Consider the following 57,671-nt stretch of genomic DNA (forward strand, 5'->3'; position numbering starts at 1 on the left):
GCGATCCTGAGCAATCTCCAGGTCGATGGCGGCCGGGATCACCTCATGCAGCAGCGGCATTTCGGCGCGAATCCGATCTACCGTATCAATGACGTTAGCTTCAGGGGTTTTGCGGATCAGCAGCAGCACCGCGGGTTTACCGCGTGACATCCCGGCGTTGCGCACGTCCTGAACCGAATCCTCAACGGTCGCCACGTCCGACAGCCTGACCGCCGCGCCGTTGTTGTAGTGCACCACCAGCGGCTGATATTCATGGGCGGTCTGCAGCGCGTCATTGGTGCGTAACTGCCAGCGCTGTTGCAGATCATCCAGTGCGCCCTGGGGCCGCCGCTGATTGGCGTTGGAGATGGCGGTGCGCACCGCATCCAGCGAGACGCCCAGATTAAACAGCGCCTGGGGATTCAGCGCCACGCGCACCGCAGGCAGTGAGCTGCCGCCCACGGTAACGTCGCCCACACCCTCAATCTGTGACAGCTTCTGTGCCAGCTGGGTCGAGGCGTAGTCATAGAGCTGACCGGGATTGTAGGTATCCGAGGTCAGCGTCATGATCATAATCGGCGCATCTGAGGGGTTAACTTTGCGATAAGTCGGGCGGGACGGCATGCCAGTCGGCAGCAGGCTTTGCGCCGCGTTAATGGCAGCCTGCACATCGCGCGCCGCGCCGTTGATGTCGCGATCAAAATCAAACACCAGAATGATGCGGGTACTGCCCAGCGAACTGGTGGAGGTCATTTCACTGACGCCTGCGATGCGTCCCAGCGAGCGTTCCAGCGGCGTGGCCACCGACGACGCCATGATCTCCGGTGACGCACCCGGCAGTGACGCCGAGATGACAATCACCGGGAAGTCGACCTGCGGCAGCGGCGCGACCGGCAGCAGGCGGAAACCCAGAATCCCGGCCAGGGCGATGGCCAGCGTCAGCAGGGTAGTGGCGACAGGCCGATGAATGAACAGGGCAAAGAACTTCACTCTGCGGCCTCCGTGCGGCCAAAGCGGCGGCGGGTGGCGTGCGCCAGGCGATCAAACAGCAGGTAGATCACCGGGGTGGTGAACAGCGTCAGTACCTGACTCAGAATCAGGCCGCCGACCATCGCAATCCCCAGCGGATGACGCAGTTCGGCGCCGACGCCCGTGCTGAGCATCAGCGGCAGCGCACCGAGCAGGGCGGCCAGCGTGGTCATCAGAATCGGACGGAAGCGCAGCAGGCAGGCCTGATAGATGGCATCTGCCGGCTTCATGCCCTGTTCGCGCTCAGCCGCCAGCGCAAAGTCGATCATCATGATGGCGTTCTTTTTCACGATGCCGATGAGCAGGATGATGCCGATGATCGCCACGATATCCAGCTCATTGCCGCTGAGCATCAGCGCCAGCAGTGCGCCGACACCCGCCGTGGGCAGCGTTGAGAGAATGGTGATCGGGTGAATAAAGCTCTCATAGAGTACGCCCAGCACGATGTACATCGCCACAATGGCCGCGACAATCAGCCACACGGTGCTGCTCAGTGCCGCCTCAAACGCCAGCGTGCTGCCCTGGAACTGGGTCATCAGCTCGGCGGGCATGCCAAGCTGCGCTTCCGCCTGTGAAACCGCCTTCACCGCATCTTCCAGCGAATAGCCGTCAGCTACGTTAAAGGAGAAGGTCGCCGACGGGAACTGGTCGAGATGGTTAATGCTGAGCGGCGTGTGACGCTGTTCAATGCGGGCGATGGCGCTCAGCGGCACGCTGCCGCCGTCGCTGCTGTTCAGGCGAATCGCATCCAGGCTTGCCAGTCCCGGAGTAGCGTTATTGTCCTGCTCCAGCACCACACGGTACTGATTCGCCTGGGTGTAGATGGTGGAGATCAGCCGCTGACCAAAGGCGTTATAGAGCGCGTTATCGACGTCAGCCATACTGATACCGAGGCGGCTGGCGCTGTCACGGTCAACGTTGACATAGGCTTCCAGCCCCTGATCCTGCCAGTCACTGCTGACATCGCGCAGCTGTGGCAGGGTGCTGAGGCGGGTCAGCAGCGCCGGAACCCAGGTGCTGAGCGACGACAGTGACCCCGATTGCAGCGTGAACTGGTACGGCGTGCGGCTCGCCTGAGTATCAATGGTGAGATCCTGCACCGCCTGCAGCCAGAGCTGCACGCCAGGCAACTGACTGACCTGCTGTTGCAGGCGCTGCTGAATGGCAGGAATGCGGTCGTCGCGCTGATCCAGCGGCTTGAGGTTAATCTGCAGCCGCGCGCTGTTCAGCGAGGCATTGGTGCCATCCACGCCGACAAAGGAGGTCATGCTCTCAACCGCCGGGTCTTTCATGATGATGGAGGCGACGTCGCGGGTGCGCTGCGCCATGCTGGCGTAGGAGACCGACTGCGGTGCCTGCAGCGTACCCTGAATAATGCTGTTGTCCTGCTGCGGGAAGAAGCCTTTCGGGATCACCATCCACAGCAGCAGCGTCAGCACCAGTGTGCCGAGCGCCACCGACAGCGTCAGCCAGGGGTGGTTCAGCACCCGTTTCAGGCCGCGGCCATAGGCGGCGACGATACGATCAAACATCGCCTCGCTGGCCCGCGAAAAACGGTTCTGTTTGCGCAGCGACTCTGCGCTCAGCATCCGGGCACACATCATCGGCGTCAGGGTCAGTGACACCACCGCGGAAATCAGAATCGCCACCGCCAGCGTCACGGCGAATTCGCGGAACAGGCGGCCAATCACGTCGCCCATAAACAGCAGCGGGATCAGCACCGCAATCAGCGAGAAGGTGAGGGAGATAATGGTGAAGCCGATCTCACCGGCACCTTTCAGCGCGGCGGTCAGCGGTTTTTCCCCTTTTTCGATGTAGCGCGAGATGTTCTCAATCACCACGATGGCATCATCGACCACGAAGCCGGTGGCGATGGTCAGCGCCATCAGCGTCAGGTTGTTAATGGAAAAGCCGAGAAAGTACATCGCCGCAAAGGTGCCGATCAGCGACAGGGGCACCGCCACCGCCGGGATCAGCGTGGCGGGCACGTTGCGCAGGAACAGATAGATAATCATCACCACCAGCGCCATCGCCAGTATCAGCTCAAACTGGGTGTCGTTGACCGACGCGCGGATATTGGTGGTGCGGTCGGTGAGCAGTTTAACCTCTACCGACTTAGGCAGCGTGGCGGTCAGGCCAGGCAACATGGCACGGATATTATCTGCCGTGGCAATAATATTGGCGCCAGGCTGACGCTGAACGTTAAGCACAATCGCCGCATCGCGGTTAGCCCAGGCACCGAGCCAGCTGTTTTCGGCACCCTGTTCGATAGTGGCCACGTCACCCAGACGCACCGGTGCGCCGTTTTTGTAGCTGATAATCAGCTGGCGATAATCCTCCGCGGATTTCATCTGGTCATTGGCTGACAGGGTGACAGAACGGGTCGGGCCATCCAGGCTGCCTTTAGCCGAGTTGACGTTGGCATTGCTGATAGCAGTCCGCACCGTTTCGCTGGTCAGACCCAGCGCTGCCAGCGCCTGCGCATTCATTTTTACCCGCACCGCCGGACGCTGTCCGCCCGAAAGCGTGACCAGCCCGACGCCGCTGACCTGCGAAATTTTCTGCGCGACCCGCGTTTCCACCATGTCCTGCACCTGCGTCAGCGGCATGCTGCGCGTAGTCACAGCCAGCGTCATGATCGGTGGATCGGCAGGGTTGACTTTGCTGTAGACGGGCGGATTGGGCAGGTCGTTGGGCAGCAGGTTAGTGGCGGAGTTAATGGCCGCCTGCACCTCCTGCTCTGCCACATCCAGCGGCAGCGTCAGCTGAAACTGCAGCGTCACCACCGAGGCGCCGCCGGAGCTTTGCGACGCCATCTGTTTCAGGCCGGACATCTGACCAAACTGGCGCTCAAGCGGGGCGGTGATGGAGGAGGTAACGACATCCGGGCTGGCACCGGGATAGAGCGTGACCACCTGGATGGTCGGATAGTCGACTTCCGGCAATGCCGAAACCGGCAGGAAGCGGTAGCCCAGCACCCCGGCCAGCAGAATCGCAATCATCAACAGCGTGGTGGCGACCGGACGCAGAATAAACTGGCGTGACGGCCCGCCACTGTGATCGGGAGGCATGACCTGCATTACTCACGCTCTCCTTTTGACGGCAGGGTCGCGCGGGTGGCGCGCGGTGCGTTGCTCTGCGGCGCAACGACCTCGACTTTCGCACCTTCGGTCAGGCGATCCAGACCATCGGTCACTACGCGTTCGCCTGCCTCCAGACCGGCGCTGACCACCACTTTCTCACTGTCCTGCAAGCCAGCCACCACGCTTTTCTTGCTGACCTTGTTGTCACTGTTCACCACCCAGACAAAGTGGCCTTCGTTGCCCATCTGCAACGCGGCAGGCGGGATCACCACCGCATCCTGCAGGGTGTTGACCTTGAGTCGCACATTCACGAACTGATTGGGGAACAGCGTGTCATCCTGATTATCAAATCGCGCTTTGATTTTGATGGTGCCCGTGGTGACATCAATCTGGTTATCGAGGCTCAGCAGTTTGCCGCTGGCGATCAGATTCTTATTGCTGCGATACCAGGCCTCCACCAGCAGCGGCTGGCCGCTTTTCTGCGCCCTGAGAATGTCGCTGATGCTGTTTTCCGCCAGGGTAAAGACCACATCAATCGGGTGTGTCTGGGTAATCACGACGATACCGGTGGTGTCGCCGCTGGTGACGTAGTTACCGACATCCACCTGTTTCAGGCCGACCCGGCCGGCAATCGGCGCGGTGATGCGGCTGTAGGTCAGATTGAGCTGTGCGCTGGCGACGCCGCCCTCATCCGCTTTCAGCGTGCCAAGCGTTTCACTCACCAGTGAGCGCTGGGTATCCAGTTCCTGCTGCGACACCAGCGAGGTTTTTGCCAGCTTCTCGAAGCGCGCCAGGTCGCGGCGGGCGTTAGCCAGGGTCGCCTGATCTTTTGCCAGCTGGCCCTGAGCCTGAGTTAACGCTACCTGATAGGGCCGTGGATCGACTTCTGCCAGCAGATCGCCTGCGTTGACCTGCTGGCCTTCGGTGAAGTGGATCGCCAGCAGATCGCCATTGACCCGGCTGCGCACCGTGGCCGTGTTAGCCGCCGTTACCGTTCCCAGTCCGCTGAGGTATTGCGGCACGCTCTGGCTGGTGGCGGTCGCCGCCTGAACCGGTGCCAGGGGGCGATGAGCGCCGTCACCGCCGCCTTTGCCGCCACGCGGCGCAGGGGAATCAGACGGGCTGCTGTCCTGCAGCTGGGCGTTGTGCTGCCAGGCATAATAGCCGCCCGCGGCCACGGCGATCAGGGCCAGCACGATCAGGGTTTTCTTCATAACAGGATGTCGGGTGCTCATGATTGTTGATGCTCTCCAGCAGTGACGTAGTCCCAGGCGCAGGCATGAAATAGTTAGCCTGCAAACGACAGAGTGTAGTCGCCTCTGACGGGCAGAATTTGAAGGAAATAAGGATATCTGTCAGGGCCGGGTAATTATGCCTGTTCTGACATTAATCGCAGCACAATCGTCATAAAGGGATGAAATCACTTTGCTATGCTGAGAGACAGGCCGTTTTTCAGGTAAATCAGGAGCAGATAATGAGTCAGAATCAAACCCGGCAGTTGGGTGACAGTGGTATTACGGTGCCGTTGCTGACGTTTGGCGGCAATGTGTTTGGCTGGACGGTGGATCAAGCCACCTCGTTTTCTCTGCTGGATGCGCTGGTGGAGCGGGGGCTGTGGTTTATCGACACCGCCGACGTCTATTCCCGCTGGGCACCGGGCAATAAAGGCGGTGAGTCGGAAACCATTATTGGTGAGTGGCTGAAAAAAAGCGGCAAACGCGACCAGATCGTGCTGGCAACTAAAGTCGGTATGGAGTTGTCGCCTGAGAAAACCGGGCTGAAACCGCAATATATCCGGCAGGCGGTCGAGGATTCTCTGCGCCGCTTGCAGACCGACTACATCGATCTCTACCAGGCACACCGCGACGATGAGGATACGCCGCTGGCGGACACCCTGAGCACCTTTGACAGCCTGATCCGCGAGGGCAAAGTGCGAGCCATTGGTGCCTCGAATTACAGTGCGGCGCGGCTGCAGGAGGCGTTGCAGGTGAGTGAAGCGAAGGGGCTGGCGCGTTACGAGACCCTGCAACCGCAATATAACCTGTATGACCGCCAGCCTTATGAGGCTGAGCTGGAGCCGGTGGTGAGAGCCCACGGCTTAGGCGTTATTAACTACTACTCGCTCGCCAGCGGCTTCCTCAGTGGTAAATACCGTGATGCGGCAGATGCCGGGAAAAGCGCACGCGGTCAGGGCGTGGTGGAGAAATACCTTAACCCGCGCGGCCTGCGGATTCTGGATGCGCTGGATGCCATCAGTGAAGCGCATCAGGTGACGCCGACGCAGGTCGCGCTGGCCTGGCTGATTGCCCGTCCGGGCATCACCGCACCAATCGTCAGTGCCACGTCGCTTAAACAGCTCGACGATCTGGCTGGCGCGATGCAGCTGACGCTGACCCCGGCGCAGATTGATCAGCTGGACCAGGCAAGCCGTTAACGTCAGGGGGCGCTAGCCCCCTTTTTACTCTGCGCCTGTTAAAAAATGCGCCTCCCGCCCAAAGAATAACCATTCAGAGATCCCGATCACACTTGCATTAATAAACGGATGTTACGGGGAACTATGCGCACGTATTTATAAAAAGCAGAGGTTAGCCAGCACTATCCTCTGCGCGTCCCTTTCCGTAACTCACATAAGAATAAACAAGATGAAAAACAGAAAAGCACATGCTTTTTCCGTTGCCCGTGTGGCAACCGGCACCCTGATTGTGGCCATGTTTTCTTCACAGGCCCTGGCCGCTGACGCCCTGAGTCCGGACTCCGAATGGATGTTTGGTGACTGGGGTGGCTACCGAACGCAGTTACAGGACGACGGCATTAAGTTTGACGTCAACTACACCATGGAGAGCGCGGCGAATTTAGGCGGCGGTGCAAATACCAACACGACCATGCGCTACAGCGATCAGTGGACGTTCGGCACCAATTTCGATCTGCAGAAGCTGCTGGACTGGCAGGATGCCGAGTTCCAGATGACCGTGACTAACCGTAACGGACAGAATCTTTCGGATCAGGTCGCCGATCAGCGCACCGGGATGCTTTCGTCGGTACAGGAAGTTTACGGTCGCGGCCAGACCTGGCGTCTGACGCAGTTCTGGTTACGCAAAGGGCTGTTTAACGATGTCGTCGATCTGAAAGCCGGACGCGTGACGGTCGGTGAAGATTTCGATAATTTCGACGGTAATCTGTTCCAGAACCTGGCGCTGGGTAGCGGGCAGGCGGGTAACTGGCGCGGCGACCGCTGGTTCAACTGGCCGGTTTCGCAGTGGGGCGGTCGGGTTAAGTTCAATATCACGCCGGACGTCTTCTTCCAGGTCGGTTTCTATAATCAGAACCGCGCTAACTACGATCGGGGTGATGGCTTCCGTCTGGACACCAGCAATTCCGAGGGCAATCTGGTGCCGGTCGAACTGGGCTGGAAACCGACCTTCGGGCCGGCGAACTTACCGGGTAATTACCGCATCGGTTACTACTATTCGTCGGTGGATGGCGATGTCTATGGCAGCTGGCGCAACGGCGGCTATCAGGATCAGGCGCACTCTTATGGCGGCTATCTGCTGTTACAGCAACAGCTGACCGCGCAGGATGGCGATGTGAATCGTGGTCTGGGCGTGCGGGTGCAGGCGGTGATGAACGATCACAAGACGTCGAAGACCGATAACTACCAGTCTATCGCCTTTACCTGGACAGGACCGTTTGATGCCCGTCCGCAGGATGAGATCGGCGTAGGCGCGTCGCGTATTCATGTGAACAGCGACTATACCCGCTCACTGCGTCAGCAGAATCAGGCCAATGGCGAGAGCCGCTTTGACAGCCCGACGTATCTGCCGATTCAGGAAGGTTCAGAGTACAACTATGAGGTTTACTACAACGCCAAAGTGACCAACTGGATGTCACTGAGACCCAACCTGCAGTATGTGGTTGCACCGGGCGCGGTAAGCGAAGTGAAGGATGCGTTTATCGGCGGTATCAGCGCCAATATTGCATTCTGATTCTCAATAAAAACGGCACCGTCAGGTGCCGTTTTTATTATTGCAGTACCCGCTTAGCGGAACATCACTTCCGCCCAGCGGGCCAGCCCTGCGGTGACGGAGGCGAAATCATCGCCGCCCGCAATCGGCGTATCCGGCAACGTCTGCTGCAGTGCCGCGCGCAGCAACGGTGAACGCGCACTGCCGCCGGTCAGGTAAATCACATCGGGCTTAATCTGGCTGGTGGCTAACGCCAGCTGCACCTGTTCAAGGATTTTCTCCAGCGGCTGACTGATCGCGTCCTGCAGCTGATCCACCCCAATCTCTGTCTCTAATGCCGCGGCAATAAAGTCGAGGGAGGCGGTATGCGCCGGGCTGGCGGACAGCGCAATTTTGCTCTCTTCCGCCGCACGCACCAGGCGATAACTGAGCTTCTGCTGCCACACTTTCAGCAGGCGAGCCACGACATCACCCTGTTCAGCATCCCGCACTAAATCCCGCAGCCACTTGCCGCAGGCCGGGCTGTAGAAGTCGCTTTGTGCCGGAACGTCATTAATGGCGATAGCGTTCCACCACGGCAGGGCAGGCAACGCGGTGCCTTTCAGGGTATTACCGCCCAGACCCAGTAACGGCATCAGGGTCTTAAACGTCAGCATAATGTCCAGATCGTTACCGCCCACGCGGCAACCGCTATGGCCCAGCAGGCTCTCACGACGGTCCGCCTTATCACGCCATTTTGGCCCCATCAGCAGCATCGAGCAGTCGGTCGTCCCCCCGCCGATATCCACCACCAGAACCGTGGTTTCCTGCTTCAGCGTTGCTTCGAAATCGAGTCCGGCGGCGACCGGTTCAAACTGAAACTCCACGTCGCGGAAACCGGCGCGATGGGCGGCGCGCAGCAGAATGCCTTCAGCCTGCTGGTTAGACTCATCACTGCCTAAGCCCTGGAAGTTAACCGGACGGCCAATCACCGCCTGATCGATAGTGTGATCAAGCTGGCTTTCACCCTGCTTACGGATGTGCAGCATCATGGCGCAGACCAGATCTTCAAACAGGGCGATCTGCTGTGGCTTCAGGCCAGTGGCACCGAGGAATGATTTGGGGGATTTAACGAACCAGACATCTTCGGGATCGACCATATAGTGCTGCAGCGCGGTGAGGCCAAACTGCACGCTGCTGGGCTGGACGTCGATATCTTCTTCGCGGTTGTAACGCAGCGCGCGCTGCAGCAGCGCGGTGGTTTCGCTGTCGGGTGTCGCCACCTGATGATGACGATAGAGCCATTCGCTGATCGACTCGCGGGTCGGCGCACAGATCATCGACGGCAGCAGGCGCTGATCATTTTCCAGCGTTAACAGACGTGGCGTGCCATTTTCGCTGACCGCAATAGAGCAGTTAGCCGTGCCGTAATCGAATCCTATGAACATTTTCGCCCCCATGCCGGAAAAAAGGGGGCGACTTTAGCGCAGCTTCAGCAGGGTAGCAAGCAGGCAGCGCGGGAATTAACGGATAGCGAAGATGCGATCTTCGGCCAGTGAGCGCAACGGCTGACGCTCGGCCACCGCGCTGCCCCAGACGCCATCGACATCCAGGGTCGCCAGGCTGCTGAGCAGAGCCGGCACCGAGACCGGACCGGCCAGCACCGAAATATTGCGCTGCGTTGCCTGGCCCTGAATGATGGTGAGCAGCATCTCATCCATCAGATTATTGTGAACGTTGGCGACCAGCTCCGGTGCCAGCACCAGATAATCGACCACCTCATCGCTCAGCAGATTAAAGGCCTCGAGGTTCCGGCCAAAATTCTGCAGGACGATGCGGCAGCCACACTGACGCAGTTGCAGCAGCGCGGCATAGAACCGATCGCCCTTGCTCAGCACGCTGGCGGCAGGGAACGCGAAACCACAGTGGCTTTCGGAGAGACCGGCGGCGGCGAAGCGCTGACAGAGTTGCTGCACAAAAGTGGTATCACTCAGTAGCTGGGCATTGAGCGGCAGAATCACCGGAATGCCTTTGTGATTGAGCTTTTCTACGTCATGGCGGAAAAAAGCGTCAAGAATATTGTTATCCAGGCGGCGTCGCAGCGTTTCATCAGGCAGGTTATTGCGCAGCAGCGTCTCATCCACCAGCAACCCGTCTGCGGTTAACAGCTGCACATCGAGCAGCCAGATAAAGGCCGCCTGCGGCGTTTTTGGCGGCGCAACGGCCCAGGCGGGCAGCTCAATCTGCAGCGCGTCAATCATGGCGGCATCCATATCCCGATGGTTGCCCGGCAGCGGTAAGCGATGCTGTTCGTAAACCATCAGTCGTCCGCGTCCGCTGCGTTTGGCGTTGTAACAGGCGATATCCGCCTGCGAAAGCACGTCGCTGCTCTGACAGTTTTCGGGTGAAATTTGTGTGACACCCGCGCTGGCGCCCACATGATAGAGACGACCCAGCCACTGGAAGCGGTAGTCGTTTACCGCAGCGACGAGGCGCTGCACCACGTCATGCGCCTGATCGACATCGCAATCAGGCATCAGCAGCGCAAACTCATCGCCGCCCAGTCGGGCCAGGAAATCGCTGCTGCGCAGATGGTGCTGCATCAGATCGGAGAGTTCGCGCAGCAACGCATCGCCTGCGGCATGGCCGGCGCTGTCGTTGACCGCTTTAAACTTGTCGAGGTCGATAAACACCAGCACATGCTGATGCTGATGTTCAGCGGCATCAAACAGCAGACGCTTCAGCTGAAGCTCAAAGCTGGCGCGGTTAGGCAGGCGGGTCAGGGTGTCATGCAGCGCGCTGTAGCTCAGGCGCTTCATCAACTTGCGCGACTCGCTCACATCCTGAATAACCATCACCGCACCCTGTTCCAGACCCGCTTCCGAGCGCAGAGGGGTGATGCTGTAGTGAATGTCGATGTGGGCGCCGTCCGGGGTGTGCAGCACCAGATCTTCCGCCAGGCTGGGGGTGATTTTTTCCGGCGGCAGCTGGCACAGCAGCAGATTCTCTACCTCGGGGCCGTTACGTCCCTGAGTAATATGCAGCAGCTCACTCAGCGGCTGACCGGCGGCCTGCTCCTGTGACAGGCCACTCATCTTCTCCGCCACCGGATTCATAAAGGCCACGCGCATCTCTTTGTCGGTGCTGATCACCGCTTCACCGATCGAATCCAGGGTAATCGCCATGCGCTCTTTCTCCTGAAACAGCGCTTCATTCAGATTACGGAGCGGCGTGATGTCCTGGCAGATGCCCAGCATGCGCTCAATGCGACCCTCTTTGCTCAGTTGCCGGTTAGCCTGGGTGCGAATCCAGCGCTGTCCTTCCGCATTGACCACGCGATATTCCATATGAAACGCGCTGCGCAGCTCTATTGCCTGCTGTACCGTCATCGCGGCGTATTCCCGATCGGCGGTATGCAGCAGATGGATCCAGAGGTCATAGCTGGGCGACTCATGAGGGGCAAGGCCAAACAGCGCATACATCCGCTTGTCCCATAGCATCTCGCCGGTCAGCAGGTTCCATTCCCATACGCCGATGCCGCCCGCTTCGTTAGCCAGCGTAATCCGCTCCATCAAACGGCGGTTCACCTGCTCGCTCTGTTTTAGCTCAGAGATATCGATAATCTGCGCAATAAAGTAGAGCGGCTCCTGGCTGCCATCACGCACCAGCGACACCGTCAGGCGCGCCCAGACAATCTCACCATCTTTACGGAAATAGCGCTTCTCGAAGGTATAGGTATCAATCTCACCCTCCAGCAACCGGTTCGCCTGTTGCAGGTCGAGGCTGAGATCGTCGGGATGGGTAATCTGCTGGAAGGTCAGTCGCTTCAGCTCCTCAGCCGGGTAGCCCAGAATCTGACACAGCGAGCGGTTAACCTGCAGCCAGTTACCCTGCGGCGCGACCAGCGCCATGCCAATGGCGGAGTACTCCATGGCGTGACGGAAGCGGGTTTCGCTATCGGTAATGTGGAGCTTTTCGCGCCGGAACGCATCCATCACCAGCGACATAATGTGGCTGGGTATTAAAACCAGCAGAAACGGCAGCCAGCTGGAGACCGGACCGAGCGCAGCGTTATTATTAGCCACGCTGACCAGGTCGAAGGCGAGCAGTATCGAGATAAAGCTGGCGTTAATGAAGAACAGCACAAACGCCTGCAGCTTGGGCAGGCGGACGGCGCACCAGAAGAGGATCACCACAATAAAGGTAAAGGGCCACGGCAAAAAGCGCAGCGCCAGATAACTGGCCCCCAGGGTGAGCAGCAGCGTCAGCAGGGATTCGGCCAGACGCAGATCGCTGAACTGTGCGCATCGCAGCGGCCAGGGCAGCAGCAGCAGCATCGGGCCTAACACCAGCATGCCGATGATCTCGGAGATCACCCAGGTATAAAAGAAGGGAAACGAGGCATGGCCGCTGACCTGCAACGTCCAGAGCGCCAGCAGACCGCCGAGTACCGGCGTCACAATGCCCACCGACAGCACCATCCTGGCCCAGTCGTTAAGCGAATCCAGCGGCGCGCGCCGATTCAGCAGGGCGCGCAGCAGCATGCCGCCCACACCGGCCTGGATTAGATTGAGCAGGGCAAATTTAATGTTGGAGAGGGCAGGCCCGATGATGATGGCATTCGCCCCGGCGGTGCCCAGCACACAGGCGGTCAGCAGCAGCGGCAGCTGGCGTGACGGGCAGCGAAAAACCACCACAGTCATTAACGTGGTCGGGAACCAGAGCGGGGAAATTTTTCCGCTGACGACGATCAGTTCAAGACAGAACAGTGTCAGGGCAAATACCACGCAGCCAAGAATCAGCGCCGAGAGCCAGCGGTTTGGCGTGCTATTTTGCGGGGACAGGATCTCAATCGTCATGCGGACTTCCGGCAGGGTGCAACGCTCCGCAACGGCGAATCAGGCACCAGTCATTCTCTGACGGCATGCTAGCACATTTGGCAAAGAAAAAAGGGGAGAAATCAATATTGCCCGTTATTCGGCGAATTGACGGGCACGGCAGGATTGATTGCCAGCGTGTTGATTACTGGCGGAAAAGATCGGCGCGGGTATAGGGCTTTTCCATCCCGGCGAGGCTGGCAGAGAAACGTTCAAGGAACTGCTGCGTGGTGGCAACGCGGCCGTGACTCATCAAAACAAACGGCACTAATAACGCCGCACCGACCTGCGGCCAGCTAAAGCCTTTGAGTGAGGTGCGGCGCTGGGAAATCAGAAACGCGGTGCTCAGCGTGAAGCCCAGCAGCAGACCGGTGGCGACCTCACTTTTAGAGTGGGCGTGGATCACCAGACGCGAGAACCCGACCATCAGCGGAATCAGATAACCGACCCCAATTGCTGCAATGCGCCACTTCGCAGACCAGCGGCCGGAAATCAGCCACAGCATCACCGGCCACAGCGTGGCGGACATGGCGCTGTGGCCGCTGAAACCGGTGAAATTAAAGCGGGCACTGCCGATGCCAAACCCCAGAAACAGAATTTTAGAGATGCTGACGGTCAGGCCAGCCAGGCCAAAGGCCAGAATCCAGTAAAAGACCGTAAGACGGTTGTCACTTTTCCACGGCAAAATCAGCGCAATAATTACCGCTGTCGGAATCAACAGCATGCTGTCGCCAAAATAAGTCAAAGTCTTCCAGTGCATACCACTCCTGATGCATCATTCGGTCGTCATGTTTGCGACACGCGTTGTCTGAACAGCGTGCCGCGCAGGCCATTTTTTTTATAGTATGGTGTGCCGTTAGTTTATCGGTGAAATGAGTGGCGTCCAAAGGAGAAAGTCTGAAAAGACGCCAGCGCCATTTTTCTGGCATCAAAAGACCGAAATCCCTATACTTAGCGCGAACACACCCTCTCCATTTCGGCCCGTCCGCTGCCCGCGTAATGTGTGACCAGTGGCAGGCTCCAGTTATCAGGTCCTAAAATAGTATGACTGACAAGTCTCATCAGTGCGTGATTGTAGGCATTGCCGGCGCTTCCGCATCCGGTAAAAGTTTAATTGCCAGCACGCTCTATCGTGAAATCCGTGATCAGGTAGGTGACGAGCACATCGGGGTGATCCCGGAAGATGCTTATTACAAAGATCAAAGTCACCTCACCATGGAAGAGAGGGTTAAAACCAACTATGACCATCCGAGTGCGATGGATCATGATTTGCTGTTGCAGCATCTGCAGGCGGTGAAAGCCGGGCAGGATATTGAGCTGCCGGTTTACAGCTATGTGGAGCACACCCGCACCCAGCAGACGCAACACCTGAAGGCCAAAAAGGTCATCATCCTTGAAGGCATTCTGCTGTTAACCGATGCCCGTCTGCGCCAGGAACTCAACTTCTCTATCTTCGTGGACACGCCGCTCGACATCTGTCTGATGCGCCGTATGAAGCGTGATGTTAATGAGCGTGGCCGCTCCATGGATTCGGTGATGAGTCAGTATCAGAAGACCGTACGTCCGATGTTCCTGCAGTTTATCGAGCCATCAAAACAGTACGCCGATATCATTGTGCCGCGCGGCGGAAAAAACCGTATCGCCATCGATATCCTCAAGGCGAAAATCAACCAGTTTTTTGAATAACGCACGTCCGTCCGGACGTGGTGCAGACCGGCGGCGGGCACACTGTCGCCGGTTCGCTACACTTATGTCATGGAGTTACCGCAATGAGATTATGCGATCGCGATATTGAAGCCTGGCTGGACAATGGCAAACTGGCCATTGAGCCACGCCCGCCAGTCGAGCGCATTAATGGGGCCACCGTCGATGTGCGCCTGGGTAATCAGTTCCGCACCTTCAGCGGCCACACCGCGGCCTTTATCGATCTGAGTGGCCCGAAACAGGAAGTGAGCGCGGCACTGGATCGGGTCATGAGCGATGAGATCGTGCTGCCTGATGGTGAAGCCTTTTTCCTGCATCCGGGGGAGCTGGCGCTGGCGGTCACGCTGGAGTCCGTGACGCTGCCTGACGATCTGGTCGGCTGGCTGGATGGACGTTCATCGCTGGCACGCCTTGGGCTGATGGTTCACGTGACGGCACACCGCATTGATCCAGGCTGGCAGGGCCGAATCGTGCTGGAGTTCTACAATTCAGGTAAACTGCCGTTGGCTCTGCGTCCAGGCATGTTAATCGGTGCGCTGAGTTTTGAACCCCTTTCCGGCCCGGCTGCGCGTCCCTACAACCGGCGTGAAGATGCGAAATACCGCGGTCAGCAGGGTGCTGATGCCAGCCGTATTGATAAAGACTGATCTGAGGATGTAATGAAAAGAGTGATAACCACGCTGGCCATCCTTTTAGTGGTGGTCGTAACGGGAATGAGCGCACTGGTGCTGCTGGTCAATCCCAACGACTTTCGTGCCTATATGGTGCAACAGGTCGAGCAACGCAGTGGTTATCGCCTTGAGGTCAGCAGCGATCTGCGCTGGCACGTCTGGCCGCAGCTCAGCATTCTGGCTGGCCGGATGAGTCTCACCGCGCCGGGCGCCAGTCAGCCGCTGGTTTCGGCGGAAAATATGCGACTCGATGTCGATCTCTGGCCACTGTTGTCCCATCAGCTTAGCGTCAGCCAGGTGTTGCTGAAAAACGCGATAGTGCGGGTGACGCCCGACAGCAGCGCACAGCGCGCCAGAAATGCCCCTCAGGGTCCGCGTGATGCGGAACCGGCCACGCCTTCGACTGGCTGGTCTTTTGATATCGCTAAACTCCGCGTAGCCGACAGCCTGCTGATCTGGCAACAGCCCGGCGGCGACGAATATAATTTCCGCGACCTTAACATTGATATGGAACAGGACGCGAACAAGCTGGCGACCCTGTCGCTGAGCACCACACTGATGCGCAACCAGCGCAACGCCACCCTGAATCTCAAAGGTCAGCTCGATGCCGCGCAATATCCGCATCGTCTCAGCGGCCAGTTGCAGCAGCTGGATTACACCTTATCCGGCGCCGATATTCCGGTTCAGGGGATTAAAGGATCGCTGAGCCTGCAGGGCGAGTGGAATGGCGACCGCCAGCAGTTCTCTTTCAGCAATCTGCAGCTTACCGCCAATGACAGCACGCTGACCGGGCAGGGCAGTGGTCATGTTGTGCCGCCGCAGCAGCTGGCACTGGATCTGAAAGCCAGCAATCTGAACCTCGATAATTTGCTCACCAGCGCGCCTGTCTCTGAAGCGCCTGGCGTGCAGCATGCCACCGTGGCCCGTTCGCCGGTGATTGCTGCGCCGCGCGAACGCACCAACGCGGACTCTCCGCTCAACGACATGGATCTGGCCCTGAAGTTTCAGGCGGACAATGCGTTATGGCGCGGTCTCTCCCTGACCGGCCTTGCGGTTAACGCCAGCAACCAGCATGGACTGATGACGCTGACTACCCTCAGCGGCAAGCTGGGCAATGGCAGCTTCTCGGTTCCCGGCAGCATCGATATTCGTCAGCCAGAGACGCGGGTCAGCCTGAAACCGCAACTCCGGTTAATTGCGATCCAGCCGCTGCTAAAAGCGTTTGAACTGCCGGAAAGCCTGCAGGGGAATCTGAGTCTCGATGGCGAACTGTCGGGTAATACGCTGACGGTTGATGCGGCGAAGCGCAGCTGGCAGGGCAGGGCAACGATCAGCGCCAGCAACCTGAAGCTGGCACAGCTCAATCTGCAGCAGATGGTGCAGCGTGCCGTGGCGCGGGTCAGCGACAAGGTCAGCAGCCAGGAAGCCGTCGATGAAGGCATTGAGTCGATCAGCGGCCAGGTCGCACTGAATAAAGGCGTACTCAGCTTCAGCGATATCAATGGCAACGGTCAGAATCTGGGCCTGCAGGGTGCGGGCAAAGTTGACATGGTGCAGCAACAGCTGGATGTGACGCTGGGCCTGAAAATCAGTGGCTGGCATGGCGATGACGCGCTGGTGAAGGCGCTCTCCGATCAGCCTGTCCCGCTGCGCATGTATGGCGACTGGAACAGCCTGCAATATTCCCTGCCGGTGGATGACGTTCTGCGTAACCGTCTGCAGAGTGAGGCGAAGTCACGACTGAATCAGTGGATCGATCGCCAGAAAGAGGGCGAGAACAAAGAGAACCTGAAGAAAATCATGCGCCCGTAGCGGGCGCATTTCTCAAGGGATAATCGCTTAAACCTCGTAATCACTCGCCGGTTGCAGCAGGATTTCCACTTTCTGCACCCGATGGTTCTCGACCTGCAGGGTGCGCAGCAGATAATCACCCAGTTGCAACACTTCGCCTTCCTGCGGGATGTGTTGCAGCTTATCCATCAGTAATCCAGCCAGCGTATGATAGTCACGTTGTTCATCCAGCGGCAATTTCACATAGAGCGCCAGATCTTCCAGTGGCATATGGCCGTTGGCAATCCAGTGACCTTCACCCTGAATCTGAATATCATAACGGGCATCGATTTCACCCGCCTCATTCGGCAGATTGCCGGCGATGGTCTCCATCACATCGCTCAGCGTCACTACGCCTTCTACTGAACCAAACTCATCCACCACAAAGGCAAAGTGCGTATGCGCCTGGCGGAACTGCTCCAGCGCCTGCAGCAGCGTCAGCCGCTCAGGAAAGACCAGCGGCTGACGAATCAGGGCGCGCAAATCGAGCGAGTTATGGTGCAGTGACTGGTGCAGCAGATCGATGACGTGCACCACGCCCAGCGGTTCGCTGGAGTTATCGGTTATCAGGATGCGTGTGTGCTGGTTGCGGTCGAGGCGCGACATAATCTCTGCCGGGTCATCACTGAGATCGATATGCTCGACGTCATGGCGCGAGGTCATGATGCTGTTAACGTGGCGCTGACCCATACCCAGCACGCGCGCAATCATGACGCGCTCCTGGCGGTTAAACAGCATGCTGGCATCGCTGTCCGCAATCAGCGACGAGGTTTTTGCATCCAGCTCTGCCGGTTCTGCCGTGCCACGCAGCATCCGCAGCACCGCTTCCGCTGTGCGCTGGCGCAGAGGACGACCTGCCGACAGTACGCGACGACGATTGAAGTGTGCCAGCTGGTTCAGCGCCTCTATTACTACCGAGAAACCGATGGCCGCGTAGAGATACCCTTTAGGGATCACAAAGCCAAAGCCCTCCGCCACCAGACTGAAGCCGATCATCAGCAGGAAGCTTAAGCAGAGGATCACAATGGTGGGGTGTTTGTTGACGAAGCGGGTTAACGGCTTGCTGGCAAGCAGCATCAGCAGGATGGCGATGGTAACGGCAATCATCATGACCGGTAAATCATTCACCATGCCGACAGCGGTAATCACCGCATCCAGCGAGAAGATGGCATCCAGAACCACGATTTGCGCCACCACCGGCCAGAATTTAGCGCCGCCTTTTTGTTGACCGGACTCCTCATCATGTCCTTCAAGTCGCGCATTCAACTCTGTGGTGGCTTTAAACAGCAGGAAAATACCGCCCGACAGCAGCAGTAAATCGCGCGCACTGAAGGGATGTCCACCCAGCGTTACCCAGGGTTCTTTCAGCGTAACCAGCCAGGAAAGCGATGCCAGCAGCAATAACCGGCACAATAACGCCAGCAGCAGTCCGATCACGCGTGCGCGGTCGCGAAGCGGCCCTGGAAGCTTCTCAACCAGGATGGCAATAAAGATAAGATTGTCGATGCCTAAAACGAGTTCCAGAACGATTAGCGTTACTAATCCCGCCCATAGCGAGGGATCTGCAATTACCTCCAGCATGTCTTGTTCACCTGAATATCTTAAATTGAGTTTTCTCTGATGATAGTGGAGTGCGAAGCCACGTACAAATGGCAGGACAAGGCAGCGGTGTCCTTAAAAGGGCGCAGTGTCGTGCAAAATGTGAACATATCAGTATGACGCTTTGATTAAATTCACAGGGTTCAGGGGAGACTATTCTGAGTCATTTTGTCCCCTGAATGAGATATTCACCTGCCGGGCTTATGCGATTTATCTCATCGGGAGTATGGCATTAATCCTAAATTTGAAGAAAGCATTGCACTGCCTGTCAGGCATCAATACTAATTGCTGGTAGTCTTTTTCCTAAAATAGTCCAGGGATGGCGGGACCTGCTTGTAAACAAGCCAGTAATAACTAGTATAGCAACAAGTTAGCAAACTCTGCCCCAGAGTCGTAATTCGCGTACCTATTCGACATTAATCGCAATGTGACGAATGCGTAATTCACCGATGAACGTCTGTACGATGCGCTGCGGTAACGTCAACGCATTACGGGGAGCATTATGAATGATGACAGCGATATTGGCAGCGACAGCCAAGGGCGGTAGCGTGCCCGAATCGCGTTTTTGTTGATAAAGTGAGCAGCGCTGGCGGTGTTTAAGTCAGAGTAATCTGTTGGTATACATCACAAAATTATTGGTTTTATGGTTAAGATCGCTGGCGTAAACGCCGCAGGAGCTCCCCTTAGAAACGGCTCAGTCTGGAGAGGTTTCGTCGCTTAATGATTAAACAGGCGATAGCCGTTGCGGGTTTAAGGAAATAAAATAAAGAGTTAAATATGCGCGATACAGAATTTACGTTTAAAAGTCTTATTACCAAATTAATGCTGGCATGTTCAGACTTAATTTGTTTCAACGCAGCATTATTTGTGGCGATGATGCTAATTAATCTTCACTCGGGTTCGCCGCTGGCAGATATTTCTGAAAAAGAAATGAATTTAAAAATTGCCACACACATTTGTCTGTCGGTAATTTGTATTGGCTGGTTCTGGGTAAGGCTTCGTCACTATACCTACCGGAAACCTTTCTGGTTCGAATTAAAAGAAGTTTTTCGTACCATTCTTATATTTTCTGTTATCGACCTGTCGATTACCGCACTGTCACAGTGGCAGATGTCGCGTTTCGTCTGGTTACTGACCTGGATTCTGGCGCTGATCTTAATTCCGACCTGTCGCGCACTTTCCAAGCGTCTGCTGAATAAAAAAGGCCTGTGGAAGAAACAGACCATTATTATCGGCAGCAGCAAAAATGCGCACGAAGCCTGGCAGGCGCTGCAAAGCGAAGAGGTCATGGGTTTTGACGTTATCGCTTTCTACGACGTTGATGGAACCTGTCCGCAGGAGATCATGAACGGTGTGCCGGTGCTGCGCGACGAACAGGAGCTCTGGAGCCTGACCAACAGCGAAACCCAGTTCATCGTGGCTGTGGAGTATGAGCAGAGTCAGTACCGTGATATCTGGCTCAAATCGCTGGCGATGCACAACTGCCGTTCAGTTTCAGTCATCCCGACCCTGCGTGGCGTACCGCTTTACGGTACCGATATGGCTTATATCTTCAGCCACGAAGTGATGATTCTGCGTGTGCAGAACAACCTGGCGAAACGCACTTCGCGTTTCCTGAAGCGGGCATTCGATATCGTGGGTGCGCTCTCGATTATCCTGATGCTTATGCCAGCGCTGCTGGTGCTGGGCTTCCTGGTCGGTCGTGATGGTGGACCGCCGATTTATGGTCACGAGCGTGTGGGAATGAATGGCCGTAAATTCAAATGCCTGAAATTCCGCTCCATGGTCATTAATTCCAAAGAAGTGCTGGAAGAAGTTCTGCGCACCGATCCGATTGCCCGTGCGGAATGGGATAAAGATTTCAAACTCAAAAATGATCCACGTATTACTAAAGTGGGCCACTTCATCCGTAAAACAAGCCTCGATGAGCTTCCTCAGCTCTGGAACGTGGTGCGCGGTGATATGAGTCTGGTTGGACCTCGTCCGGTCATTGAAGATGAACTCTGTCGTTATGCTGGTGATGTTGATTATTACCTGATGGCTAAGCCAGGCATGACGGGATTGTGGCAGGTCAGCGGTCGTAATGACGTTGACTATGAAACCCGCGTCTATTTCGACTCGTGGTACGTGAAAAACTGGTCACTGTGGAATGACATCGCCATCCTGTTTAAAACAGTGGGCGTGGTGTTGAAACGCGACGGTGCCTATTAATCGTGAGTCGAAATGAGCGTGCTCACGCGCGCTCAGAGGTGTTTTGCCGTTGTCAGGCGTGTCGTTGATAGTGGCCATCATCAGGGATATCGCCGTGCAGCCATAGTCCGCTATGATGCCAGGCGTTTCAGGTAGACCCTGATAGATGGTCACTACTTATAACAAGTGGAGCAAGGATAATGAACGACAGGTTCAGAGCTTAAGGCTGAAGTCAGCCAGGATTTACTTTTTGTTGGACGCTTACACAGCGGCGGTTTCGCCTCTATCAATAAATAACTGATAGCGAAGATCTAAATGATTACAATCAAAATGAAATTGATACCCTTGCTGGTATCCGCCACATTCCTTAGCGGATGTACGATCGAACCAGGTTCTCACCTTTCTACATCAGGAAAAGATGTTGTTGAACAGCAGGACAGTAACTTTGACATCGATAAATATGTCAACGTCTTCCCGCTGACGCCTTCACTGGTTGAAAGGATGCGTCCTAAGCCACTGGTGGCTCAGACCAATCCTTCACTGCAGAACGAAATTCAGAACTACGAATACCGTATCGGTGTGGGCGATGTCCTGACCGTGACGGTCTGGGATCACCCGGAGCTGACTACCCCAGCGGGTCAGTACCGTAGCGCAAGCGACACCGGTAACTGGGTGCATTCTGATGGCACCATCTTCTATCCCTACATCGGTCGTGTCCGTGTAGCGGGCCGTACCGTCGGCGAAGTGCGTGACGAAGTGTCGCGCCGTCTGGCTCAGTACATTGAAAGCCCACAGGTTGATGTCAGCATTGCCTCGTTCAAATCGCAGAAAACCTATGTAACAGGTTCTGTCACGAATTCAGGTCAGCAGGCGATCACCAACGTACCGTTGACGGTGCTGGATGCGATCAACGCCGCTGGCGGCCTGGCCGCGGATGCAGACTGGCGTAACGTCGTGCTGACGCACAACGGTCGTGAGCAGCGCGTCTCTCTGCAGGCACTGATGCAGAATGGCGACCTGAGCCAGAACCACCTCCTCTATCCAGGCGATATTCTTTACGTCCCACGTAACGACGATCTGAAAATCTTCGTGATGGGTGAAGTGAAGCAGCAGACGACCCTGAAAATGGACCGCAGCGGCATGACGCTGGCGGAAGCGCTGGGCAATGCGGCGGGGATGGATCAAACCACCTCTGACGCGACCGGTGTCTTCGTTATTCGTCCACTGCACGGCACCGATCGCAGCAAGATTGCCAACATCTATCAGTTGAACACCAAAGATGCGGCATCCATGGTGATGGGAACCGATTTCCAGCTCCAGCCTTATGACATCGTCTATGTCACCTCTACGCCGCTGACGCGCTGGAACCGTGTGATTTCAGGATTGATACCGACCATTGCAGGTATCAACGATGCGACACAGGCCGCTTCACGTATCCGCACCTGGGGTAATTAAGGTCCGACCATGATTAAGTCCGTGTTAGTCGTTTGCGTCGGTAACATCTGTCGCTCTCCCACCGGAGAGCGCCTGTTTAAACGTGCGCTGCCCGATTTAGATGTTCGCTCTGCGGGACTGGGGGCGCTTGTCGGTCACGCGGCCGATAAGACGGCGACCGACGTCGCCGCGGCGCAGGGTCTGTCGCTGGAAGGACATCAGGCTCAACAGCTGACGGCAGAAATGTGCCGCAATGTTGACCTGATTCTGGTCATGGAAAAGCGACATATTGAACAGGTGAACCGCATCGATCCGGCCGCGCGTGGCAAAACCATGCTGCTGGGACACTGGCTCAATCAGAAAGAAATTGCGGATCCGTACAGAAAAAGCCGTGAGGCCTTTGAAGAGATTTACGGATTACTGGAAAACGCTACCCAGAAGTGGGTCAACGTATTAAGCCGATAGTTGGGATTATCCATGAATATAAAAAATAAGGTCAGAACCGCGCCGGGAGAGGATTCGAATGGATGGGATCTGGCGCATCTTGTGGGACAGCTAATTGATCATCGCTGGATCATTGTTGCCGTTACCGCATTTTTCATGCTGGCGGGAACGCTCTACACACTGTTTGCAACACCGATTTATAGCGCAGATGCCTTAGTGCAGGTTGAGCAGAAGAATGCCAGTACCGTTCTGAACGAAATTGACAGCATTCTGCCACCGACGCCAGCCTCTGATACGGAAATCGAGATTCTGGAATCCCGTATGGTCATCGGCAAAACCGTTGACGATCTGGGTCTGGATACCGTGGTTGAGCAGAACTACTTCCCGGTTATCGGTAAAGGTCTGTCGCGCCTGATGGGCAACAAACCGGCTGATATTGCGATTTCGCGCCTGGAAATCCCACGCACCGTCGAAAAACGTAACGTCGAGCTGGAAGTGACCGGCCCGGACAGCTACACCGTCTCTAAAGATGGCGATGAGCTGTTCAAAGGTAAAGTCGGCCAGCTGGAGTCGCACGGCGACATCAGCATGCTGGTGAGCGAGATTCACGCTGATGAAGGCACCAGCTTTACCGTGACCAAGCTGAATGACCTGCAGGCGATTCGCTCTGTACTCGCTAACCTGACCGTCGCAGACAAAGGTAAAGATACCGGCGTACTGGGTCTGGAATATCTGGGTGAAGATCCAGAGCAGATCAGCAAAGTCCTGAACCAGATCGTGAACAACTATCTGTTACAGAACGTTGAGCGCAAGTCAGAGCAGGCCGAGAAAAGCCTGGAGTTCTTACGCACTCAGCTGCCTGCCGTTCGCAGCAAGCTGGATGAAGCGGAAAACAAGCTGAACACGTTCCGTCGTCAGAACGAATCGGTTGACCTGTCACTGGAAGCGAAATCTGCCCTGGACTCGTCTGTCAGCGTGCAGAGCCAGTTGAACGAACTGACCTTCCGTGAAGCTGAAGTTTCACAGCTGTTCACCAAAGATCACCCGACTTACCGCGCGCTGCTGGAAAAACGCAAAACGCTGGAAGGTGAGCAGGCTCAGCTGAACAAGAAAATTGCTGGCATGCCACAGACTCAGCAGGAAATCCTGCGTCTGACCCGTGACGTTCAGTCTGGTCAGGAGATCTACATGCAGCTGCTGAACCGTCAGCAGGAGCTGGGCATCAGTAAAGCCAGCACCGTGGGTGATGTCCGCATCATCGACAGCGCGCAGACCGCTAACGCGCCGGTTGCACCGAAGAAGCTGCTGATCATCGCCGCAAGCCTGATTTTAGGTCTGTTCGTGTCAGTGGGTCTGGTTCTGCTGAAAGCGATGCTGCATCACGGTATCGAGAACCCGGATCAGCTGGAAGAGCTGGGCATGAATGTCTATGCCAGCGTTCCACTGTCTGACTGGCAGCGTAAGAAGGATACCGAAGCCCTGGCGCGTCGTGGCAGCAAGGTGAAAACTGATCCGCACGAAACGCTGCTGGCGCTGGGTAACCCGACTGACCTCTCCATCGAAGCGATTCGTAGCCTGCGTACCAGCCTGCACTTCGCCATGATGGAAGCGAAAAACAACATCCTGATGATCACCGGCGCCAGCCCGGGTATTGGTAAAACCTTTATCTGTGCCAACCTGGCGACTCTGGTCGCGAAAGCGGGTCAGCGTGTTCTGTTTATCGATGGCGACATGCGTCGTGGTTATACCCACGAACTGCTGGGCGCGGATAACAAATCAGGCCTGTCAAACGTGCTGTCCGGTAAAACTGAGTTCAGCCCGGCGCTGATTCAGCAGGGCGTGTACGGTTTCGACTTCCTGCCACGCGGTCAGGTTCCACCGAACCCTTCTGAGCTGCTGATGCATCGTCGCATGGGTGAGCTGCTGGACTGGGCGAGCAAGAACTACGACCTGGTGTTAATCGATACGCCGCCAATTCTGGCCGTCACCGATGCCTCAATCATCGGTAAGCTGGCCGGCACCTCGCTGATGGTGGCGCGTTTCGAAGCCAACACCACCAAAGAAGTGGACGTCAGCTTCAAGCGCTTTGCCCAGAACGGTATTGAGATTAAAGGTGTGATCCTCAACGCCGTGGTGCGTAAAGCCGCGAATGCGTATGGACATGGTTATGACTACTACGCCTATGACTACAGCAAGACCGAAAAAAGCTGATCATTGAGTAATAACCAGGGGGCGGTCTGACCGCCCCTTTTTATCGTCCTTTTGAATGACGACACGCATCAATTTACACAGGTTATTCTGTCCAAACCCACATAAGCGATACCTCTATAAATCGCATGGCGAGCGTCACTCAACAGAATTCATCACCAGCATGGCATTGCCTGCACGCAACAGTTGACCGTCCTTTCAGGCTCACTGAAAAGCCAGTCGGAGAGGCGAAGCGTGATTATTGCTGGCATGAGAACTTGTGGAATTAAGGAATCACACCATGGCTCCATATTGGTATGTATCAGGCTTTTTATTGCTGCTTTCGCTGTTTGAAATAGCCCTGAAAAAAGACGAACGCACAAACTATATTCTGACCTGGCTGCTCTGTTTTGCGGCCGTGACGTTGATTATTTTCGGGGGTATTCGTGGCCTCGGCACCGGCATGGATGACTTTCAGTACCGGAGCTTCTTCGAAGACTTTGTAAGACGTATCGAGATCAACGGCTTCTTTAATACCGTTGCGTTTTTCCGTTACGAACCGCTGATTTTTGCGATGGCGTGGCTGACCAGCCTGTTTTCGCACAATGCCAGCATCTTCCTGTTTGTCTTCTGCGCGATTGCCGTTTCTATCAATACTTACTTTTTCCGGAAGATGTCACCCTATCCGGTGCTGGCGCTGGTGCTCTATTCAGCGCACATCTTTATCAACAAAGACATTAACCAGATTCGCTTTGGCCTGAGTTCAGCGCTGTTCCTTGGCGTGCTGTGGTCGATCTATCTCAAGCGCTACTGGTGGGCCTTTGCCTTCTTTATTCTGTCGTTCACGAGCCACAACACCGGGGTCATGGTGGTGACGCTGGTGCCGTTCCTGTTTATTCGTGACTGGCGCTGGTGGCCGGTAATTATCATCGTTGCCAGCTTGCCGCTATCGGTAGTGGGTGGTTCCAGCTTTATTGCCCTGATTGCCGGACATCTGGGATCGCTGGGGGAGAGGGCATCGGGCTATAACAATGACCCGTCCTATGCAATGGGTGGCAGCATCCTGGCGGTATCGAACCTGAAGAACATCATGCTGGTGTTTGTGTTCTTCTATTTCATGCTGACCGATGAGCTGAAGCGCGAAAACTACGCCCAGTATCGCCTTAACTATCTGCTGATTCTGAGCTTTGCTATCGGCGGTGCGATCAGGATCTTCCTGTACAACTTCCCGTCAGGTTCGCGCCTGTCGAACTATTTGCAACAGGTCGAGCCGATCATCCTGACCTCCCTGATTTATCAGGCCAGGCGGTCGTGGAAGCCAGCGCTGTACGCCATGCTGGTGTTCTTCCTGCTCTACTACCTCTACTACAACACCATTTCAACCAAGCAGGCGGTTACCGGCTATGAAGTGGCGCGGGAGTTTTGGTTAGTCCACTAATTAATCCGGCGATCGGCCCCTCGTGAAGTGATTCACGCAGGGGCCGTTGCCGGTAAAAACACAGGTTTTTCATCGACCGTTGTCGACTGAACTGTTTATTTTTTGAATTATTTTAATGAGGTGCTGGCAATGAAGGACATTCGTTTCTCCATCGTAATTCCGGCTTATAACGCGTCAGAATCGATTGTCACGACGCTGGATTGCGTTAAAGCACAAACGTATCGCAATTTCGAAGTCATCATCGTGGATGATAAATCGGCGGATGCCGCGGCGCTGGCGGACGTGGTTCGCAGCGAACGCTATCAGGATCTCGATATCAATCTGGTGCTCTCAGAGGTCAAACTCAACGGTGCCGGCGCGCGTAACAAAGGCATTGAGCTGGCAACCGGTGATTATGTCAGCTTCCTTGACGCCGATGATGAGTGGGCCGCTGACAAGCTGCAGCAGGTGAGTGAAAAAATTGCGCAGCTGGACGCTCAGGGCAAAAAGAATTTCGTCATTTTCAGCCAGGTGAACATCTATCAGGACGGCACGTTCCTGAAGGTGATGCCGATGCAGCCACCAGGCAAAAATGAAACCGTCGCCGAGTATCTGTTCGGCTGCTACGGCTTTATCCAGACCAGCACCATCGTGCTGAAGCGTGAAGACGCGGCGAAGATTCAGTTCGATACCCGCTACATCCGTCATCAGGATTATGATTTCTGCATTCGTGCCGACCGCATGGGCTATGACTTTGTGATGATCGCCGCACCGCTGGCGAACTACCACCTGGTCACGAAATTTGGCTCGAAACACAAAGGCGAATCGGTGAACTACTCGATGTTCTGGCTCGATAGCATGAAGCCGCATCTTACCCCGCGTGATATCCACACCTACAAAGCCTTTAAGCTGCCGCTGCGCTACAGGATGGATGGCAAGTCGCTGATGGCGAGCCTGAGCTTTGCTCGCTATTTCTTCCTCACCAACAAAGACAATCGTGCTTATTTTATGAACCGGGTTAAAGACAAGGTCAAAGCACGTTTTGGCGGTGAGAAAGCGATCTCCTGACGCGCACCGCGCCTCGCTCTGCTCCTGATTGTCAGGAGCACCTCTCTTTTCGATTAATTCAGGGTTGAAGATGAATACTTCTGTTGGAACCGTTGGCATTGTCATGCCTATGTATAATGCCCGTCAGACGGTGTTACGCGCTGTGCAATCGGTTATCAATCAGCACTATACCGACTGGCACCTCTATCTGGTCAACGACAAATCCACTGACGACTCGCTGGCGTTTGTGCGTGAGCATTGTCAGGATCCGCGTATTACTATCCTGGATAACGCGGTCAACATGGGCGCAGCAGAGACCCGCAACGTGGGACTACGCGCGGCCACTGAAGAGATTATCGCGTTTCTCGACAGCGACGATGAGTGGCATGCGGATAAGCTGACTCAACAGGTTGCCGCCATTGCGGCCGGTGATGATTTTGTGATTACCGAATATCACTATAAAACCCGCAAAGCTGAACACGACATCACCTACGGCAAACCTTACCTGCAGCAGGAAAACTTTGTGAAGAAGCAGTATCGCGTCTGCTTCTCCTCTGTCTGTTTCCGCCGTCCGCCGCAGGGTCTGTTCTTCCAGCGTAAAGGCCACGAAGATTTCCTGTTTTTGTATGAATTATTCACCCGCTATAAGCAGGCACGCGTAATTCAGACGATTCTGGTCAACTATTACGAGTTAGGCGATTCCCTTTCGCGTAATAAGAACAAAGCGGCCCAGTGGCACCTTGAACTATTAAGAATTATCTATAAAAACAATCCGTTAAAAATCTATTACTATTACGCCTGGTATATGGTGAATGGTGTGCTATTTACCCTTAAGCATCGTTAAGCCTGTCGGCAGGATTGTCTTTAAAATTTGAGGTGGATAGCGTTTCATGAAAAAAATTGTCCTGGTGATCAAAGATGCTTATTCGTATGCGGGCACCGAGAACATCTGTAACTTCATGTCAGAGTGTCTTGGCGAAACACATGAAGTCACCATCTACTCGCTGGAAGGCAGCGGTAAAACCTTTTATCCGTTTGAGCACGTTAAACAGATCGTCAGCTTCGAAGGGCAGAGCAACCCGATTAAAAGCGCGGTAGCCCGAATCAACGAAGAGGGTTTCGACACCGTCTTCCTGATCAGCATGGGTCGCCTGAGCGTGATGTTCGCCTTCTGGAATCTGCTGGCAATGAAGAAGAAGCGGGGCAAAGCCTACGCCTGCGAACATATCGCCATCAACTCCTTCAGCAAACCGATTAAGTTCCTCAAGTTTCTGCTGCTGCGCTACTACGACCGCGTGATTGTTCTGACCGAAAAAGATCATCAGGTGTTCAGCCGCTGGCGCATTCCCAGCAAGCCAATCCCAAACCCGGTGGTTTACAAAAACTATCTGCGCCAGACCCGTCATCGTCAGGCGCTGGCGGTAGGTCGTCTGGATAACCAGAAGGGCTTTGATTTGCTGCTGGATATCTGGCGCGACTTCGCCCGCAACCATCCGGACTGGACGCTGGTCATTGCCGGTGACGGCGAACTGCGTCAGCAGCTGCACGATCAGGCTGCCGTGCTGGGCATTACCGACAGCGTGAAGTTTGTCGGCAAGGTCAGCAACATCAATGACTACTATCGCGACAGCGATATGGCGCTGATGACCTCGCGCTATGAAGGATTGCCACTGGTGCTGCTGGAAGCCAAATCCTGGTCACTGCCGGTGGTGGCGTATGACTGCCCGACCGGACCTCAGGAGATTATCAACCACGGTGAAGATGGTTTCCTGGTGCCGATGAACGATAAAGCCACGTTTCTGGCGCGGATGGAGCAGCTCGCCAGCGATGACGCGCTGTTCTATGCCATGAGCGAAAAAACCAAACAAACCGCGCTGAAATTCGACGGTAACCAGATTAAGCAAAGCTGGCTGTCATTGGTTTAACCGGAGCTGGAAAAGCTCACTTGCGACGTGCCTCAGGGACACCGCCATGGCCAATGGCCTTATTGACTACGGGAATTGATGCATGAAAAGAAGAGAAGTTTTACAGACCGCCGCCTCCGCTCTGGTGGGGGCTCTCTCCGTGAGCACCTTTTCCAGCTACGCTGCAAAAAGTAACGGTATTGCCCTGAAGCCGGTTGATGCCACTGCTATTCCGAAAGGCGACGTGCCGATCCTGACGCCGGAAAATGTCTACGCCATGCCACCGCAATTCTGGCAGGGCTTTGAAGGCAAACTCTGGATTGGTAAAGCGGGTGTGGATGCCAGCAAACCGGGCAACCAGATTCCGGTTTTCCTGCGCGATGCCAGCGGCAAAGTGTCAGAGATTTCGCAGCCGATCACGCTGAACAAAGGCAACTTTGCGCAGTTTATTCAGGATAATGCCGCGCTGATTGCCGATCCTTCGCATTCGATGACGGTCGAAGACAACAACGGTCAGACGCTGTTTAACATCGCCGATGTCAGCCGTCCGGGCCCGGCCGATTTCAGTCAGCGTCTGGCGCAGCCCGCAGGTTATCAGCTGATTGGTGAGATCCCGTCCGTGGCGGAGTTACGCAAAACCCGTCCGCTGTTTGAAGGCGCCAAGGTTAAGCTGAAAAGCTGGCATGAAGGACGTGAAGTGGGCGGTGGCGAGTTTGTCGGTAGCTTCCAGGCCGTACAGAATGATGGCGGCGTAAACTTTTCGGGCGAAGGCTTCTCCTGGCGTCGCGTGGTGGACGATTTCAACCGCCTGACGCTGTTTGATTTCGGTGCGATTGCCGATGGCAAAACCGACACAGCACCCGCCATTATGGCGATGTTCGAGTGGTCACAGCAGGCTAACCAGCAGATCTGTGTGCAGTTCCCGGCCGGGACCTTCATGGTCTCCGCCTGTAACCTCGGCAATAAATATCTGAACTTCTTCCGCATGTCCGGTGCGATGGTGAACTTCGGCTACTTCCCGGCGACCACCATTGTTTCGGATGGTAAGTCAGAGTTCGTCTTCGAGATGAATGCCCGTCGTGTCGAGCTTTCTAACCTGAACTTTAACGGCAACAGCGATAAGAGCCCCAACCAGCAGGGCTTCTTCCATAACAACTGCCCTGGCGGACAATATTTCCGTGGTGCCTGCCTGCGCTTCAACGCTGTCGGCGGCACCGCTATCAGCCTGCAGGATACCCTTGATTGTAAAATCGACCAGTGGTACGCCTCACGCTGCACCGGCGACGTGATCAAATCGGGCTGGTCAGGTCAGAAGCAGGGCAAATGGGACCACAGCACCGCCATCGAACTGTCGAACTTCAATGCGCAGTATTGCCGTGGCGGCAAAGTCCTCAACCTGCCGCGCTGCGGCCAGTCGATTATTCATAATGGCTGGATTGAGCACTGTGACAACCCAGGCGATCTCTCCAACGGTCAGTGGATCGTTGATGCGCTGAGCCTGGAGGATTGTAAGAATCCGCTGATCGCGCACAACACCCGTCTGAATATGCGTCAGACCAGCCTGCAGTCTGGCAGCTGGATCGACAACTCCATGCAGGGCGATCGTCTGCTCAGCATCTGGGAGATGGGATCGACCCGCGTCGAGTCTTATGGCGTCGCGCTGGATGGCAGCCTGAAGTACAACTACATCACCTCGCGCTGGCGTTTAGAGAACAACACTAACCAGGAAACCTGGTTTGATCTCGGCAGCCTCTACTCACCGACGGTGGGGGATTCGTGGGAAATCGAAATCTTTGGTCAGTCACAGTTCAGCAACGGCAGTGGCGATAAGCCGCTGATGAACCTGATCGGTGACAAGACCACCGGCGGCCGCGCGGTAATTCACGTGCAGCGCAAGAAAGATCTGTCAGAAGCGAGCTGGTCGGCAGAAGGCAGCAGCCCGATTGTCGATGTTCGCTATGTGGCTGAGCATGACACCGATGTCCATATCTACGTCAAACTGGCGGGCTGGACGCCGTCAGCGGCGGTACTGGTGAAAACCACCGGTAAAGATCGCTTTGTGACCGGTCGCTGTGCACGGGTCAACGCGGTGATGGAGAAGGGCAATCCACCGTCAGGCGACGCGACCAAACGTGCGCCGCAGCGCTTCAGCCTGCACAACGGCAAAGCGGGTGTGGGTGCCAACGAGCAGGGCGATCTGCTGATGGCTTCGCGTCCGCTCTCCGCCGATCAGGTTGATACCAGTAAGCCGGAAGGCTTTGTTTCCGTGGTCATCAACGGCAAACAGGTCGCACTGCCTTACTTCGCGATTAAGTCGTAACACCTTGACGGCCGCCACAATGGAGGCGGCCGGTTTTAACAGGAGCTGTACCTTTGGGTGCGTTATCCCGTAAAGCATTACTTTAATCAGAGTTCATTTTGCCCATTACGGATCTGGGCGGCTTTCAGAATTAAAAAAATTCATTCGGAGTTGTTATGAAAATTTTATTGGTGGGTAACCATACGTGTGGAAATCGCGGGGATGGCGCGATTCTTCGTGGACTGATTGATTCAATGAGGTCCGCACGCAGTGATTTAGACATTGACGTTATTAGCCGTTATCCAACCAGCTCCGGTTATCTGCTTCAGCAGGATATTCAGCAGGATGCGCTGTATCTGCACAACAGCAAGTCAGGCAAAGGTCTGGTCGGTTCATTTAAGCGTAAAGTCGCGAACCGCCTGATGCCCGATATCATGATGGCGCATCTGGGCAAGGGCGGGATCTTTAAGTCTTTCTCTGTGCCGCCGCACCTGAAAGCGTTTACCGACAGCCTGGCAAAATATGATGCGATTATTCAGGTTGGCGGTTCGTTCTTCGTTGACCTCTATGGCGTCACCCAGTTCGACCATGCGCTCTGTGCGCTGATGGCGAAAAAGCCGATCTACCTGATCGGTCACTCGGTGGGCCCCTTCCAGAACCCGCGCGTCAATGCGCTGGCAAACTTTGTCTTTGATCGTGTCGACAGCCTGGTGCTGCGCGAATCGGTCAGCCTTGATCTGATGAAGCGCGATGGCGTGACCAGCTCTAAAGTGGCATCAGGTGTGGATACCGCTTTCCTGGTGCGCGCGCGCGAAGTCGAAAATCCGAGCCATAACCTGCTCTACTGGCAGGGCATTATCGATGGCCGTAAAACCATTGCGATTACGGTGCGTGAACTGGCGCCGTTTGATAAACGTCTGGGTGTGACACAGAAAGAGTATGAAGCGGCGTTTGGCCGGGTGATTAATGCCATGATCGCGGAAGGCTATCAGGTCGTGGCGTTCTCCACCTGTACCGGCATCGACAGCTATGCCAAAGATGACCGCATGGTTGCACTGACCCTGCGTGACCACGTGACGCAGCCGGAACATTACCATGTCATCATGGATGAGTTTAATGACCTGGAACTGGGCATCCTGCTGAATCACTGCCATCTGACCATTGGTACCCGCCTGCACTCGGCGATTATCTCCATGAACTTTGACACCCCGGCTGTGGCGATCAACTACGAGCACAAGTCGATGGGTGTGATGAACCAGCTTGGTCTGCCGCAGATGGCAACCGATGTGAAAAGCCTGATGGATGGCTCGCTGATCGACAAGGTCAAAACGGTCCTTGCCGATTACGACAACATCAAGCTGAAGGTCGAGACGGCCGTTGCGAATGAAAGGGAAATTGGCAATCGGATCACTGAAGAGATTCTCAAAGTATTAGGGTAATGTGATGAAACTGACTTTTTTCACCATGCGTTTCCCGGTTGCCTCTGAGACATTCGTACTAAATCAGGTGACCCATTTTATTGATGCCGGTTACGAGGTGGAGATCATTTCAGTCTTTCCCGGCGATTTAGTGAACCGGCATGCCGCGTTTGATGAGTATGGTCTGGCGGCGAAGACGCACTATCTGCTGCCGGAAGAGAAAATCTCGATTGTCGATAAGCTGAACCAGCGCATCAGGCTGGTGCTGCCAAAAGTGACCAGGCCGTCGCTGCTGCGTTCGCTGAATGTGCGCCGTTATGGCGCGCAGTCCAGCAAACTGCTGCTGCCGTCGATTGTGGCGAATGCAAAGCAGACTTTCACCGCAGATGTCTTCCTGGTGCATTTCGGCTATGCCGGTGCACTGGCGAATAAGCTGCGTGAGCTGGGCGTGCTGAAGGGTAAACAGGCGACCGTGTTCCATGGCGCCGATATTTCCCGTCGTCACATTCTGGAAGAGCACAAACTCGATTATGTGAATCTGTTCCGCCAGAGTGAGCTGATGCTGCCTATCAGCCATCTGTGGGAGAACAGGCTGATTGAGATGGGCTGTCCGCCGGAAAAAATTCACGTGACGCGTATGGGCATTGAGCCGGAGAAGTTTAACTTCCAGCCGCGCCAGGCATTCCAGACGCCGCTGCGTATCGTTTCGGTGGCGCGTCTGACCGAGAAGAAAGGGCTGGATGTGGCGGTCAAAGCCAGCGCCATCCTGAAGCAGCGTGGCGGTCAGTTTCAGTACACCATTATCGGCAATGGCGATCAGGATGAGATGATGCGTGATTTCATCGCCCGCGAGGGGATGGAAGATTGCGTCAGCATGCCGGGCTTTAAGCCGCAGGAGGAGATCCGTCGTGCGCTGAGCGAGGCTGACATCTTCCTGCTGCCATCCAAAACCGCCGCAGATGGCGATATGGAAGGCATTCCGGTCGCGCTGATGGAGGCGATGGCGGTCGGCCTGCCGGTGGTCTCAACTTTCCACAGCGGTATTCCGGAGCTGATTGAGAACAACGTTTCGGGCTGGCTGGTGGAAGAGGACGATCCTGAGGCGCTGGCGGAGACGCTGCTGAAGCTCTCTCAGGGCGAAGTGGATGTGGCGCCGGTCGTTGCGGCCGCACGTCACAAAGTTGAGACTGAATTTAATCAGCATATCGCCTACGGCGAACTGGCACAGATTCTGGAGCGACTGGTGTGAGTGGATTTAAGTCACAGGCGATTTGGCTGTTCGGCAGCACCTGCTTTTCTGCGGTGCTGCAGGTTGCACAGCTGAGCTTTCTCGCCCGCAAACTGGAAACCCACGAGCTGGGGCTGTTAGCCATCATCAACGCCATCCTGGCGGTGGCAGGTGTGCTGCAGGATATGGGGATGAGCAGTTATCTGGTGCATCGCCAGAACATTACCCGTCGTGAGCAGAGCACCATCTACTGGGTGAACGTCTCACTCAGCTTATGTACCGGTCTGATCATGCTGCTGATCGCCTTCCCGGTGTCGTGGTTCTATCATCTGCCGGAGCTGGTGGGTCTGATCATGCTTACCAGCCTCAACTTCCTGGTGCTGGGTCACCTGTCGCAGTATCAGGCGCACTACATCAAAACCAAGCGGATGGTTTCGCTGGCGAAGATTGAGATGGGCACCAAGCTGTTTGCCTTCCTCTGTGTGGTGGCGATGCTGGAGTTCACCTCGCTTACCGTCGCGGCGGCGATTCTCGGACTGTTTATCAACGCCTTTACCCGTATCCTCTGCATGATTGCGCTGGGTGAGAAGTCATGGCGTCCGACATGGGAGTTCGACAAAGCGACCTTTATCGGCGCGATTCGCTACGGCAGTTATCAGCTCGGCTCGCAGACCATTAATCAGCTGCGTACCCAGGCCGATGCGCTGGTGGTGGGTAAAGTGATGGGCGCCGAGATGCTGGGCGTCTACTCGCTGGCGAAAGAGCTGGTGCTGCAACCGCTGAAGCTGGTGACGCCGGTGATCAACCGTCTGGCACTGCCGCGCTTTGCTGAGAAGCAGCACGATGCTGAGCAGCTGAAGAAGCTGTTCCTGAAGGGCACGCTGGGGATCATGCTGTTCAGCAGCGCGATGTACCTGGCGATCGGCATCCTGTCACCCGTCATTGTGCGTGTGCTGTATGGCGCATCGCATGAGCAGGTCTATCACCTGATCCCGCTGATGCTGCTGTTTGGTATGCTGCGGCCGATGGGCGGTCTGACTGGCGCGATTTCGCAGGCCAACGGACGGACTAACGTTGAGTTCTACTGGAACATCGTGGCGAGTATTGTGGTTCTGGCGGTGCTGGCGACCACCTTTATCTGGCCGAACGTGCTCTACGTGGCGCTGACGCTTTCCATCTCGCAGATCCTGATTTCGGCACTGGCTCATCCGTTCTTCATCAAGCCGGTTATTGGCATTCGGTTTATTCCTTATGCCCGGCAATGGGTGGCGGTGTCGGTGGTATTTGTCGGCATCATGTTGCTGGTCAATCACTTTAATCTGTTTGTGATGCCAGAGTGGTTTGAAGGCTGGCTCTGATTACCGCGCAGATATATCAACGGGCGACCTCAGGGTCGCCCGTTTTCATTTATGGCTGGTCTCAGCGTTGCAGCAACCCGGCGTGAAAAACGCAGTGGCGATATTCGATTACTGATTGTCTTTACTCAGTTTATGCCGTCGCTGGCAATGGGCAAAATGCCGAATTTCCAAGTTATGACAGAGAGTTACTGTCCGCTTTTCAGATAAAGATTATACTTGGACTTCCGGCCGATCCTGCATAATCGACCCACATCTTCATTTTATTAAACGGAATAAATATGACCAAGCTTAAAGCAGTAATCCCCGTTGCGGGCCTCGGTATGCATATGCTCCCTGCGACTAAAGCCATTCCGAAAGAGATGCTGCCTGTCGTCGATAAACCGATGATCCAGTACATCATTGACGAGTGTGTTGCCGCGGGTATTAAAGAGATTGTGCTGGTCACGCATGCTTCTAAAAATGCGGTAGAAAACCACTTCGACACCACCTATGAGCTGGAAGCGCTGCTTGAAGCGCGTGTGAAGCGTCAGCTGCTGAGCGAAGTGCAGTCTATCTGCCCGCCAGGCGTAACCATCATGAACGTGCGCCAGGCACAGCCGCTGGGCCTGGGCCACTCCATTCTCTGTGCCCGCCCGATGATCGGTGATAACCCGTTCGTCGTCGTGCTGCCAGACGTGCTGCTGGATGACTCTACCGCTGACCACATGCGTTATAACCTCGCTGCGATGGTTGCCCGTTTCGAAGAGACCGGCCACAGCCAGGTTCTGGCGCAGCATATGCCAGCGTCCGATCTCTCTGAGTACTCCGTGATCACCACTGAAGAGCCGATCGATCACCCAGGCGACGTGAGCACCATTACCGGTTTCGTTGAGAAGCCAGAAGATACTGCAGGCCTGAGCTCTGACCTGGCTGCGGTAGGCCGTTATGTGCTGTCTGCTGATATCTGGGCAGAACTGGAGCGCACTGAGCCAGGCGCATGGGGCCGTATCCAGCTGACCGATGCGATTGCCAGCCTGAGCAAACATAAAACCGTTGATGTTTCGCTGCTGACCGGTCACAGTTTCGATTGCGGTCGTAAACTCGGATACATGCAGGCGTTTGTCTCTTACGGACTGCGCAGCAACGCGCAGGGTCGTGATTTCCGCGAAGCTATCCAGACCATCCTCGCAAAACAAAAGTAAACCATTCGCCGCGTTCTGCGCGGCAGATTGAAAGGAGCTCACATGGCAATTTTGGTAACGGGCGGAGCAGGGTACATCGGCTCTCATACGGTACTGGCGCTGTTGCAGCGCGGTGATGATGTTGTGGTTCTGGATAACCTCTGCAATGCCTCTCGCGAAGCGATTAACCGCGTTGAGAAACTGGCGGGTAAGAAAGCGACTTTCGTTGAAGGCGATATCCGTGACCGTGCCTGTCTGCGTGACCTGTTCGTCTCCAACAGCATTTCAGCCGTGATCCACTTCGCAGCGCTGAAAGCGGTAGGTGAATCGACCCGCATGCCGCTGGAGTACTACGAGAACAACGTCGCGGGCACCGTGGTGCTGCTGGAAGAGATGCGCAATGCCGGCGTCTGGAACTTCATCTTCAGCTCATCAGCGACCGTCTACGGCGCAGATGCACCGGTTCCGTATGTTGAAACCACCCCGATTGGCGGCACGACGAGTCCTTACGGCACCTCTAAGCTGATGATCGAGTTCGTGATGCGTGACTTCGCGAAAGCAGAGCCAAAGTTCAAGGCGATTGCTCTGCGTTACTTCAACCCGGTTGGCGCGCATGAGTCAGGCGAAATCGGTGAAGACCCGACGGGCATCCCGAACAACCTGCTGCCGTACATCGCGCAGGTCGCGATTGGCCGCCTGGAGAAGCTGGGCGTGTTTGGCGGCGATTACGATACGCCAGACGGCACCTGCCTGCGTGACTACATCCACGTGGTTGACCTGGCCGAAGGGCACCTGAAAGCGCTGGACCATCTGAGCAAAGTGGAAGGCTACACCGCCTTTAACCTGGGCGGCGGCAAAGGCTTCTCCGTGCTTGAGATGATCAAGGCATTCGAGAAGGCATCCGGTAAGGCGATTCCGTTTGAGATCAAGCCACGCCGTGACGGCGACCTGCCTGCGTTCTGGGCCGATGCGTCACTGGCGAACAGTACGCTCGACTGGCGCGTGACGCGCGGCATCGATGAGATGATGCGCGATACGTGGAACTGGCAGAGCAAGAACCCGGATGGGTTTCGGTAGTTGAAAAAATAGACAAACACCCGGCTTCGGCCGGGTTTTTTTTTGCCTGCGATAAGAGGAATTGCATATTCCAGCTCCCCATCCTCACCCCAAGGCCAGATTGCGGCGGTTTCATTACTGAATACAGAATTATCCTGGTCTGGCTTCAGCAGCGATTAATCACAATACAAGGTAATCCGACTCTGTGAAGAGGCGCAAAGCGTGATTCTCCATACGCTACTATGCTGTTTTGCCATTGATGACATTTCCCAATGCAGTGTGGGATCAATGTTTAGTCACTCTTAAGTTTTGTCAGTGGCAATGAAAGATTAGGCATATTATTTTTGCCGCACAAAATGTACTATTTGCAGTTATCCCGGAACCCGTATGCGATTGATTGAAATATAATCAGCGCATCGACAAGCTAACCTGTGAAGGCGAGATTCCTATCACACAGCGCATTGGTTGCTGCAAGCCAGGGGCGGTAGCGTGGCTATTTATTCGTAATGAATAAAAATTGACCCGCTTATATGCATAGCATGTTTAAATTTGTTAGAGGATGTGGAATGTTACTTCCCGTAATCATGGCCGGAGGAACCGGCAGCCGCTTATGGCCCCTTTCCCGCGAACTTTACCCAAAACAGTTCATCTGTCTGCATGGTGAACACTCCATGCTGCAGGAGACTGTTAATCGTCTGAGCGGCGTCGAAGCACGCGCACCGATGGTAATCTGCAACGAGGAGCATCGTTTCCTCGTGGCCGAGCAGTTGCGACAAATCAACAAGCTATCCCATAACATTATTCTTGAACCCGTAGGTCGCAACACCGCTCCGGCAATTGCGCTCGCTGCGCTGAACGCCGTAGAGCAGGGTGATGATCCGGTTCTGCTGGTACTGGCCGCCGATCACGTCATTGAAGACCGTGCTGCATTTCACCAGGCGATTAAGGTTGCTACCGATTATGCCAAACAGGGCAAGCTGGTAACTTTCGGCATCGTGCCAACGGGTCCGGAAACGGGCTACGGTTACATTCAGCGCGGCGAAGCGCTGCCTGGCGCAGAAAATGGTCCTTATCAGGTTCAGCGCTTTGTCGAAAAACCGAACCAGAGCACTGCTGAGCAGTACCTTGAATCCGGTGAGTATTACTGGAACAGTGGTATGTTCATGTTCCGCGCTAAACGCTATCTGCAGGAGCTGGAGAAATTCCGTCCGGACATCCTGGAAGCGTGCCGTCGTGCCATGGCTAACGTCAAAGAAGGCAACGATTTCATCAGCATCGACAAAGATGACTTTATCGCCTGTCCTGATGAGTCAGTGGATTATGCAGTGATGGAACAGACCGATGCCGCCGTCGTCGTACCCCTGGCGGCCGGGTGGAGTGATGTGGGCTCCTGGTCTGCGCTGTGGGAAGTGAATGATAAAGACGATCATGGCAACTCCCTGAAGGGCGATACCTTCCTGCACAACACTAAAAACTGCTACATCAACAGCGAAGATCAACTGGTTGCCGCCATTGGTGTTGAAAATCTGGTGATTGTGAACACCAAAGATGCCGTCCTGGTCGCGCGTAAAGATCAGGTTCAGGATGTAAAGCGTGTGGTTGAGTTCCTGAAAAGCGAGTGTCGCAGCGAATATCGACGCCATCGTGAAACCTACTGGCCATGGGGACGTTGTGATCTTGTGGTGAACACGGGTCGTTTCAACGTCAACCGTATTACGGTTAAGCCGGGCGAAGCCTTCCAGTTGCAGATGCACTATCACCGCACTGAACACTGGGTAATCCTGTCAGGGACAGCGAAAGTCACCATTCAGGATAAAACCCTGTTGCTGACAGAGAACCAGTCAACCTTTATTCCAATCGGTCACCCGCATACTTTAGAAAACCCAGGCAAGATTCCACTGGAACTGCTGGAGATTCAGTCGGGCTCCTATCTTGGTGACGACGACCTGATTTTGATTAAACAACAGTTTGCAAGTAAGTAAGGACTGACAAGAACATGGCAGCACTGACCTGTTTTAAAGCTTATGACATCCGTGGTGAGTTAGGCACTGAACTGAATGAAGACATTGCCTACCGCATTGGCCGGGCCTATGGCGAATTTATCCATCCAAAAACGATCGTGGTGGGCGGCGATGTCCGATTGACCAGCGAGTCGTTAAAGCTGGCACTGGCCAATGGACTGCGTGATGCAGGCACCGATGTGCTCGACATTGGTATGAGTGGAACTGAAGAGATCTATTTTGCCACGTTCCATTTAGGTATTGATGGCGGTATTGAAGTCACTGCCAGCCATAACCCTATGAACTATAACGGCATGAAACTGGTACGTGAGGGTGCGCGGCCTGTGAGCGGTGATACCGGTCTGCGTGACGTACAGCGACTGGCTGAAGCTAATGACTTTGCTCCGGTAGAAGAGGGCAAACGTGGCAGTTACAAACAGATTTCTGTGCTGGATGCCTACGTTGATCACCTGATGGGCTACATCGATCTGAATAATTTCACTAAGCCGATGAAGCTGGTGATCAATTCAGGTAACGGTGCTGCGGGTCATATCATTGATGAAATTGAAAAACGCTTTAAGCAGGCCAATGCGCCAGTGTCGTTTATCAAAGTGCATCATGAAGCTGACGGCAACTTCCCGAATGGTATTCCGAACCCGCTGCTGCCAGAGTGTCGTAAAGACACCTCTGATGCTGTGCGTGCGAATCAGGCGGATATGGGTATCGCCTTCGACGGTGATTTTGACCGCTGTTTCCTGTTCGATGAGAATGCTGAGTTCATTGAAGGCTATTACATTGTTGGGTTGTTGGCCGAAGCGTTCCTGAAAAAAGAAGCGGGTGCGAAAATCATTCACGATCCGCGCCTGACATGGAACACCATTGATGTGGTGACCAAAGCGGGTGGTATTCCGGTGATGTCCAAAACCGGTCACGCCTTCATCAAAGAGCGCATGCGTGAAGAAGATGCAGTTTATGGTGGCGAGATGAGTGCGCACCACTACTTCCGCGACTTTGCTTACTGCGACAGCGGCATGATTCCATGGTTGCTGGTGGCAGAACTGCTGGCTGTAAAAGGTGAGACGCTCTCCGGACTGGTTTCGGAAAGAATGAAGGCGTTTCCTTGTAGTGGTGAGATTAATTTTAAAGTCCAAAACGCGCACAAGATAATTGAGAAAATCACTGATTTATACGCAAGCAAGGCAGTAAAAAGAGACGAGACTGACGGAATTAGTCTTGAGTTTGATACATGGAGGATGAATATCCGAACATCAAATACTGAGCCTTTACTGAGATTGAACATCGAATCAAGGAATGAATCTGTCTTGGTAAACGACATGTTAGAAAAAATTAGTTTATTAATAAAGGCACCTCAATGATTATTTCTTTAGGCAAAGCATTATGGAGCTATAGAGGTTTCGTTCTTGGTAATGTTAAGCGAGAGTTTCAATCTAAATACCAGAACTCGCTACTCGGTGCAGCCTGGAATATACTCAATCCATTATCAATGATTGTTGTATATACAGTTATTTTCTCTCAGGTTATGCATTCTAAGATGCCAGGAGTTAGTAATACTTTTGGATATAGTGTCTATCTTTGCTCGGGGATCTTAACCTGGGGTTTATTTGCTGAGATTGTGGGGAGGGGGCAAAACGTTTTTCTTGAATATGCCAATTTATTGAAAAAAGTTAGCTTTCCACGTCTTTGCTTGCCAGTAACCATAGCTTGTAATGCGCTTTTAAATTTTGCGATAGTTTTTGGTCTGTTCACTTTATTCCTTCTTTTTACAGGAAACTTCCCGGGTTTAAGCTATTTCTCTTTAATTCCTGTTCTTATTGTCATGATCATTTTCGCAATGGGATTGGGTATAACCTTGGGAGTTTTAAATGTTTTCTTCAGGGATGTAGGGCAGTTCTTCGGTATCGCATTGCAGTTCTGGTTCTGGTTAACACCTATTATATATCCTGCTGAGATTCTACCTGAAAAAATCAAACACTATCTTTCATTTAATCCAATGTATGGTGTTATTTCTTCAGCCCAAAATATTTTAGTAAAAGGCATTTATCCGCAATTCCATCAGCTGTTACCTGCGCTAATTATTGGGATATTATTATGTATAATTGGATTGAAGTTATTCAGGAAGCATTCAGGTGAAATGGTGGATGAATTATAATGGGTAAAATTACAGTCGAAAGCGTGGGTAAAGCTTACAAACAATATCCAACCAGGTGGAGCCGCCTCGCAGAATGGTTCATGCCAGGTAATAAAAAATATCATAAATTAAAATGGGTGTTGGAAGATATTTCTTTTGCTGTGAATCCAGGCGAAGCACTAGGTATTATAGGAATAAATGGTGCTGGTAAAAGTACGCTTCTAAAAATGATTACTGGTACGACACAACCGACTTCTGGAATGATAAAGTTAGAAGGTCGTGTTGCAGCAATGTTAGAACTAGGCATGGGCTTTCATCCTGATTTTACTGGCAGACAAAATGTCATTATGTCTGGACAGTTATTAGGTTATAGCCTCAGTGAAATCTATGAACTTATGCCTGCAATCGAAGATTTTGCAGAGATTGGAGCATATATAGATCAGCCGGTACGAGTGTATTCCAGTGGAATGCAAATGAGGCTAGCATTCTCAGTCGCTACCGCTGTGCGTCCAGATATATTAATTGTTGACGAAGCATTATCTGTAGGCGACGCCTATTTCCAACATAAGAGTTTCAACAGGATAAGAGAATTTAATCGGGATGGTACTACACTGCTTATCGTCTCGCATGATAAACAATCTATACAAAGCTTGTGTGATAAAGCAATACTTCTTAATCAAGGTAAACTTGAAATGGAAGGTGATCCTGAAGCAGTTATGGATTATTACAATGCTCTACTGGCTGATAAACAAAATCAAAAAATAGAACAAGTTAAATTACCTGATGGAAATATTCAGACAATTTCAGGTAGCGGTGAAGCTACCGTAAAAGAAATAAAAATATTAAATAGTAAAAATGAGAGCATCGAGTTTATTGATGTTGGACAGGATGTTACTTTAAAAATTGATGTTGAAGTTCATGAAGACCTTCCAAGACTTGTTTTGGGTTATGGAATTAAAGATCGATTAGGACAGGTTGTTTATGGAACAAACACGGACCTGAAAAAACAGCCAATTATTGATGCTAAAAAAGGGTCAATATATACATTTAATATTAGATTTAATGCAAACCTGGGGCCTGGAAGTTATTCTATCCAAACTGCTCTGGTAAGTACCGATACGCATTTAGTGAATAATTATGAATGGCGAGATCTTGCACTAGTATTTAATATAATAAATATTAATAAACCGCATTTTGCTGGATGTGCCTGGATTGACCCCGATATTGAGATTAAATAGATATGCCAATTATTAGTTATGCTCAAAACTTCGAAGATGTCATGTTGTGGCGTGCTCTAAGACATATTGAGAATGGATTCTATGTTGATGTCGGTGCAAACGATCCAGTCATTGATTCTGTAACAAATTTGTTTTACGTAAATGGTTGGAGTGGAATTAATGTTGAACCATTACGAAAGCACTTTAAAGTGCTTGTTGAGTCACGTCCCAGAGACATTAATTTAAATGTAGCATTGTCCGACACTGAAGGTGAGCTCGAAATATGGGAATCTGAAGTCAGGGGATGGGCGACTTTAGATAAATCAGTGGCCGAACAACATGAATTAAATGGGTTCACCGGTGATTGGACTAAAACATCAGTTCGAACTTTAAAAAACATCCTCGATGAAAATTTACCCGAAGAACTCACGGAAATCCATTTTCTAAAAATTGATGTTGAAGGTGTTGAGGAAAGTGTAGTTCGTGGAAATGACTGGCTAAAATTTCGACCCTGGATTGTAGTAATCGAGTCAACTAAGCCAAATTCTCAACAAGAAAGTTTTGAGAATTGGGAACAAATAATATTAGACCGAAATTATGAATTTGTATATTTCGATGGGTTGAATCGCTTTTACGTATGTCAGGAACATAATTATCTGGCAGCAAGTTTTCAAACTCCTCCAAATGTTTTTGACGAATTTATTAGTTACCGTGAAGAAGAAGAAAAAATAAAAAACATAGAGTTGACTAATTCATATGCTCAGTTGAAATCTAACTATGACCAATTGGAATTAAATCATCAACAGTTGAACTCCGATAAGTTAATTCTGGAAAAGACTTTAAGTTCATTAAAAGTTGACTACCAAAATATTAAAAATGAGATTAATGAAATATTAGGCAGCTCATCCTGGAAAATAACCGCTCCCTTAAGATATATTTCATCTTTTTTTAAACGGAATAAATAATGAAAAATATTCTTTTTCTTAGTACCTACTCTTTTGCCAAACCCAGACATGGGGGCCAAATTCGACTTCATCAGTTAGTCAAAAAATTTAAAGAGAATGGATGGAAAACACGTTCAATTGCTGTTTACGAACAAGAAAGTTTTATTGGGGATGAGTTAGGTACATTTGATGTCCCGTTTCCAGTAGATTCAAGTTTCAGATTGTTTAAGGGAAGAAATATACCTCTTATAAACGATTTGTTGACTGGCTATTACGCAGCATCTGAGACGGGTGGTTTCAATAAAATCGTTTCAAATTTACCTGAAAAAATAGATGTAATCTACGTTGAACAATGTTGGATGTGGGAAACAGCTATTAAAATAAGAAATATCCCTAAGTTCAATAAATCAGTAATTGTTTTTGGTTCGCAGAATATAGAGTATTTATTAAAAGAAGATATATTGCAGCAATATGATGTTAAAGATACAGATGAAGTCATTAATGTTATTAAGGCACTTGAGATTAATGCAACTCTGGGTGCTGATGTTGTTGCTGCAGTAACTAAAAACGATGCCGAACTCATGATGAGCTGGGGCAGAGAGGAAGTAATACTTGCACCAAATGGCATTGAACCATGGGAGCAAAAGGCATTAACGGACAAATGGTCTGAAAAATTACCTAAATCACCATGGATGCTTTATATTGCAAGCGCTCATCCCCCAAACTTCACCAGTTTTAACAAGATTATTGGCGATACATTAGCTTGCATTCCTCCTGACAGTAAATTGGTGATAGCAGGTAGTGTCTGCGAACATATTTACCGTGAGATTCTTAAATCAAAATGGGCAAATATAAATGTAAGTAGGCTTGAGCTATTGTATGTCCTTGATGATGAGGATTTAGCTGAAGTAAAAAATCGCGCACATGTATATTTTCTCCCTATTGAACACGGCGGTGGATCTAATCTGAAAACTGCTGAAGCATTGTATTCAGGTAAATATGTTATCGGGACAAAGTCTGCTTTCCGCGGCTTTGAAAACTACATTAACTGCGCAAGGGTAAGTTTAATAACCAGCCCTCAAGAGTTTTTCTCTGCAACGCGTAAGGCACTATTATCACCAATCCCAGAATTAACTGAATCAGAATTACATGATATTCAAGGCTTAACCTGGGGAAGAACACTTGAAAGTATTTGCTTAAAAGTTAGTGAAGCATATGAGGTTTTGATTAATGAATAATACCTGGCTTGATGTAACAACCATCTTAGGTTGGCACAGATCTGCAGTAGGCATAGTAAGAACAGAAGTTGAGTGTGCGACTTATGCTCTGAGTATGACTGATAAAAAATCAATGAAGTTCTGTGCATATAATCCCAAAGATGGATATTATGAAGTCAATGCGGATGTTGTTAGAAATACTATTGAAAAAATCAATGGGCATGTAAAAAAGAAAACTAATAATGAAGTTATTCATCCTGTTGTAAAAGCCAATCTTAAAACAAAAGTTAAATCAAATGTCTTGAAAGTGATCCAGATATTTCCTGCAAAAGCGCAAAGGAAAATAATTAATTATCTGTTGCCACGAAAAGAGGCTGTTCATACTTTTTTAACGTCTTTGAGATATAGTAAGCTTGCCTTGAAGCAATGGATTAAACCTGCAGGGGTTTTTAATCAACCACATTCACATCTTGAAAGCTCAACGGCCGAAGTCAAATTCCCTTTTCAGCAAGGCGACGAATATATATCGCTCGGTCTTGATTGGGATCAAAAAGATTTTCATTATCTTTACCTGATAAAGAAGAAACTAAACCTCAAAGTTAAGCTTTTTTGCTACGATGTGATTCCTGTAAAACTGCCTCATCTTTGCGTTGGTGATGTTGCTGGTAAATTTTCACATTATTTTTCAAATGTTGCCTGGTGTGCCGATGAAATTTTTTGTATCTCTAAATGCTCACGTGATGACCTGGAAGAGCTTTTAATTCAGTTAGGTACCCCAATACCTAAACTCACAATAGTAAAACTGGGCTGTGAACTTCCTGTTCATAATGAATCTGTCGATGTTTCAGTTGATGTCCAGAATATTCTTGATAAAAAGTTTTTACTTTTTGTGTCTACCATTGAACGTCGTAAAAATCACGAAGTATTATATAAAGCATATACTCGGCTTATCGATAATAATGTCGAAGGGCTACCATTACTGGTTTTCGTTGGTATGCCTGGATGGGGAATGAATGATTTTATTACGGATCTAAGTCTTGATCCGCGCATTAAAGGAAAAATCATTCAGTTAAACAACATTTCCGATCCTGAGTTAACGCTCTTATATAAAAATGCCTGGTTTACATTATATCCTTCGCTCTATGAAGGATGGGGTCTTCCAGTTGCAGAAAGTTTAGCTTTTGGCAAATATTGTCTGGCTTCATCAGCAGCTTCAGTACCTGAGGTTGCGGGTGATCTACTTGATTATATTGATCCTTGGGATGTGCTTGGATGGGCTGAAAAAATCAGGTATTTTATTGAAAACCCTGATGCCATAAATCAGCGTGAAAAGAGAATCGAAGCAGAGTACAAATCAACTAAATGGTCTGAAACTGCAGCTTCAGTATTAAACTAATGTTATAATTATATTATACAAATTTTCAATCAAACGAAGAATGTGGAATTTATAATGAACGAAAAAATTGCAGTCGTAACTGGCATCACCGGTCAGGATGGCGCCTATTTAGCCGAATTGTTACTCGACAAAGGTTACAAAGTCTTTGGTACCTATCGTCGTACAAGTTCAGTAAACTTCTGGCGTATTGAAGAGTTAGGAATTAAACAAAATCCTAATCTTCACCTGGTCGAATATGATCTGACTGACCTGTCATCAAGCATTCGTTTACTTCAGGAAAGCAAAGCGACCGAAGTTTACAACCTTGCGGCTCAGAGCTTTGTAGGTGTTTCTTTTGACCAGCCGCTGACCACCGCTGAAATTACCGGTATTGGTCCGGTAAACCTGTTAGAAGCTATTCGCATCGTTAACCCTAAAATTCGTTTCTACCAGGCGTCTACTTCAGAGATGTTTGGTAAAGTGCAGGCTATTCCGCAGAAAGAAGATACACCTTTCTATCCGCGTAGCCCGTATGGCGTTGCAAAACTGTATGCCCACTGGATGACAATTAACTACCGTGAGAGCTACAACATTTTCGCATCAAGCGGCATTCTGTTTAACCACGAATCACCACTGCGTGGACAGGAGTTTGTGACCCGTAAGATCACCGATTCAGTAGCCAAAATTAAGCTCGGTAAGTTGGATGTGCTTGAGTTAGGTAACATGGACGCCAAGCGTGACTGGGGCTTTGCTAAGGAATATGTTGAAGGTATGTGGCGTATGCTGCAGGCTGATGAGCCAGATACATTTGTCCTGGCAACCAACCGCACTGAAACAGTCCGTGACTTCGTTTCAATGGCGTTCAAAGCTGCTGGCATTGAATTGCGCTTCGAAGGCAAAGATGATCAGGAAGTTGCAATCGATGTAGCCACTAATAAAGTGGTGGTTAAGGTCAATCCTAAGTTCTATCGTCCCGCTGAAGTAGAATTACTGATTGGTAATCCACAGCGTGCGAAAGACATTCTGGGCTGGGAACCAAAAACCACGCTCGAAGAATTGTGCGCGATGATGGTAGAAGAAGATCTGCGCCGCAATAAACAAGGGTTCTCCTTCTGATATGACTAATGGCAAAAAAGCATTGATCACTGGGATCAAGGGCTTTACCGGCCAATATATGGCAGCGGATTTATCCGCTGCCGGATATGAAGTTTATGGTTTCGGTTCAACTCCCGCCCAGAATTCCTCACGCTATTTTCAGGTTGATCTTACAAATGCAGCACAGGTAAAAAATGCTGTAGACAGTATTCAGCCTGACGTCGTTGTTCATCTTGCAGCCATCGCTTTTGTTGGTCATGCTGACCCGAATGCGTTCTATAGTGTTAACCTTTGCGGTACGCGTAATCTGTTACAGGCTCTTAGCGAATCAGCAAAAATGCCGGATGCAGTTTTGGTCGCCAGCAGTGCTAATGTTTACGGTAATAACACACCGGGAAAATTAGCAGAGTCGGTTCCTGCCAGACCTGCAAATGACTATGCGGTCAGCAAGCTGGCCATGGAGTACATGACTAGTCTGTTTTATGAAAAATTGCCGATTATTATTACCCGGCCATTCAATTACACCGGCGCCGGTCAGGCAGAAAATTTCCTGATCCCGAAAATCGTCAAACATTTTCGTGAGAGAAAAGATGTCATTGAGCTGGGCAATATAGATGTTTGGCGTGATTTTTCCGACGTGCGTGACGTCGTTAAAAGCTATTCAGCGTTACTTCATTCCCGCTCATCTGGTCAGACTGTCAATGTCGCTTCAGGTAAAATGCATTCATTGAGGGAAGTCGTCGATCTCTGCCAATCCCTGACAGGCCATGATATTAAGATTGAAGTTAATCCTGATTTTGTACGGCCTAATGAAATTAAAGAACTTTGTGGCGATATCACTTTGCTCAATAGCTTAGTCGGTGAGACCTCGTCTAAAATTCCTCTTAGAGATACCCTGAAATGGATGCTGGAAGCAAAGCAATAAACGTCGTTTACTCTACGGACTGTATTAAATATCCTTTAACCGGTATTGGCCGTTATGCGTTTGAGCTTGCTAAACAGCTTCAGGAAAGAGAAAACGTCGCACTGACGTTTCTTCATGGCACTAAGACTCGCGACTCACTGGCAGTCGCGAGTGAGTCTGCTCAATCGGTTCAATCTCTGAAGCGTAAGTTACAAAGAAGCAAAACAGTAAGTGAAATATATCGCCTGACTTTTCCGGTAATGAAAATGATAGCGCTGAGGGATTTTAAGAATCATATATTTCATAGTCCTAACTACTATCTACCGCCTCGCGTGAAACATTGTGTTGCCACCTTTCACGACCTGTCAGTATTCCACTGGCCTCAATTTCATCCGGCTGGCCGCGTTCACCTGATGCAAAAAGAGTTAAGGAATACTGTTTCGCGTGCGTCGATGTTGATTACTGACTCTTATTACACAAAGAATGAGTTAATGGATTTCTTTGGTATAGAAGATAATAAAATTGCGGTAGCACCTCTGGCCTGTAATGAACATTTTCATCCCCGTGATGAAGCAGAAACACAACAGGTTCTTGAAAAATATAATCTTAAGTGGCGACGTTTCTTTCTGTATACCGGCACGATTGAACCAAGAAAGAATATACTGACGCTACTTCAGGCGTATGATCGTCTGCCCGCTCAGGAAAAATCTGCCTTCCCGTTAGTCATTAGTGGTTATAAGGGTTGGGAAAATGAGCAACTCTTTAAGCTCTTTGACAAGGGCGAGAGAGAAGGGTGGCTAAAATATTTAGGTTTTGTGCCCGGTAAAGATCTGCCGTTTTTATTCAGTGCTGCAACGAGCTTTGTTTTCCCATCAATCTATGAAGGTTTCGGCCTGCCGGTTCTTGAAGCGATGGCATCAGGAACACCCGTGATCTGCTCAAATGCAACATCACTTCCGGAAGTCGCTGGAGATGCAGCATTGATGCATGAACCTCAGGACGTTCATGCTTTGACTAATTACATCCAGATGATGATTGAAAACGCTGATGAAAAGCGCCGTATGATTGATACGGGGTTAGCGCGTGCCCGCGAATTTTCATGGTCACTGTGTGCGGATAAAACCATTGAAGCTTATGAGCAGGTCGCAAAATATATATGATTAAAGTTCTACACTGTTACAAAACCTACTACCCTGATACTTTTGGCGGCATTGAGCAGGTTATTTATCAGCTCGCAGAAGGTGGTTTTAAATCAGGTATCGAATCTGTTGTTTTTACTCATAGTCCCCAGTTTGAAAACAAAATAAACAGCCTGGATAATCATCAGATTCATCGGGTCAAAACGCAGTGTGAGTTTGCCTCGACGCCATTCTCTTATTCAGCCATAAAAGAGTTCAGAGAACTGGCTCAGCATGCGGATATCATCCATTATCATTTCCCGTATCCCTTTATGGACTTTATGCATTTTGCCGCGGGCATCAAAAAGCCATCCGTAGTGAGTTATCATTCTGATATCGTTAAGCAGAAGGTGCTGTTAAAGCTCTATACGCCATTAATGAATCGCTTTCTTTCAAGTGTCGATCGCATCGTTGCCGCGTCGCCAAACTATGTTGAAAGCAGCCCGGTACTGCAGCAGTTCAAAGATAAAGTTGAAGTTATTCCCTACGGTCTTGATAAACAGTTTTATCAGAATAATGATCCTGCCGTTCTGCAAAAATGGCAGGCAAGATTTCCGGATGGCTTCTTCCTCTTTATCGGAACGTTTCGATATTACAAAGGCCTGCATATTTTAATCGAGGCGGCAAAAAACAGCCGTTACCCAATCGTTGTGGTTGGAGCAGGTCCGATTGAGGCTGAGCTGAAAGCGCAGGCGCAGCAGTTAGGTGTGAATAACATCCACTTCCTGGGTGCGCTGGAAGATAGTGAAAAATCTGCCTTGCTTCAGTTATGTACCTGTCTGGTTTTCCCGTCGCATTTACGATCAGAAGCTTTCGGCATCTCTTTACTTGAGGGTGCGCTCTATTCAAAACCGCTGATCTCCAGTGAGATTGGAACCGGAACGACCTTTATCAATATTGATCGCGTTACCGGATTAGTCGTCCCTCCATCCGATTCTGCAGCATTGAGGAAGGCGATGGATGAAATCTGGCACAACTCCGAACTGGCAATGACCTATGGTGCCGCTGCACTGGCGCGCTTTGAATCGCTTTTCACGGCAGATAGAATGATTCAAAGCTATACAAAGCTTTATAAATCCTTGTTAAGTGTGTGAATTTTTTTCAGATAATTTCATCCGCGCGACCGCACCATTCATTACCTTTAATCCGCTATCCTGAGTTAACATACTGATCACTTACAAAGTGGTGTTACGGGTAACACCATGCGAGACTCACAGACAGGAGTATGTAATGTCCAAGCAACAGATCGGCGTTGTAGGTATGGCAGTGATGGGCCGCAACCTGGCTCTTAACATTGAGAGCCGCGGTTACACTGTTTCAATCTTCAACCGTTCACGCGAAAAGACTGATGAAGTCATCGCCGAGAACCAGGGCAAGAAGCTTGCTCCTTTTTATACCGTTGAAGAGTTTGTCGAATCGCTGGAAAAACCTCGTCGTATCCTGCTGATGGTTCAGGCGGGTGAAGCGACTGACAAGACTATCGCCTCACTGACTCCACACCTCGATAAAGGCGACATCCTGATCGATGGCGGTAACACCTTCTACAAAGACACCATCCGTCGTAACAAAGAACTGTCAGACCAGGGCTTCAACTTCATTGGTACCGGTGTTTCCGGTGGTGAAGAGGGCGCACTGAAAGGCCCATCTATCATGCCTGGCGGCCAGAAAGAAGCTTACGAGCTGGTTGCGCCGATTCTGGATAAGATCGCGGCACGTGCGGAAGATGGCGAAGCCTGTGTGGCTTACATCGGTCCGGACGGCGCGGGTCACTATGTGAAGATGGTTCACAACGGCATCGAGTACGGCGACATGCAGCTGATTGCAGAAGCTTATGCTCTGCTGAAAGGCGCACTGGGCCTGAACAACGAAGAGCTGGCTGAAACCTTCACTGAGTGGAACAACGGCGAGCTGAGCAGCTACCTGATCGACATCACCAAAGATATCTTCACCAAGAAAGACGAAGAAGGTAAATATCTGGTTGATGTGATTCTGGATGAAGCAGCGAACAAAGGTACCGGTAAATGGACCAGCCAGAGCTCACTGGATCTTGGCGAACCTCTGTCACTGATCACCGAGTCTGTCTTCGCTCGTTACCTCTCCTCACTGAAAACGCAGCGTGTTGCGGCCTCTAAAGTGCTGAGCGGCCCACAGGCTAAAGCCTTCACGGGTGACAAAGCGGATTTCATCGAGAAAGTTCGTCGCGCTCTGTACCTGGGCAAAATCGTCTCTTATGCGCAGGGCTTCTCACAGTTGCGTGCAGCGTCAGAAGAGAACAACTGGGATCTGCACTACGGTGAAATCGCTAAGATCTTCCGCGCTGGCTGCATCATCCGTGCCCAGTTCCTGCAGAAGATCACCGATGCTTATGAAGCAGATGCTGGCATCGCTAACCTGTTGCTGGCTCCGTACTTCAAAGATATCGCAGATCAGTATCAGCAGGCGCTGCGTGATGTGGTTTCTTACGCAATTCAGAACGGTATCCCGACGCCAACCTTCTCTGCGGCGATCGCTTACTACGACAGCTACCGTTCAGAAGTGCTGCCTGCCAACCTGATTCAGGCGCAGCGTGACTACTTCGGTGCGCATACCTATAAGCGTATTGATAAAGACGGTGTGTTCCACACCGAGTGGTTAGATTAATCACTAAAAAGGGCTTCCCTCGGGAAGCCCTTTTTTTACCCTACCAGCAAATCCCCGCTCCGAATCTCCCGCTCACCCGCCAGTCGCACAACCAGCATGCCAGCTGTAGCAAACTTCACCCAGTGTCTCGCATAGAGAATACCGCCATACTCTGCCACCAGTGGGGTGATGTGGTCGGTCAGCGGATCAACTATCTCAGCCACCACTTCTCCCGGACGAATCAGTGCGCCCAGCGGTTTACGATGCAGGATCAGACCCGACACCGGCGAATGAATATATTCACAGCCCGCTAACGGCGTAGGTGGATTTTTCAGGGCAGGGGAGGACGCCGCCGATCCCTCGCTGTGACGCTCTTTGATAACGCCACCTTCTCCTGGTGCTTCCGCGATGTCTGGCACGTTTAAGCCAATCGGCCCGTCATTGATGGCCACGACATCGTCACCGCCCGCACTCGCCGGGACCAGCTCATCGCCGCCAATGACGGGCGCGGCCACTTCTACGGAAATGGAAGGTTCGCTGTAGCCGATATAACCGCCTTCCTGCAGCGCCGAAATAATCGCATCCGCATCTTTTTCCGCCTGTTCAGGCGAAACATCACGTACGCCACGCAGCTCCAGCGTTACCGGCAGCAATCCACGCGGCATCGGGTAATCTTTGCCAAACCGCTCTGCCAGTGTCAGCCAGGGTTCGCAGCAGGCTTCATCAAACGGCTCACCGCCCGAGATCTGCGCCAGCAGCTGTACTTCACTGCCTAACCAGCGCGCCAGCGGCTCAATGTCCGGCCAGGCATGCGGGGTGGTATAGAGATGGGGCACGGCTTCCCAGTCACAGTGCAGGTCAATCATCAGATCCGCCTGGCTGGCCATCCGCATCAGGGTGTAGCGCTGTGCATCCAGCTCAGTTTTTGGCACGGTATCGCGATAGTGACGATCAATCGCATCCCGGATCAGGCTGCGGTTCTGCGATTCACTCTGGGTCAGGCTTTCGGCCAGCCCGGCCGCCAGCGTCGTTCCCAGTGACGGGAAACGACGGTTAAAGTCCTGCCCGGAGAGCGTATGAAAACGACCCAAATGGGTGCCGTGCCAGTGCTGTCCCAGCGCCAGAGGATTGGCAACCGGAACCAGGGTAAAGGCCGCTTTGAGTTGTCCGGCCGACTCCAGCGCCTGCAGTCGCTGTTTTAAATACCACGCAACCGCCATACCGGGCAGTTCGTCGCCATGCAGCGCAGCCTGGATATAAACCTGACGCTCGTGGTCCGGAGCAAAATGGAAACTGATGATTTCACGCTGGGTGCCTAAAGAGGCGCTTAACAGTGGATGATGTTGTTGATGCATACCGTGTTAATGTCCTTTAATCGGCAAAGGACGACAGCGCGCCGTCCTGAAAAAGTTAAAGTATAGTGCCGGATCGCGGTGAGGACGAAAAAGGGCGACCGCGAGGTTACTGCTGGATAGAGATATCCGTGGCGAAGTAGCGCTTCTGAATCTGGTCAAACGTGCCGTTCTTTTTGATTTCGGCGAAGGCGTTATCCAGCGCGGTTTTCAGTTCGGTATCGCCTTTGCGCAGGCCAACCGCCGTGCCCGGGCCGATAATCGGATCCTGAACAATCGGGCCAGCCAGTTCAAAATCTTTGCCCTGCGGATGCTTCAGGAAGCCAATGGCCGCCTGCGCCGCATCGGTGAAGACCGCATCCAGTCGGCCTGAAACCAGATCGCTTTCAACCTGTGCCTGATCGCCATAAGGCACCACGGTCACACCGTGAGGCTGCCATTTCGCCACTGCGTAACGCTCCTGCACCGTTCCCTGTTCCACGCCAACCGTTTTTCCTTTCAGAGACTCTGCCGTCGGCAGTAATCCGGAACCTTTACGGGCAACCAGCTGGGTATGGGTGTCATACAGCGGCACGGTAAAATCGATCTGCTTCAGGCGCTCTTCGGTAATGCCCATGTCAGACAGGATGGCGTCAAATTTACGCGCCTTCAGCGCCGGGATCATGCCGTCAAACTGGCTCTCAACCCAGACGCATTTCGCCTGCATCTGCGTACAGAGCGCATTGCCCAGATCAATATCAAAGCCAACCAGCTTGCCCTGTGGCGTTTTCGATTCAAACGGCGGATAGGTCGGATCGACCGCGAAACGCACCTGTTCGATTTTTGCCTGAGCGCCAAAAGCGCAGCCTGCCATAACGGCTACAGCCAGCGTCTGACGCAGGCGTTGAGTGAAAATGTTCATGATTTTGCTCTTATTCTGTCGTGATGAGTGTTCATGCAGAGTATCGCCGGGCTGCCGGGATGGCAATTACTGCGTTATCTTCACCACGTCAGCCGCGCACAGCGCCCGGTAATCTTCGGTGTTCAGAATCACTGAGCGCTCCAGCAGACCGGCGTTGAACGCGATCTCCGGATAACGTTCAAACAGCGCGGGGTCCACAACCAGTCTGAGGTCGGGATGAAAGCTGAACGGCGGGATCGCCCCGAATACGCAGCCGGTCAGCAGATCGGTCTCCGCCGGGCTTGCGAGTGAGGCGCGTCGTCCACCGACCGCCGCGGCGACTTTGCCCAAATCGGCCTGCTTATCGGCCGGTAAAACCGCCAGCACATGCTGTTTAACGCCGTTGCCCTTCACATGACACACCAGCGCTTTCGCGCCCTGGCCGACTTCGGTGCCGCGTATCGCCGCCACGGCTTCGCATTTACCGGTCGCCTCGTGTTCCATCAGACGATAGCGTGCCTGATGCTGGTCGAGCAGGGCGATTAATTTTTCATGGGTGGTCACGGTTCTCTCCCTGAGGTTTGAGTCGCCGTTATTGTGGGGAATAGGGTCAGGATTGAGAAGAATTCTGCTCAGAATCCGCATGAAAACGAAATTCTGAGCAGATTATTGCACAATTACTTGTGGCGGGCGCGGAGGTTATTAATCACGGCGCTGAAGTCGAGATCCTGATCCTGTAACAACACCATCAGGTGATAGACCAGATCTGACGCTTCATTCGTCAGTTCATCACGATCGTTGACGGTCGCCGCCAGCGCGGTTTCAACGCCTTCTTCGCCCACTTTCTGCGCGATGCGTTTGGTACCGCTGGCGTAGAGCCGTGCGGTGTAAGAGCTTTCAGGGTCAGCTGTTTTGCGTGACGCCAGCAGCTCTTCCAGCTGATAGAGGAAGGTCCACTCTGGCACGGCAGGCGAGAAGCAGCTGGTGGTGCCAAGATGGCAGGTCGGGCCAATCGGATTCGCCAGCACCAGCAGCGTGTCGTTGTCGCAGTCAGGCGTGATGCTCACCACCTGCAGAAAGTTGCCGGAGGTCTCGCCTTTGGTCCACAAGCGGTTTTTGGTGCGGGAGAAAAAGGTGACATTGCCTTCTGCCAGGGTTTTTTCCAGCGCCTCCGGGTTCATGTAGCCATGCATCAGCACTTCGCCTGAGACGTTGTGCTGAACGATGACCGGCATCATGCCCTGTGTTTTGTCCCAGTTGAGAAGGGCCAGTTGTTGTTCAGTTAGCACGCGCGAATCTCCACTCCGTTGTCGATCAGAAAGCTCTTCAGCTCACCAATATTAATAATCTGCTTATGGAATACCGAGGCGGCTAACGCACCATCCACATTTGCCTCAGTAAACGCATCGAGGAAGTGCTGCATGGTGCCTGCGCCGCCAGAGGCGATCAGGGGCACGTTGCAGACTTCACGCATTTTCTTCAGCTGCACCAGGTCATAGCCGTTACGCACGCCATCCTGATTCATCATGTTCAGCACGATCTCGCCTGCGCCCAGCTTCTGCACTTCCTGCACCCATTCCAGCGTTTCCCACTGTGTCACGCGGGTACGCGCTTCGTCACCGGTGTATTGATTCACCTGATATTTGCCGCTGGCTTCGTCAAACCAGGTATCGATGCCGACCACGATACACTGCACGCCAAAACGGTCCGCAAGGCGGGTGATCAGCGAGGGATCGGCCAGCGCTGGCGAATTAATCGAAATCTTATCCGCACCAAATTCGAGAATGCGCGCTGCGTCTTCCGGGGTTTTAATGCCACCTGCGACGCAGAAGGGAATATCGATCACTTCCGCAACGCGCGACACCCAGCTTTTGTCCACAACACGGCCATCAGATGAGGCGGTGATGTCATAGAACACCAGTTCGTCAGCACCTTCGGCGGCATAACGCTGCGCCAGCGGCACGATGTCGCCGATGATCTCGTGATTGCGAAACTGTACGCCTTTGACCACCTGGCCGTCACGTACGTCCAGGCAGGGAATTATCCGTTTTGCCAGCATGCGATCGCCTCCGAAACTGTGAATTTATCTTCCAGCAGCGCACGTCCGACAATCACGCCCTGAACGCCGCTGCCGCGCAGGGCGGCGATATCATTAAGGTCGCCAATGCCACCCGAGGACTGGAAAGCAATCGTCGGGAAGCGCGCCGTCACTTCCTGATAGAGCGCAACATTGGAGCCGCTCAGGGTGCCGTCACGGGAGATGTCGGTGCACAGCACGTGCTTCAGACCCACCTGCTGAAAATCGGTGATCACCTCTTCCAGCGTCACGCCTGCCGCTTCTTGCCAGCCACTGATCGCCACTTCTTTGCGGTTACTGGCATCAATACGCACATCTAACGCGAGCACAATCGCCTGGGCGCCAAACTCTGCAAACCACCGCTTTACCTCTTCAGGTTCTTTCACGGCGGTGGAACCGACCACCACACGACTCGCGCCCGCTTCCAGCAGCGCGTGCACATCGTCACGGCTGCGAATGCCGCCACCAACCTGCACCGTGACATCAACGCCGTCGAGCAGGGTTTTCAGCAGCGCGATCTGGCGTTTCGCCGGATCTTTCGCGCCGGTTAAATCCACCAGATGCAGCACAGTCGCGCCCTGGCTGACGTAATCCTGCAGACGTGGCAGTGGATCGCTGCCGTAATCGCGCTGCTGACCATAATCGCCCTGATGCAGACGAACCACTTTGCCGTCAATTAAATCTAACGCGGGGATAATCATTACATCTCCAGGAAGTTTTTCAGCAACTGCGCGCCCGCTTTGCCCGAGCGTTCCGGATGGAACTGGACGCCGAAGAAGTTATCTTTCTGTACCGCGGCGGTGAAGGCT

At 52.7% G+C, this 57,671-nt stretch carries 45 protein-coding genes (2 of these 45 running past the window's edge); 31 read left to right on the forward strand and 14 right to left on the reverse strand.

Annotated elements, in window-relative coordinates; all coding sequences use genetic code 11:
* The 3 genes in view from mdtC to PU624_RS10480 are tightly spaced (each overlapping or abutting the next) and all read right to left on the reverse strand, a layout consistent with a single transcriptional unit that may run on beyond the window.
* On the reverse strand, positions 1-969 hold the beginning of the coding sequence (gene mdtC, locus PU624_RS10470; RefSeq protein WP_283547557.1) for a multidrug efflux RND transporter permease subunit MdtC. Its footprint begins 2,106 nt before the window's first position; the window shows 969 of its 3,075 coding nt (coding positions 1-969); its start codon is at positions 967-969; the stop codon falls past the left edge of the window.
* Positions 966-4,088, reverse strand: coding sequence for an MdtB/MuxB family multidrug efflux RND transporter permease subunit (locus PU624_RS10475; protein ID WP_283547558.1), 3,123 nt, complete (start codon positions 4,086-4,088; stop codon positions 966-968). The genes mdtC and PU624_RS10475 overlap by 4 nt, the downstream gene beginning before the upstream one ends.
* Positions 4,088-5,326 carry an MdtA/MuxA family multidrug efflux RND transporter periplasmic adaptor subunit gene (locus PU624_RS10480; protein ID WP_283547559.1) on the reverse strand — a complete coding sequence of 413 codons (1,239 nt, stop codon included), beginning with the start codon at positions 5,324-5,326 and terminating at the stop codon, positions 4,088-4,090. Before PU624_RS10480 ends, PU624_RS10475 begins: the two co-directional genes overlap by 1 nt.
* Before the next feature lie 239 nt (positions 5,327-5,565).
* Here PU624_RS10480 and PU624_RS10485 point away from each other — a divergent pair, with 239 nt between their 5' ends.
* Both PU624_RS10485 and PU624_RS10490 read left to right on the forward strand, forming a co-directional pair.
* Positions 5,566-6,525 (forward strand): aldo/keto reductase, encoded by a 960-nt coding sequence (locus tag PU624_RS10485; RefSeq protein WP_283547560.1) that lies wholly within the window; start codon positions 5,566-5,568, stop codon positions 6,523-6,525.
* A gap of 208 nt (positions 6,526-6,733) precedes the next feature.
* Positions 6,734-8,074: a carbohydrate porin gene (locus PU624_RS10490; RefSeq protein ID WP_283547561.1), complete on the forward strand. Its 1,341-nt coding sequence runs from the start codon at positions 6,734-6,736 to the stop codon at positions 8,072-8,074.
* Between the two features lie 53 nt (positions 8,075-8,127).
* On the opposite strand, the gene yegD is transcribed toward PU624_RS10490, so the two are convergent.
* The 3 genes from yegD to PU624_RS10505 all read right to left on the reverse strand — a co-directional run bounded on the left by yegD (position 8,128) and on the right by PU624_RS10505 (position 13,669).
* The gene (gene yegD, locus PU624_RS10495; RefSeq protein ID WP_283547562.1) at positions 8,128-9,480 is read right to left on the reverse strand and encodes a molecular chaperone; all 1,353 of its coding nucleotides are present in this window, start codon (positions 9,478-9,480) and stop codon (positions 8,128-8,130) included.
* A 75-nt stretch (positions 9,481-9,555) separates the two neighbouring features.
* Positions 9,556-12,891 carry a diguanylate cyclase gene (locus PU624_RS10500; protein WP_283547563.1) on the reverse strand — a complete coding sequence of 1,112 codons (3,336 nt, stop codon included), beginning with the start codon at positions 12,889-12,891 and terminating at the stop codon, positions 9,556-9,558.
* 163 nt (positions 12,892-13,054) lie between these two features.
* Complete coding sequence (locus PU624_RS10505) at positions 13,055-13,669, reverse strand: phosphatase PAP2 family protein (protein ID WP_283547564.1); 615 nt, start codon at positions 13,667-13,669, stop codon at positions 13,055-13,057.
* 284 nt (positions 13,670-13,953) lie between these two features.
* On the opposite strand from PU624_RS10505, the gene udk reads away from it, so the two are divergent.
* From udk to asmA, 3 genes are all read left to right on the forward strand, one after another.
* Positions 13,954-14,595, forward strand: a complete 642-nt coding sequence (udk, locus tag PU624_RS10510) for a uridine kinase (RefSeq protein WP_004571279.1) — start codon at positions 13,954-13,956, stop codon at positions 14,593-14,595.
* Between the two features lie 83 nt (positions 14,596-14,678).
* Positions 14,679-15,260: a dCTP deaminase gene (gene dcd / locus PU624_RS10515; RefSeq protein WP_004571280.1), complete on the forward strand. Its 582-nt coding sequence runs from the start codon at positions 14,679-14,681 to the stop codon at positions 15,258-15,260.
* A gap of 12 nt (positions 15,261-15,272) precedes the next feature.
* The gene (gene asmA, locus PU624_RS10520; RefSeq protein WP_283547565.1) at positions 15,273-17,096 is read left to right on the forward strand and encodes an outer membrane assembly protein AsmA; all 1,824 of its coding nucleotides are present in this window, start codon (positions 15,273-15,275) and stop codon (positions 17,094-17,096) included.
* Positions 17,097-17,123: 27 nt separating this feature from the next.
* Here asmA and PU624_RS10525 read toward each other — a convergent pair whose 3' ends face one another.
* The gene (locus PU624_RS10525; protein WP_283547566.1) at positions 17,124-18,695 is read right to left on the reverse strand and encodes a TerC family protein; all 1,572 of its coding nucleotides are present in this window, start codon (positions 18,693-18,695) and stop codon (positions 17,124-17,126) included.
* Positions 18,696-19,490: 795 nt separating this feature from the next.
* On the opposite strand from PU624_RS10525, the gene wbaP reads away from it, so the two are divergent.
* The 26 genes from wbaP to gnd all read left to right on the forward strand — a co-directional run bounded on the left by wbaP (position 19,491) and on the right by gnd (position 52,574).
* On the forward strand, positions 19,491-20,924 hold the full coding sequence (gene wbaP / locus PU624_RS10530; RefSeq protein WP_283547567.1) for an undecaprenyl-phosphate galactose phosphotransferase WbaP: 1,434 nt from the start codon (positions 19,491-19,493) through the stop codon (positions 20,922-20,924).
* A 294-nt stretch (positions 20,925-21,218) separates the two neighbouring features.
* Positions 21,219-22,358: a polysaccharide export protein gene (locus PU624_RS10535; protein WP_283547568.1), complete on the forward strand. Its 1,140-nt coding sequence runs from the start codon at positions 21,219-21,221 to the stop codon at positions 22,356-22,358.
* A 9-nt stretch (positions 22,359-22,367) separates the two neighbouring features.
* Positions 22,368-22,802, forward strand: coding sequence for an arsenate reductase/protein-tyrosine-phosphatase family protein (locus PU624_RS10540; RefSeq protein ID WP_283547569.1), 435 nt, complete (start codon positions 22,368-22,370; stop codon positions 22,800-22,802).
* Between the two features lie 12 nt (positions 22,803-22,814).
* A complete protein-coding gene (gene wzc, locus PU624_RS10545) occupies positions 22,815-24,992 on the forward strand; it encodes a tyrosine-protein kinase Wzc (RefSeq protein WP_283547570.1) in 2,178 nt (725 codons plus the stop codon).
* Between the two features lie 277 nt (positions 24,993-25,269).
* Positions 25,270-26,406 carry an EpsG family protein gene (locus PU624_RS10550; protein WP_090959569.1) on the forward strand — a complete coding sequence of 379 codons (1,137 nt, stop codon included), beginning with the start codon at positions 25,270-25,272 and terminating at the stop codon, positions 26,404-26,406.
* 129 nt (positions 26,407-26,535) lie between these two features.
* Positions 26,536-27,453, forward strand: a complete 918-nt coding sequence (locus PU624_RS10555; protein ID WP_283547571.1) for a glycosyltransferase family 2 protein — start codon at positions 26,536-26,538, stop codon at positions 27,451-27,453.
* A gap of 70 nt (positions 27,454-27,523) precedes the next feature.
* Complete coding sequence (locus tag PU624_RS10560) at positions 27,524-28,276, forward strand: glycosyltransferase family 2 protein (RefSeq protein ID WP_008926080.1); 753 nt, start codon at positions 27,524-27,526, stop codon at positions 28,274-28,276.
* A 46-nt stretch (positions 28,277-28,322) separates the two neighbouring features.
* Entirely contained in the window at positions 28,323-29,357 is a 1,035-nt protein-coding gene (locus tag PU624_RS10565; RefSeq protein WP_283547572.1) for a glycosyltransferase family 4 protein, read from the forward strand.
* Between the two features lie 82 nt (positions 29,358-29,439).
* On the forward strand, positions 29,440-31,656 hold the full coding sequence (locus tag PU624_RS10570) for a phage tailspike protein (protein WP_283547573.1): 2,217 nt from the start codon (positions 29,440-29,442) through the stop codon (positions 31,654-31,656).
* A 155-nt stretch (positions 31,657-31,811) separates the two neighbouring features.
* On the forward strand, positions 31,812-33,074 hold the full coding sequence (gene wcaK / locus PU624_RS10575; protein ID WP_283547574.1) for a colanic acid biosynthesis pyruvyl transferase WcaK: 1,263 nt from the start codon (positions 31,812-31,814) through the stop codon (positions 33,072-33,074).
* A gap of 4 nt (positions 33,075-33,078) precedes the next feature.
* Positions 33,079-34,302, forward strand: a complete 1,224-nt coding sequence (locus PU624_RS10580) for a glycosyltransferase (RefSeq protein WP_283547575.1) — start codon at positions 33,079-33,081, stop codon at positions 34,300-34,302.
* Positions 34,299-35,639, forward strand: a complete 1,341-nt coding sequence (locus PU624_RS10585) for a lipopolysaccharide biosynthesis protein (RefSeq protein ID WP_031591354.1) — start codon at positions 34,299-34,301, stop codon at positions 35,637-35,639. The genes PU624_RS10580 and PU624_RS10585 overlap by 4 nt, the downstream gene beginning before the upstream one ends.
* 278 nt (positions 35,640-35,917) lie before the next feature.
* Complete coding sequence (gene galF, locus PU624_RS10590) at positions 35,918-36,820, forward strand: UTP--glucose-1-phosphate uridylyltransferase GalF (protein ID WP_283547576.1); 903 nt, start codon at positions 35,918-35,920, stop codon at positions 36,818-36,820.
* Positions 36,821-36,862: 42 nt separating this feature from the next.
* Complete coding sequence (galE, locus tag PU624_RS10595; protein ID WP_283547577.1) at positions 36,863-37,876, forward strand: UDP-glucose 4-epimerase GalE; 1,014 nt, start codon at positions 36,863-36,865, stop codon at positions 37,874-37,876.
* Between the two features lie 545 nt (positions 37,877-38,421).
* Positions 38,422-39,837, forward strand: coding sequence for a mannose-1-phosphate guanylyltransferase/mannose-6-phosphate isomerase (locus PU624_RS10600; protein WP_283547578.1), 1,416 nt, complete (start codon positions 38,422-38,424; stop codon positions 39,835-39,837).
* 14 nt (positions 39,838-39,851) lie between these two features.
* Entirely contained in the window at positions 39,852-41,231 is a 1,380-nt protein-coding gene (cpsG, locus tag PU624_RS10605; RefSeq protein WP_283547579.1) for a phosphomannomutase CpsG, read from the forward strand.
* On the forward strand, positions 41,231-42,025 hold the full coding sequence (locus PU624_RS10610; RefSeq protein ID WP_062758081.1) for an ABC transporter permease: 795 nt from the start codon (positions 41,231-41,233) through the stop codon (positions 42,023-42,025). Before cpsG ends, PU624_RS10610 begins: the two co-directional genes overlap by 1 nt.
* Positions 42,025-43,242, forward strand: a complete 1,218-nt coding sequence (locus PU624_RS10615) for an ABC transporter ATP-binding protein (RefSeq protein WP_283547580.1) — start codon at positions 42,025-42,027, stop codon at positions 43,240-43,242. The genes PU624_RS10610 and PU624_RS10615 overlap by 1 nt, the downstream gene beginning before the upstream one ends.
* A gap of 2 nt (positions 43,243-43,244) precedes the next feature.
* Entirely contained in the window at positions 43,245-44,186 is a 942-nt protein-coding gene (locus PU624_RS10620) for an FkbM family methyltransferase (protein WP_283547581.1), read from the forward strand.
* On the forward strand, positions 44,186-45,403 hold the full coding sequence (locus PU624_RS10625) for a glycosyltransferase family protein (protein WP_283547582.1): 1,218 nt from the start codon (positions 44,186-44,188) through the stop codon (positions 45,401-45,403). The genes PU624_RS10620 and PU624_RS10625 overlap by 1 nt, the downstream gene beginning before the upstream one ends.
* Positions 45,396-46,778, forward strand: coding sequence for a glycosyltransferase family 4 protein (locus PU624_RS10630; RefSeq protein ID WP_283547583.1), 1,383 nt, complete (start codon positions 45,396-45,398; stop codon positions 46,776-46,778). Before PU624_RS10625 ends, PU624_RS10630 begins: the two co-directional genes overlap by 8 nt.
* 54 nt (positions 46,779-46,832) lie before the next feature.
* Positions 46,833-47,873 (forward strand): GDP-mannose 4,6-dehydratase, encoded by a 1,041-nt coding sequence (gmd, locus tag PU624_RS10635; protein WP_283547584.1) that lies wholly within the window; start codon positions 46,833-46,835, stop codon positions 47,871-47,873.
* 1 nt (position 47,874) lies between these two features.
* Positions 47,875-48,777, forward strand: a complete 903-nt coding sequence (locus tag PU624_RS10640; RefSeq protein ID WP_283547585.1) for a GDP-mannose 4,6-dehydratase — start codon at positions 47,875-47,877, stop codon at positions 48,775-48,777.
* Positions 48,753-49,916 (forward strand): glycosyltransferase family 4 protein, encoded by a 1,164-nt coding sequence (locus PU624_RS10645; protein ID WP_283547586.1) that lies wholly within the window; start codon positions 48,753-48,755, stop codon positions 49,914-49,916. Before PU624_RS10640 ends, PU624_RS10645 begins: the two co-directional genes overlap by 25 nt.
* Positions 49,913-51,028 (forward strand): glycosyltransferase family 4 protein, encoded by a 1,116-nt coding sequence (locus PU624_RS10650; RefSeq protein ID WP_283547587.1) that lies wholly within the window; start codon positions 49,913-49,915, stop codon positions 51,026-51,028. The genes PU624_RS10645 and PU624_RS10650 overlap by 4 nt, the downstream gene beginning before the upstream one ends.
* A gap of 136 nt (positions 51,029-51,164) precedes the next feature.
* Positions 51,165-52,574, forward strand: coding sequence for an NADP-dependent phosphogluconate dehydrogenase (gene gnd / locus PU624_RS10655; RefSeq protein WP_283547588.1), 1,410 nt, complete (start codon positions 51,165-51,167; stop codon positions 52,572-52,574).
* Positions 52,575-52,609: 35 nt separating this feature from the next.
* On the opposite strand, the gene PU624_RS10660 is transcribed toward gnd, so the two are convergent.
* The 7 genes from PU624_RS10660 to hisH all read right to left on the reverse strand — a co-directional run.
* A complete protein-coding gene (locus tag PU624_RS10660; RefSeq protein ID WP_283547589.1) occupies positions 52,610-53,908 on the reverse strand; it encodes a succinylglutamate desuccinylase/aspartoacylase family protein in 1,299 nt (432 codons plus the stop codon).
* Between the two features lie 106 nt (positions 53,909-54,014).
* Positions 54,015-54,806 carry an ABC transporter substrate-binding protein gene (locus PU624_RS10665; protein WP_283547590.1) on the reverse strand — a complete coding sequence of 264 codons (792 nt, stop codon included), beginning with the start codon at positions 54,804-54,806 and terminating at the stop codon, positions 54,015-54,017.
* Between the two features lie 66 nt (positions 54,807-54,872).
* Positions 54,873-55,349, reverse strand: a complete 477-nt coding sequence (locus PU624_RS10670) for a YbaK/prolyl-tRNA synthetase associated domain-containing protein (protein ID WP_283547591.1) — start codon at positions 55,347-55,349, stop codon at positions 54,873-54,875.
* 113 nt (positions 55,350-55,462) lie between these two features.
* Positions 55,463-56,074, reverse strand: coding sequence for a bifunctional phosphoribosyl-AMP cyclohydrolase/phosphoribosyl-ATP diphosphatase HisIE (gene hisIE, locus PU624_RS10675; RefSeq protein WP_283547592.1), 612 nt, complete (start codon positions 56,072-56,074; stop codon positions 55,463-55,465).
* On the reverse strand, positions 56,068-56,844 hold the full coding sequence (hisF, locus tag PU624_RS10680) for an imidazole glycerol phosphate synthase subunit HisF (RefSeq protein WP_004571310.1): 777 nt from the start codon (positions 56,842-56,844) through the stop codon (positions 56,068-56,070). The genes hisIE and hisF overlap by 7 nt, the downstream gene beginning before the upstream one ends.
* Complete coding sequence (gene hisA / locus PU624_RS10685) at positions 56,826-57,563, reverse strand: 1-(5-phosphoribosyl)-5-[(5-phosphoribosylamino)methylideneamino]imidazole-4-carboxamide isomerase (RefSeq protein ID WP_283547593.1); 738 nt, start codon at positions 57,561-57,563, stop codon at positions 56,826-56,828. Before hisA ends, hisF begins: the two co-directional genes overlap by 19 nt.
* Positions 57,563-57,671 carry the final stretch of an imidazole glycerol phosphate synthase subunit HisH gene (gene hisH, locus PU624_RS10690; RefSeq protein WP_008926061.1) on the reverse strand. 482 nt of this gene lie beyond the right edge of the window, so 109 of the gene's 591 nt are visible here — the last part of the coding sequence; the start codon falls outside the window, past its right edge; its stop codon occupies positions 57,563-57,565. The genes hisA and hisH overlap by 1 nt, the downstream gene beginning before the upstream one ends.

This window comes from Pantoea sp. Lij88 (assembly GCF_030062155.1).
Taxonomy (GTDB): Bacteria; Pseudomonadota; Gammaproteobacteria; order Enterobacterales; family Enterobacteriaceae; genus Pantoea.

Bases quoted from the DNA above. Each gene is read 5' to 3' on its own strand.
- PU624_RS10475 (WP_283547558.1), bottom strand. From the start codon at position 4,088: ATGCAGGTCATGCCTCCCGATCACAGTGGCGGGCCGTCACGCCAGTTT.
- PU624_RS10480 (WP_283547559.1), bottom strand. From the start codon at position 5,326: ATGAGCACCCGACATCCTGTTATGAAGAAAACCCTGATCGTGCTGGCC.
- PU624_RS10485 (WP_283547560.1), top strand. From the start codon at position 5,566: ATGAGTCAGAATCAAACCCGGCAGTTGGGTGACAGTGGTATTACGGTG.
- PU624_RS10490 (WP_283547561.1), top strand. From the start codon at position 6,734: ATGAAAAACAGAAAAGCACATGCTTTTTCCGTTGCCCGTGTGGCAACC.
- yegD (WP_283547562.1), bottom strand. From the start codon at position 9,480: ATGTTCATAGGATTCGATTACGGCACGGCTAACTGCTCTATTGCGGTC.
- PU624_RS10500 (WP_283547563.1), bottom strand. From the start codon at position 12,891: ATGACGATTGAGATCCTGTCCCCGCAAAATAGCACGCCAAACCGCTGG.
- PU624_RS10505 (WP_283547564.1), bottom strand. From the start codon at position 13,669: ATGCACTGGAAGACTTTGACTTATTTTGGCGACAGCATGCTGTTGATT.
- udk (WP_004571279.1), top strand. From the start codon at position 13,954: ATGACTGACAAGTCTCATCAGTGCGTGATTGTAGGCATTGCCGGCGCT.
- dcd (WP_004571280.1), top strand. From the start codon at position 14,679: ATGAGATTATGCGATCGCGATATTGAAGCCTGGCTGGACAATGGCAAA.
- asmA (WP_283547565.1), top strand. From the start codon at position 15,273: ATGAAAAGAGTGATAACCACGCTGGCCATCCTTTTAGTGGTGGTCGTA.
- PU624_RS10525 (WP_283547566.1), bottom strand. From the start codon at position 18,695: ATGCTGGAGGTAATTGCAGATCCCTCGCTATGGGCGGGATTAGTAACG.
- wbaP (WP_283547567.1), top strand. From the start codon at position 19,491: ATGCGCGATACAGAATTTACGTTTAAAAGTCTTATTACCAAATTAATG.
- PU624_RS10535 (WP_283547568.1), top strand. From the start codon at position 21,219: ATGATTACAATCAAAATGAAATTGATACCCTTGCTGGTATCCGCCACA.
- PU624_RS10540 (WP_283547569.1), top strand. From the start codon at position 22,368: ATGATTAAGTCCGTGTTAGTCGTTTGCGTCGGTAACATCTGTCGCTCT.
- wzc (WP_283547570.1), top strand. From the start codon at position 22,815: ATGAATATAAAAAATAAGGTCAGAACCGCGCCGGGAGAGGATTCGAAT.
- PU624_RS10550 (WP_090959569.1), top strand. From the start codon at position 25,270: ATGGCTCCATATTGGTATGTATCAGGCTTTTTATTGCTGCTTTCGCTG.
- PU624_RS10555 (WP_283547571.1), top strand. From the start codon at position 26,536: ATGAAGGACATTCGTTTCTCCATCGTAATTCCGGCTTATAACGCGTCA.
- PU624_RS10560 (WP_008926080.1), top strand. From the start codon at position 27,524: ATGAATACTTCTGTTGGAACCGTTGGCATTGTCATGCCTATGTATAAT.
- PU624_RS10565 (WP_283547572.1), top strand. From the start codon at position 28,323: ATGAAAAAAATTGTCCTGGTGATCAAAGATGCTTATTCGTATGCGGGC.
- PU624_RS10570 (WP_283547573.1), top strand. From the start codon at position 29,440: ATGAAAAGAAGAGAAGTTTTACAGACCGCCGCCTCCGCTCTGGTGGGG.
- wcaK (WP_283547574.1), top strand. From the start codon at position 31,812: ATGAAAATTTTATTGGTGGGTAACCATACGTGTGGAAATCGCGGGGAT.
- PU624_RS10580 (WP_283547575.1), top strand. From the start codon at position 33,079: ATGAAACTGACTTTTTTCACCATGCGTTTCCCGGTTGCCTCTGAGACA.
- galF (WP_283547576.1), top strand. From the start codon at position 35,918: ATGACCAAGCTTAAAGCAGTAATCCCCGTTGCGGGCCTCGGTATGCAT.
- galE (WP_283547577.1), top strand. From the start codon at position 36,863: ATGGCAATTTTGGTAACGGGCGGAGCAGGGTACATCGGCTCTCATACG.
- PU624_RS10600 (WP_283547578.1), top strand. From the start codon at position 38,422: ATGTTACTTCCCGTAATCATGGCCGGAGGAACCGGCAGCCGCTTATGG.
- cpsG (WP_283547579.1), top strand. From the start codon at position 39,852: ATGGCAGCACTGACCTGTTTTAAAGCTTATGACATCCGTGGTGAGTTA.
- PU624_RS10615 (WP_283547580.1), top strand. From the start codon at position 42,025: ATGGGTAAAATTACAGTCGAAAGCGTGGGTAAAGCTTACAAACAATAT.
- PU624_RS10620 (WP_283547581.1), top strand. From the start codon at position 43,245: ATGCCAATTATTAGTTATGCTCAAAACTTCGAAGATGTCATGTTGTGG.
- PU624_RS10625 (WP_283547582.1), top strand. From the start codon at position 44,186: ATGAAAAATATTCTTTTTCTTAGTACCTACTCTTTTGCCAAACCCAGA.
- PU624_RS10630 (WP_283547583.1), top strand. From the start codon at position 45,396: ATGAATAATACCTGGCTTGATGTAACAACCATCTTAGGTTGGCACAGA.
- gmd (WP_283547584.1), top strand. From the start codon at position 46,833: ATGAACGAAAAAATTGCAGTCGTAACTGGCATCACCGGTCAGGATGGC.
- PU624_RS10640 (WP_283547585.1), top strand. From the start codon at position 47,875: ATGACTAATGGCAAAAAAGCATTGATCACTGGGATCAAGGGCTTTACC.
- PU624_RS10645 (WP_283547586.1), top strand. From the start codon at position 48,753: ATGGATGCTGGAAGCAAAGCAATAAACGTCGTTTACTCTACGGACTGT.
- PU624_RS10650 (WP_283547587.1), top strand. From the start codon at position 49,913: ATGATTAAAGTTCTACACTGTTACAAAACCTACTACCCTGATACTTTT.
- gnd (WP_283547588.1), top strand. From the start codon at position 51,165: ATGTCCAAGCAACAGATCGGCGTTGTAGGTATGGCAGTGATGGGCCGC.
- PU624_RS10660 (WP_283547589.1), bottom strand. From the start codon at position 53,908: ATGCATCAACAACATCATCCACTGTTAAGCGCCTCTTTAGGCACCCAG.
- PU624_RS10665 (WP_283547590.1), bottom strand. From the start codon at position 54,806: ATGAACATTTTCACTCAACGCCTGCGTCAGACGCTGGCTGTAGCCGTT.
- hisF (WP_004571310.1), bottom strand. From the start codon at position 56,844: ATGCTGGCAAAACGGATAATTCCCTGCCTGGACGTACGTGACGGCCAG.
- hisA (WP_283547593.1), bottom strand. From the start codon at position 57,563: ATGATTATCCCCGCGTTAGATTTAATTGACGGCAAAGTGGTTCGTCTG.